Source organism: Variovorax sp. VRV01, from assembly GCF_014852545.1.
Taxonomy (GTDB): Bacteria; Pseudomonadota; Gammaproteobacteria; order Burkholderiales; family Burkholderiaceae_C; genus Variovorax; species Variovorax beijingensis_A.
In genome coordinates, this window is the sequence record NZ_JACVBS010000025.1 from 1 (window position 1) to 56,522 (window position 56,522).

The 56,522-nt window shown below is 68.4% G+C and carries 51 protein-coding genes (1 of these 51 running past the window's edge); 31 read left to right on the forward strand and 20 right to left on the reverse strand.

Annotation, left to right across the window (positions count from 1 at the left end; translation table 11 throughout):
- From IB278_RS29825 to IB278_RS29840, 4 genes are all read left to right on the forward strand, one after another.
- Positions 1–2,869: YhdP family protein (locus tag IB278_RS29825; RefSeq protein ID WP_192327493.1), on the forward strand; the 2,869-nt coding region annotated here is incomplete at its 5' end.
- Between the two features lie 16 nt (positions 2,870–2,885).
- Positions 2,886–3,701 carry a carbon-nitrogen hydrolase family protein gene (locus IB278_RS29830; protein ID WP_192327496.1) on the forward strand — a complete coding sequence of 272 codons (816 nt, stop codon included), beginning with the start codon at positions 2,886–2,888 and terminating at the stop codon, positions 3,699–3,701.
- Positions 3,702–5,750: a two-component system sensor histidine kinase NtrB gene (locus IB278_RS29835; protein ID WP_145739157.1), complete on the forward strand. Its 2,049-nt coding sequence runs from the start codon at positions 3,702–3,704 to the stop codon at positions 5,748–5,750.
- Positions 5,751–5,787: 37 nt separating this feature from the next.
- Positions 5,788–6,414: a response regulator transcription factor gene (locus IB278_RS29840; RefSeq protein ID WP_145739159.1), complete on the forward strand. Its 627-nt coding sequence runs from the start codon at positions 5,788–5,790 to the stop codon at positions 6,412–6,414.
- Between the two features lie 4 nt (positions 6,415–6,418).
- On the opposite strand, the gene IB278_RS29845 is transcribed toward IB278_RS29840, so the two are convergent.
- From IB278_RS29845 to IB278_RS29855, 3 genes are all read right to left on the reverse strand, one after another.
- Positions 6,419–6,982: an OmpA family protein gene (locus IB278_RS29845; protein ID WP_192327500.1), complete on the reverse strand. Its 564-nt coding sequence runs from the start codon at positions 6,980–6,982 to the stop codon at positions 6,419–6,421.
- A 91-nt stretch (positions 6,983–7,073) separates the two neighbouring features.
- Positions 7,074–7,733 carry an OmpA family protein gene (locus IB278_RS29850; RefSeq protein WP_145739163.1) on the reverse strand — a complete coding sequence of 220 codons (660 nt, stop codon included), beginning with the start codon at positions 7,731–7,733 and terminating at the stop codon, positions 7,074–7,076.
- 197 nt (positions 7,734–7,930) lie between these two features.
- On the reverse strand, positions 7,931–8,095 hold the full coding sequence (locus tag IB278_RS29855; RefSeq protein ID WP_186454098.1) for a hypothetical protein: 165 nt from the start codon (positions 8,093–8,095) through the stop codon (positions 7,931–7,933).
- Here IB278_RS29855 and IB278_RS29860 point away from each other — a divergent pair.
- Positions 8,094–9,242, forward strand: coding sequence for a murein transglycosylase A (locus IB278_RS29860; protein WP_192327503.1), 1,149 nt, complete (start codon positions 8,094–8,096; stop codon positions 9,240–9,242). The genes IB278_RS29855 and IB278_RS29860 overlap by 2 nt on opposite strands.
- A gap of 109 nt (positions 9,243–9,351) precedes the next feature.
- Positions 9,352–11,604 carry a PhoX family protein gene (locus IB278_RS29865; RefSeq protein ID WP_192327506.1) on the forward strand — a complete coding sequence of 751 codons (2,253 nt, stop codon included), beginning with the start codon at positions 9,352–9,354 and terminating at the stop codon, positions 11,602–11,604.
- A 22-nt stretch (positions 11,605–11,626) separates the two neighbouring features.
- Here IB278_RS29865 and IB278_RS29870 read toward each other — a convergent pair whose 3' ends face one another.
- On the reverse strand, positions 11,627–12,091 hold the full coding sequence (locus IB278_RS29870; RefSeq protein ID WP_145739169.1) for an Lrp/AsnC family transcriptional regulator: 465 nt from the start codon (positions 12,089–12,091) through the stop codon (positions 11,627–11,629).
- Positions 12,092–12,196: 105 nt separating this feature from the next.
- Here IB278_RS29870 and mdeB point away from each other — a divergent pair, with 105 nt between their 5' ends.
- Positions 12,197–14,863 (forward strand): alpha-ketoglutarate dehydrogenase, encoded by a 2,667-nt coding sequence (gene mdeB / locus IB278_RS29875; protein ID WP_192327509.1) that lies wholly within the window; start codon positions 12,197–12,199, stop codon positions 14,861–14,863.
- 49 nt (positions 14,864–14,912) lie between these two features.
- Here the strand turns inward: mdeB and IB278_RS29880 are convergent, their stop codons facing one another.
- Complete coding sequence (locus IB278_RS29880) at positions 14,913–15,374, reverse strand: hypothetical protein (protein ID WP_192327513.1); 462 nt, start codon at positions 15,372–15,374, stop codon at positions 14,913–14,915.
- Between the two features lie 304 nt (positions 15,375–15,678).
- Between IB278_RS29880 and IB278_RS29885 the strand changes: the two genes are divergently transcribed.
- The 10 genes from IB278_RS29885 to IB278_RS29930 all read left to right on the forward strand — a co-directional run bounded on the left by IB278_RS29885 (position 15,679) and on the right by IB278_RS29930 (position 25,263).
- Positions 15,679–16,455, forward strand: a complete 777-nt coding sequence (locus IB278_RS29885) for a FadR/GntR family transcriptional regulator (RefSeq protein ID WP_192327517.1) — start codon at positions 15,679–15,681, stop codon at positions 16,453–16,455.
- Positions 16,456–16,627: 172 nt separating this feature from the next.
- The gene (locus IB278_RS29890; RefSeq protein ID WP_145739177.1) at positions 16,628–17,950 is read left to right on the forward strand and encodes an MFS transporter; all 1,323 of its coding nucleotides are present in this window, start codon (positions 16,628–16,630) and stop codon (positions 17,948–17,950) included.
- 16 nt (positions 17,951–17,966) lie between these two features.
- Positions 17,967–18,893, forward strand: a complete 927-nt coding sequence (ltnD, locus tag IB278_RS29895; RefSeq protein WP_145739179.1) for an L-threonate dehydrogenase — start codon at positions 17,967–17,969, stop codon at positions 18,891–18,893.
- Entirely contained in the window at positions 18,890–19,783 is an 894-nt protein-coding gene (locus IB278_RS29900; protein ID WP_192327520.1) for an alpha/beta fold hydrolase, read from the forward strand. Before ltnD ends, IB278_RS29900 begins: the two co-directional genes overlap by 4 nt.
- A gap of 23 nt (positions 19,784–19,806) precedes the next feature.
- Entirely contained in the window at positions 19,807–20,820 is a 1,014-nt protein-coding gene (gene denD / locus IB278_RS29905; RefSeq protein WP_192327523.1) for a D-erythronate dehydrogenase, read from the forward strand.
- 2 nt (positions 20,821–20,822) lie between these two features.
- Positions 20,823–22,094, forward strand: coding sequence for a 3-oxo-tetronate kinase (otnK, locus tag IB278_RS29910; RefSeq protein ID WP_192327526.1), 1,272 nt, complete (start codon positions 20,823–20,825; stop codon positions 22,092–22,094).
- A complete protein-coding gene (locus tag IB278_RS29915; protein WP_192327529.1) occupies positions 22,091–22,759 on the forward strand; it encodes an aldolase in 669 nt (222 codons plus the stop codon). The genes otnK and IB278_RS29915 overlap by 4 nt, the downstream gene beginning before the upstream one ends.
- Positions 22,760–22,784: 25 nt before the next feature.
- Positions 22,785–23,603 carry a 2-oxo-tetronate isomerase gene (otnI, locus tag IB278_RS29920; protein ID WP_192327532.1) on the forward strand — a complete coding sequence of 273 codons (819 nt, stop codon included), beginning with the start codon at positions 22,785–22,787 and terminating at the stop codon, positions 23,601–23,603.
- Positions 23,600–24,799: an amidohydrolase family protein gene (locus IB278_RS29925; RefSeq protein ID WP_192327535.1), complete on the forward strand. Its 1,200-nt coding sequence runs from the start codon at positions 23,600–23,602 to the stop codon at positions 24,797–24,799. The genes otnI and IB278_RS29925 overlap by 4 nt, the downstream gene beginning before the upstream one ends.
- Positions 24,796–25,263, forward strand: coding sequence for a RidA family protein (locus IB278_RS29930; protein WP_192327538.1), 468 nt, complete (start codon positions 24,796–24,798; stop codon positions 25,261–25,263). Before IB278_RS29925 ends, IB278_RS29930 begins: the two co-directional genes overlap by 4 nt.
- Here IB278_RS29930 and IB278_RS29935 read toward each other — a convergent pair.
- From IB278_RS29935 to IB278_RS29970, 8 genes are all read right to left on the reverse strand, one after another.
- A complete protein-coding gene (locus tag IB278_RS29935; protein WP_192327540.1) occupies positions 25,256–25,909 on the reverse strand; it encodes a TetR family transcriptional regulator C-terminal domain-containing protein in 654 nt (217 codons plus the stop codon). The genes IB278_RS29930 and IB278_RS29935 overlap by 8 nt on opposite strands.
- Positions 25,906–26,865 carry a PDR/VanB family oxidoreductase gene (locus tag IB278_RS29940; RefSeq protein WP_192327543.1) on the reverse strand — a complete coding sequence of 320 codons (960 nt, stop codon included), beginning with the start codon at positions 26,863–26,865 and terminating at the stop codon, positions 25,906–25,908. The genes IB278_RS29935 and IB278_RS29940 overlap by 4 nt, the downstream gene beginning before the upstream one ends.
- Positions 26,866–26,881: 16 nt before the next feature.
- Entirely contained in the window at positions 26,882–27,472 is a 591-nt protein-coding gene (locus IB278_RS29945; protein WP_192327546.1) for an NAD(P)H-dependent oxidoreductase, read from the reverse strand.
- Positions 27,473–27,611: 139 nt separating this feature from the next.
- Positions 27,612–28,640: an ABC transporter substrate-binding protein gene (locus IB278_RS29950; protein ID WP_192327549.1), complete on the reverse strand. Its 1,029-nt coding sequence runs from the start codon at positions 28,638–28,640 to the stop codon at positions 27,612–27,614.
- 399 nt (positions 28,641–29,039) lie between these two features.
- On the reverse strand, positions 29,040–30,437 hold the full coding sequence (locus IB278_RS29955; protein ID WP_192327552.1) for an FAD-binding oxidoreductase: 1,398 nt from the start codon (positions 30,435–30,437) through the stop codon (positions 29,040–29,042).
- Positions 30,409–31,290 carry an ABC transporter permease gene (locus tag IB278_RS29960; protein WP_192327555.1) on the reverse strand — a complete coding sequence of 294 codons (882 nt, stop codon included), beginning with the start codon at positions 31,288–31,290 and terminating at the stop codon, positions 30,409–30,411. The genes IB278_RS29955 and IB278_RS29960 overlap by 29 nt, the downstream gene beginning before the upstream one ends.
- Positions 31,268–32,077, reverse strand: a complete 810-nt coding sequence (locus IB278_RS29965) for an ABC transporter ATP-binding protein (RefSeq protein WP_192327558.1) — start codon at positions 32,075–32,077, stop codon at positions 31,268–31,270. Before IB278_RS29965 ends, IB278_RS29960 begins: the two co-directional genes overlap by 23 nt.
- Positions 32,078–32,090: 13 nt before the next feature.
- Positions 32,091–32,912 (reverse strand): creatininase family protein, encoded by an 822-nt coding sequence (locus IB278_RS29970; protein ID WP_192327561.1) that lies wholly within the window; start codon positions 32,910–32,912, stop codon positions 32,091–32,093.
- Between the two features lie 196 nt (positions 32,913–33,108).
- Between IB278_RS29970 and IB278_RS29975 the strand changes: the two genes are divergently transcribed.
- From IB278_RS29975 to IB278_RS30000, 6 genes are read left to right on the forward strand one after another with little or no spacing between them, the layout of a single operon-like run.
- Entirely contained in the window at positions 33,109–33,624 is a 516-nt protein-coding gene (locus IB278_RS29975) for a DUF1269 domain-containing protein (RefSeq protein ID WP_145739208.1), read from the forward strand.
- A gap of 44 nt (positions 33,625–33,668) precedes the next feature.
- Positions 33,669–34,826, forward strand: coding sequence for a c-type cytochrome (locus tag IB278_RS29980; protein WP_145739209.1), 1,158 nt, complete (start codon positions 33,669–33,671; stop codon positions 34,824–34,826).
- A 26-nt stretch (positions 34,827–34,852) separates the two neighbouring features.
- Positions 34,853–36,619 (forward strand): cytochrome c oxidase subunit I, encoded by a 1,767-nt coding sequence (ctaD, locus tag IB278_RS29985; protein WP_192327619.1) that lies wholly within the window; start codon positions 34,853–34,855, stop codon positions 36,617–36,619.
- The gene (locus tag IB278_RS29990) at positions 36,616–37,230 is read left to right on the forward strand and encodes a cytochrome c oxidase subunit 3 (RefSeq protein ID WP_192327564.1); all 615 of its coding nucleotides are present in this window, start codon (positions 36,616–36,618) and stop codon (positions 37,228–37,230) included. Before ctaD ends, IB278_RS29990 begins: the two co-directional genes overlap by 4 nt.
- Positions 37,231–37,241: 11 nt before the next feature.
- Entirely contained in the window at positions 37,242–37,943 is a 702-nt protein-coding gene (locus IB278_RS29995) for a heme-copper oxidase subunit III family protein (RefSeq protein ID WP_145739213.1), read from the forward strand.
- Positions 37,944–37,951: 8 nt separating this feature from the next.
- Positions 37,952–38,266, forward strand: coding sequence for a cytochrome C oxidase subunit IV family protein (locus IB278_RS30000; protein ID WP_145739215.1), 315 nt, complete (start codon positions 37,952–37,954; stop codon positions 38,264–38,266).
- 16 nt (positions 38,267–38,282) lie between these two features.
- Here IB278_RS30000 and IB278_RS30005 read toward each other — a convergent pair whose 3' ends face one another.
- From IB278_RS30005 to IB278_RS30020, 4 genes are all read right to left on the reverse strand, one after another.
- Positions 38,283–39,911 carry an MFS transporter gene (locus IB278_RS30005; RefSeq protein WP_192327567.1) on the reverse strand — a complete coding sequence of 543 codons (1,629 nt, stop codon included), beginning with the start codon at positions 39,909–39,911 and terminating at the stop codon, positions 38,283–38,285.
- A 15-nt stretch (positions 39,912–39,926) separates the two neighbouring features.
- Entirely contained in the window at positions 39,927–40,697 is a 771-nt protein-coding gene (locus tag IB278_RS30010; protein ID WP_018905227.1) for an amino acid ABC transporter permease, read from the reverse strand.
- A gap of 32 nt (positions 40,698–40,729) precedes the next feature.
- Positions 40,730–41,488 (reverse strand): basic amino acid ABC transporter substrate-binding protein, encoded by a 759-nt coding sequence (locus tag IB278_RS30015; RefSeq protein WP_145739219.1) that lies wholly within the window; start codon positions 41,486–41,488, stop codon positions 40,730–40,732.
- Positions 41,489–41,562: 74 nt separating this feature from the next.
- Positions 41,563–42,039, reverse strand: coding sequence for an Lrp/AsnC family transcriptional regulator (locus IB278_RS30020; protein ID WP_145739221.1), 477 nt, complete (start codon positions 42,037–42,039; stop codon positions 41,563–41,565).
- Positions 42,040–42,219: 180 nt separating this feature from the next.
- On the opposite strand from IB278_RS30020, the gene IB278_RS30025 reads away from it, so the two are divergent.
- The 5 genes from IB278_RS30025 (at position 42,220) to IB278_RS30045 (ending at position 51,854) form a co-directional block, all read left to right on the forward strand.
- Positions 42,220–45,816, forward strand: a complete 3,597-nt coding sequence (locus IB278_RS30025; protein ID WP_192327570.1) for an indolepyruvate ferredoxin oxidoreductase family protein — start codon at positions 42,220–42,222, stop codon at positions 45,814–45,816.
- Between the two features lie 261 nt (positions 45,817–46,077).
- Entirely contained in the window at positions 46,078–46,413 is a 336-nt protein-coding gene (gene yajC, locus IB278_RS30030; RefSeq protein ID WP_018905224.1) for a preprotein translocase subunit YajC, read from the forward strand.
- Between the two features lie 90 nt (positions 46,414–46,503).
- Positions 46,504–48,387, forward strand: coding sequence for a protein translocase subunit SecD (secD, locus tag IB278_RS30035; protein ID WP_192327573.1), 1,884 nt, complete (start codon positions 46,504–46,506; stop codon positions 48,385–48,387).
- A gap of 18 nt (positions 48,388–48,405) precedes the next feature.
- Positions 48,406–49,365, forward strand: a complete 960-nt coding sequence (gene secF, locus IB278_RS30040; RefSeq protein ID WP_145739225.1) for a protein translocase subunit SecF — start codon at positions 48,406–48,408, stop codon at positions 49,363–49,365.
- Between the two features lie 140 nt (positions 49,366–49,505).
- Complete coding sequence (locus IB278_RS30045) at positions 49,506–51,854, forward strand: DUF1631 family protein (protein ID WP_145739227.1); 2,349 nt, start codon at positions 49,506–49,508, stop codon at positions 51,852–51,854.
- Here IB278_RS30045 and IB278_RS30050 read toward each other — a convergent pair.
- From IB278_RS30050 to IB278_RS30060, 3 genes are all read right to left on the reverse strand, one after another.
- Positions 51,851–52,369 carry a DUF494 family protein gene (locus IB278_RS30050; RefSeq protein WP_192327576.1) on the reverse strand — a complete coding sequence of 173 codons (519 nt, stop codon included), beginning with the start codon at positions 52,367–52,369 and terminating at the stop codon, positions 51,851–51,853. The two genes, IB278_RS30045 and IB278_RS30050, sit on opposite strands and share 4 nt — an antisense overlap.
- A gap of 141 nt (positions 52,370–52,510) precedes the next feature.
- A complete protein-coding gene (dprA, locus tag IB278_RS30055) occupies positions 52,511–53,671 on the reverse strand; it encodes a DNA-processing protein DprA (protein WP_145739231.1) in 1,161 nt (386 codons plus the stop codon).
- A gap of 33 nt (positions 53,672–53,704) precedes the next feature.
- Positions 53,705–54,922: a LysM peptidoglycan-binding domain-containing protein gene (locus IB278_RS30060; RefSeq protein WP_145739233.1), complete on the reverse strand. Its 1,218-nt coding sequence runs from the start codon at positions 54,920–54,922 to the stop codon at positions 53,705–53,707.
- A 160-nt stretch (positions 54,923–55,082) separates the two neighbouring features.
- On the opposite strand from IB278_RS30060, the gene def reads away from it, so the two are divergent.
- The 3 genes in view from def to fmt are tightly spaced (each overlapping or abutting the next) and all read left to right on the forward strand, a layout consistent with a single transcriptional unit that may run on beyond the window.
- Entirely contained in the window at positions 55,083–55,604 is a 522-nt protein-coding gene (gene def, locus IB278_RS30065) for a peptide deformylase (RefSeq protein ID WP_015867852.1), read from the forward strand.
- Positions 55,601–56,101 (forward strand): hypothetical protein, encoded by a 501-nt coding sequence (locus tag IB278_RS30070; RefSeq protein WP_145739234.1) that lies wholly within the window; start codon positions 55,601–55,603, stop codon positions 56,099–56,101. The genes def and IB278_RS30070 overlap by 4 nt, the downstream gene beginning before the upstream one ends.
- A protein-coding gene (fmt, locus tag IB278_RS30075) for a methionyl-tRNA formyltransferase (RefSeq protein WP_192327578.1) crosses the window boundary here: on the forward strand, positions 56,098–56,522 show its 5' portion. The gene runs 532 nt beyond the window's last position; only the first 425 of its 957 coding nucleotides appear in the window; its start codon is at positions 56,098–56,100; its stop codon lies beyond the right edge, outside the window. Before IB278_RS30070 ends, fmt begins: the two co-directional genes overlap by 4 nt.

The window sequence follows — 56,522 nt, forward strand, 5'->3', positions numbered from 1 at the left end:
ACCGGCCACCGCGGCCAGGCCCGCCGGCGCCGCGCCCGCCGCCCAGCGGCCGCATGCCGGCTCGCCGGGCCTGAGCGGGGCCACCGTCGAGTTCGACGCCACCCAGGCCGGCGGCAGCGCCGCGCTGTCGATGGCCCAGGGAACGCTCGAATTTCCGGGGGTGTTCGAGGAACCGCTCATTCCCATCGACCGTCTCGCGGCCCAATTGCAGTGGAAGCTCGACAAGGGCCACGCGCAATTGCAGGTTTCCAAGCTGCGCTTCGCCAATGCCGATGCCGACGGCGAAGCCGAAGCCAGCTGGCGCACCAGCGATCCCGCCGTGTCCCGCGGGCAGTCGCTCTACCCCGGCGTGCTTGACCTGCAGGGCAAGCTGACCCGCGCCGACGGCACGCGCGTGTTCCGCTACCTGCCGCTCGAGATCCCCCAGCACACGCGCGACTACGTGCGCGACGCGGTCACCAAGGGCACGGCCAGCAGCGTCGACTTCCGCGTGCGCGGCGACCTGCACGACATGCCGTTCATGGACCCGAAGCAGGGCGAGTTCCGCATCGTGGCCAAGGTGGCCGACGTCAACTACGCCTATGTGCCGCCGGCCTCGGCCATTGCCGCGTCCACGGCATCCAAGGCGCCGGCCTCCGCGGCCCGCAGCGGTGCGCCGGCGCCGGCCTGGCCCGCGCTCACGGGGCTTTCGGGCGAACTGGTGTTCGAGCGCGCGGGCATGCTGGTGCGCAACGCGCGCGGCCGGCTGGCGGGCGCGACCGGCATCGAGGTGACCAAGGCCGAGGCGCAGATTGCCGACATGTCGCACCATGCCTCGCTGCTGCGCGTCGATGCCCAGGCCAAGGGCCCGCTCGCCGAACTGCTGCGCGTGGGCGCGCCGCTGGCCGGGGAAACCGGCGAGGTGCTGTCCCGCGCGCGCGCCACCGGCACGGCCGACTACCGGCTGCACCTCGAACTGCCGCTGGCCGCGCTGGAGGTGGCCAAGGTCCAGGCCAGCATCGCGCTCGCCGACAACGAGCTGCAGCTGGTGCCCGAAGCGCCGTCCTTCACCCATGCGAAGGGCGTCGTCGGCTTTACCGAAACGGGCTTTTCGCTGGCTGGCGTCAACGCCAGGCTGCTCGGCGGCGACGTTCGCGTCGAAGGCCGCGGCCGCTTTGCCGGGCCCAACCGCGAGCTGGCATTGAAGGCGCAGGGCACCGCAACGGCCGAGGGCCTGCGCGCGGCGCGCGAGGCCGAGTGGCTCACGCGCATCGCGGCCAAGGCGAGCGGCGGCACGCCCTATGCGGCCACCTTCTCGATGCGCGACGGCGCGCCGGAGTTCTCGCTCACCAGCACGCTGCAGGGCCTGGCGCTGCAGCTGCCCGCACCGCTCGTGAAGACGGCGGACGAACAGATGCCGCTGCGCATCGAGAAAAAGGTGCTGCAGCGCGAGACCCGGGCGGGTGCCGCCGTTGCCGTGCAGGACCAGCTCTCGATGGAGCTCGGCCGCATCGGCGCCGCCCAGTATGTGCGCGACATCTCCGGCGCCGAAGCGCGCGTGCTGCGCGGCAGCATCGGCATCGGCCTTGCCGCGGGCGATGCCGCCCCCTTGCCCGACAAGGGCGTGCTGGCCAATGTCAACGTCGCGAAGCTCGACATGCCTGCGTGGCAGGCGCTGGTCGGCGACACCGGAAGCAGCGCGGCCGAAGCGGCGGGCAATGCCGAGCGGCCCGAAGACGCGGCCACGGGCTACCTGCCCACGCGCATCGCGGTGCGTGCGCAGGAACTCGGCATCGCGGGGCGCACGCTGCACAACGTGGTGCTCGGCGGCACGCGCGACGGTGCGCTCTGGCGCGCCAACATCGACGCCACCGAACTCAGCGGCTATGCCGAGTACCGCCACACCCAGGCCGGGCGGCTCTATGCGCGGCTCGCGCGGCTCAAGATTGCGCCCACCGAAGCCAGGCAGGTCGAAACCCTGCTCGACGAGCAGCCGGGCACGCTGCCCGCGCTTGACATCGTCATCGACGACTTCGAACTGCTGGGCAAGCGCCTGGGCCGTGCCGAGATCGATGCCGTCAACCGCGGCGGCGCGGGCCGCGAATGGATGCTCAACAAATTGAGCTTCACCATGCCCGAGGCCAATTTTTCGGCCAAGGGCACCTGGGCCGCCGCGCCGGGCGGCACCTCCGGGCGCGCAGAGCAGCGCCGCACGGCCATGACCTTCAGGCTGGACATCGCGGACGCGGGCGATCTGCTCGCGCGCTTCGGCATGCCCGGCGTCCTGCGGCGCGGCAGCGGGCGGCTCGAAGGCGAGGTCAACTGGCGCGGCTCGCCGTTCTCGCTCGACTATCCGAGCCTGGGCGGGCAGCTCCAGATCAACGTCGAATCGGGCCAGTTCCTCAAGGCCGACCCCGGCCTGGCCAAGCTGCTCGGCGTGCTGAGCCTGCAGGCGCTGCCGCGCCGGCTCACGCTGGATTTCCGCGATGTCTTCAGCCAGGGCTTCGCCTTCGACTTCATCCGCGGCGACGCGAAGATCCACAACGGCATCGCGAGCACCAACAACCTGCAGATGAAGGGCGTCAACGCGGGCGCGCTGATGGACGGCTCGGCCGACATCGTGCGCGAAACGCAGGACCTGCGCGTGGTGGTGGTGCCCGAGATCAATGCCGGTACGGCCGCGCTGGTGGCCACCGCGATCAACCCCGCGATCGGCCTGGGCACCTTCCTCGCGCAGTGGGTGCTGAGCAAGCCGCTTGCGGCCGCCGCCACGCAGGAGTTCCATATCGAAGGCACCTGGGCCGACCCCAAAATAGCCAAGGTGCCACGATCCATCCTGCCGAGCGTACCCGGCGCTGCCGAGGCGCCGGCAGGCGGGCAGGGCAAGTGAAAACGGAGACCACGCAATGAAAGTCGCAGCCATCCAGATGGTGTCGGCCATCGCCCGCGAAGCCAACCTCGCGCGCGCCCACGGCCTGCTCGCGCAAGCCGCCGCGGCCGGTGCCGAACTGGCGGTGCTGCCCGAGTATTTCTGCATGATGGGCGCGCGCGACACCGACAAGCTGGGCCTGCGCGAGACCGCTGGCGCGGGCACCGTGCAGGGCTTTCTGGCCGACGCGGCGCGCGAGTTCGGGCTCTGGATCGTGGGCGGCACGCTGCCCCTCGAAAGCGGCGACGCCGAGCACGTGTTCAACAGCTCGCTGTGCTATTCGCCCGATGGCCGGTGCGTGGCGCGCTACGACAAGATCCATCTCTTCTTCTTCGACAACGGCAGCGAGCGCTACGACGAGCGCCGCGTCATCGCGCCGGGCGCCGAGCCCGTGCTGTTCGAGCTGCCCTCGCGCGACGGCCATCGCTGGCGCGTGGGCATGAGCGTCTGCTACGACCTGCGCTTTCCCGAGCTCTACCGCGCGCTCGCCAAACGCGGCGCCGAGCTGCTGCTGGTGCCCAGTGCCTTCACCCGCACCACGGGCGCCGCGCACTGGGAAGTGCTGCTGCGCGCGCGGGCCATCGAGAACCTGGCCTGGGTGGTGGCGCCCGCGCAGGGCGGCACGCACGAGAACGGCCGCCATACCTGGGGCCAGTCGATGGTGGTCGACCCCTGGGGCACGGTGGTGGCGCAGCAGGCGAGCGAAGAGGGCGTGGTGCTGTTCGACATCGATGCCGGGCAGATCGAGCGCGTGCGCGCGCAGCTGCCCGTCCTGTCCCACTGCGTGCTCTAGATGGAGGAGGCTTTGGCTGTCGCACCGCCCCGGTGGGCGCTGTCGGCGTTCGCGCGGCTGCGCTCGCTCTGGCAGCGCTGGTTTCTCTGGCTGATCCTGGCCGTGCTGGTGTCGGCGCTGCTGGTCACCGTGGTGTGGCTCGCGGGCCGGCACGAGGTCGAGCAGGTCCAGGCGAACCTCGACCGCGACACCGCCGACGCGGTTTCGGACCTTCGCATCGGCCTGCAGCGCAACGCCCAGAGCCTGCGCGCCACCCAGGCCTCGGGCCTGGACCGCACGCATTGGCCCGACGCCGCGGCCTCCCTGCTGCGTGAGCACCGCGAGTGGCTGCGGCTCGAATGGCGCGACGCCGCGCTGCGTCCGCTCGAAGCGGTGAACACGCCCTACCGCATGCGGCTGATCGCCGACGAGAGCCGCGGCGCCGACCAGTCCGACGTGGGGCTCGCCTGCGCGGCCGCGCGCAAGCTCGGTGCGCCGGCCTATTCGCCGAGCCACTACGTGCCGATCCTCGGCGGAGGCGGCGTCGAGGTGATGGAACTGTGCGTGCCGATCGATGCGGGCGGCTTCCTGGTGGCGAGCTACTCGCTGCGCGACACGCTGATCGAGCTGGTCGGCCCCACGCTCACGCGCGGCCAGGAAGTGGCCTTCACCGAGGCCGACGGCACGCGCCTGGTGGCGCTCGGCACCTCGCGCCGCACCGGAACGCGCGTCTTCACCTCGCAGCAGCTGATCGACCTGCCCGGCGCCGCGCTGATGCTGCGCGTGGACGGCTGGCGCGCCGCACCCGATCTCTTTCCGAACGTGCTGACGGCGCTGGTCACGGCCATTTCGATCGCGCTGGTGTCGGTGCTGGTGCTGCTTGCGCGCGACACGCGCCGCCGGCTGCGCGCCGAACGCGACCTGGCCGATGCGCTGGCCTTCCGCAAGGCGATGGAAGACTCGGTCATCACCGGCCTGCGCGCGCGCGACCTGCAGGGGCGTATCACCTACGTGAACCCCGCGTTCTGCGAAATGGTCGGCTTCAGCCCCGAAGAGCTGATGGCCGGCAGCGGCGAAGACATCGAGGCCCCTTATTGGCCGACCGAGCTGGCGCACGAATACCAGCAGCGGCAGGCCCGGCGGCTGGCCGGCGGCATGCCGCCGCGCGAGGGCTTCGAATCGGTCTTCATGCGCAAGGACGGCACGCGCTTTCCGGTGCTCATCTTCGAGGCCCCGCTGATCAACGCGCATCGCGTGCAGACCGGCTGGATGAGCGCCTTCATCGACATCAGCGAGCAGCGCCGCATCGAGGAGCTCTCGCGCGCCAGCCAGGAACGGCTGCAGGCCAGCGCGCGGCTTGCCACGGTGGGCGAGATGGCCTCGCTGCTGAGCCACGAGCTCACGCAGCCGCTGGCCGCCATCGCCAGCTATGCGACGGGGTCGCTCAACATGCTCGGGCCGCACGCCAAGGGCGAGCAGGCCGAGGTGGCCATGGCGGTGCGGCGCATTGCCGAGCAGGCCGACCGCGCCGGCCAGGTGATCCGCAGCGTGCACGACTTCGTGCGCCGCCGCGACCGCACGCGCGAGGCGGTGGCGCCGCAGGCGCTGATCGATGCGGTGCTGCCGCTGGTGCGGCTGCAGGCGCGCAAGCTCGGCGTGAGCATCGAGGTGGTGCTCGAAGACCGCCTGCCTCCGGCCGTGTGCGACCGCACGCTGGTCGAGCAGGTGCTGCTGAACCTCGCGCGCAATGCGATGCAGGCCATGGATACGGCGGAGCACGTGGGCGAGCGCGTGCTGCGGCTGCGCGTGTCGCGCGTTGTCGCGGTCGGCGGCCCGGGCGCGGAGGACGCCCGGCGCTGGCTGGAGTTCTCGGTCGCCGATCTCGGCTGCGGCATCAGCGAAGAGGTGGCGGGCCGCCTCTTCACGCCTTTCTTCACCACGCGTGCCGACGGCATGGGGCTGGGCCTCAGCCTGTGCCGCACCGTGGTGGAGCAGCATGGCGGGGTGCTCGTGTTCGAGCCCAACCGCCCCCGGGGCACCGTGTTCCGGTTTACCCTGCCGAGTACATGATCCACCCCCAGGTTTCGCGCCCGTTTTTGGAATTGAAATGCAACCGCTGATCGATGGTCTGATATTCATCGTGGACGACGACGCCAGTGTGCGCGAGGCACTGGCCTGGCTGCTGCGCTCGCGCCGCCTCGAGAGCGAACACTTCGCGAGCGCCGAGGCCTTCGAGCTGCGCCTGGCCGAAGGCCCGCTGCCGGATCAGCCGCTGTGCCTGCTGCTGGACGTGCGCATGCCCGGCACCAGCGGGCTGGTGCTGTTCGACCGGCTCGCCGAGCGCGGCCTGCTGGACGCCATGCCGGTGATCTTCCTGACCGGCCACGCCGACGTGCCCACGGCCGTGGACGCGGTGAAGCGGGGCGCCTTCGACTTCTGCGAGAAGCCGTTCTCCGACAACGCCCTGGTCGACCGCATCGAGCAGGCGCTGGGCGCTTCGCTGCGGGCGCTGGAGGTGCGGCGCGTGCGGCGCAGCCTGGCTGGTCGCGTCGCCGAACTGACCGACCGCGAGCGCGACGTGATGCGGCTCGTGGTCGAGGGCCTGCCGAACAAGCTGATCGCCGATCAGCTGGCGATCAGCGTGCGCACGGTAGAGGTCCACCGCGCACGCGTGTTCGACAAGATGGAAGTGAAATCAGCGGTCGAACTGGCCAACCGCCTCAGAGATCTCTAGGAGATCAGACCTTTTCCGCGACGAAGATCTCGACGCGGCGGTTTTGAGCCCGGCCGGCCGGCGTGCCGTTGTCGGCGATCGGTTCGCGCGAGCCGCGGCCGTCGGTGGTGATGGCCGTGGTCGAGACGCCGCGGCTGACCAGGTGGTTGCGCGCACTGTCGGCGCGGCTCACCGAGAGGCGCTCGTTGCCTTCCTCGCTGCCGGTGTTGTCGGTGTGGCCCACCACGCGCACGCTGGCTGCGGCGGCGCTGCGCAGGCCTTCGGCCACCTTGTCGAGCACCTGCGCCAGGTTGCGCTTGACGTTGGCGCGGCCCACGTCGAACGACAGTTCGTTGGGAACCACGAGATGCAGCTGGTTGTCCGCGGTCTGCTCGATCACCACGCCCGTGCCCTTGGTGGAATTCTCCAGCTCGGTCTTGAGCGCCGCCAGGCGCGCAGTCCAGCTGTTGGCCGGCGCAGCCGCCTGGGCGGCTGGTGCGGCGGCCGATCCCGGCGCGGGCGACTGCGAGGCGCACCCCGCAACGAACAATGCGGCCGCAGCCGCACCCGAAACAACAAGCTTCCTCATGAGTTTTTCCCTCTTTGTGAACATGAAACGATGGCGATGGGCGCCGGCCGCTCCTGCACGGCCGGCTTTGTTTTTATATCAGCCGATCCGGTCAGCCCCGCGGCGCGCGCTCGCCCACGTAGATCTCGACGCGGCGGTTCTGCGCCCGGCCGGCGTCGCTGTTGTTGTTGGCGATCGGCTCGTGCGAACCGCGTCCTTCGATGCGGAAGGCCGCGGCGCTCACGCCGCGCGCCACCAGGTAGTCGCGCGTGCTGGCGGCGCGGTCGACCGACAGCGGATTGTTGATGGCGTCCGAGCCGGTGTTGTCGGTGTGGCCGATGATGCGCACCTCGGCGTTCGGGTTGTTGCGCAGGCCGCTCGCGAACTGGTCGAGCACCGGTGCGAAGTTGGGCTTGATGTTGGAGCGGCCCACGTCGAAGGAGACGTCGCTCGGGATCTGGAGCTTGAGCTCGTTGTTCGGGGTTTGCGTCACGGCCACGCCGGTGCCCTGGGTGGCGGCTTCCATCTGGCGCTTCTGGTTTTCCATGCGCTGCGACCACAGGTAGCCGCCGAGCGCGCCGGCCGCGGCGCCGACCACGGCACCGGTGCCGATGGCGCCGCGGTTGCCGCCGGTGGCGGAACCGATGGCCGCACCGCCCAGCGCGCCGATGCCGGCGCCGATGCCGGTGTTGCGCTGGGTATCGGTCATGCCGCCGGCACAGCCGGACAGGACGAGGGCGGCAGCGGTGGTGGCGAGTACAAACTTTTTCATGGCAATCCCTTTCAAGGTTGAATCAGGCGGGCCACAGCTTAGCCTCGGCGAACCTGCGATGGTACGGCCTTCCCAACTTGCAGGAAAGAAGAAAACTTTCTGCAAAGCCCCGTGAATGCTGCGATGATTGCTACTAAAGTAATAGCTGATAGCCTGTTCTCCGACATTCCGCTGCGGCTTTCGGCTACGCAAGTAATTCACGCTTCGGGCGGCGGATTCTTTTTCTCGCCGGCACCGTTGCCATCGGCGGCCTCGCCGTCGTCATGCAGTTCGCCCTTTTTTCGACCGGAAAACATGGTCCACCAGACGATCAATATGAACACGAGCCCGGCCCCGAGGGCTTCAAGCAAAATCAAACCCATGAGAAATGGACTCCAGTGGCTGGTTGGGCTCGCGATCGTAGCAACGCTGGCCGGCTGCTCGATCACCCCGCGCGCGCCCGACACCCCGGCCCGGCCGGCCGCCACGCCGCCGCGCGACCTCGGACCGCTGACCGGTTCGCTCGCGCATCCCAAGAGCCGGTGGGTGCCGGTCGGCTGGTCGGAGCTGCCGGGTTTCGGCGACGACCCGCTGCACGAAGCCTGGATCGCGCTCCTGGCCAATTGCGCACGGCCCAACGCCGCCTTTGCGCCACTGTGCCGCGAGGTGCGCCAGCTGGTCATTGCCACGCCCGAGGAACAGCGCCAGTGGATGACCGACAGGCTGCAGCCCTACCGCGTCGAATCGCTCGCGGGCTCGAGCGAAGGCAAGCTCACGAGCTACTACGAGCCGGTGTACGAGGCCTCGCGCGTGCCCACCGCCACCTTCAACATTCCGATCTACCAGGCGCCCGAGGGGCTGGTGCCGCGCCGGCCCTGGTACACCCGCCAGGAAATCGAAACCCTGCCCGAAGCCCAGGCCGCACTGCGCGGCCGCGAGATCGCCTGGATGGCCGACCCCATCGACGCGCTGATGCTCCACATCCAGGGCTCGGGGCGCCTTCGCATCACCGAGGCCAACGGCATCCAGCGCACCGTGCGCGTGGCGTTCTCGGCCACCAACGAGCAGCCGTACAAGAGCGTGCAGCAATGGCTGATCGGCCAGGGCGTGACCAAGGTCGGCAAATGGCCCGACGACACCAAGGCATGGGCCGCGCAGAACCCGCAGCGCGTGTCGCAGCTCCTGTGGAGCAATCCGCGCTACGTGTTCTTCCGCGAGGAAACCATGAGCGAACTCGATGCGGCCTTCGGCCCGCGCGGCGCGCAGGGCGTGCCGCTGACGGCCGGGCGCTCCATTGCGGTCGACCGCGACAGCATCCCGTACGGCACGCCGGTCTGGCTCGCATCGAGCGGGCCGGCGGCGCAGCTGCAGAAACTGGTGGTCGCGCAGGACACCGGCAGCGCCATCCTGGGCGCAGTGCGCGCCGACTACTTTGCCGGCACCGGCGCCGATGCCGGCCGCCTGGCCGCCAGCATGAACCAGCCGCTGCGCCTGTGGGCGCTGTGGCCCAGGCAAATGCCGGCGCCCTGAACGCCGAGCAGATGCGCCTGACCGCAAGCTGAGCGTTTCACGCGGATGTCATGCGAATTGCCTAACTTCGCGGGTTGGATTCCTTTTCAACCCACGAAAGCGATTGCGCATGACCGCAAACAACCGTACCGACGCCAACGGCATCGATCTTGACGACATCGGCACCAACCCCAGCCCGAATCCGTCCTTCACCGACCTGATCGCCTCGCGCCTGAGCCGCCGCCATCTGTTCGGCCTGGGCGTCGGCACGGCCAGCACCGCGCTGCTGCAGGCCTGCGGTGGCGGCGGCAATGGCGGCGTGGCTTTCCCGATCATTCCGCCTGCACCGGCCCCCGCTCCTGCGCCGGCCCCGGCGCCAGCCCCCGCGCCGGCTCCCGCACCGGCCAAGCTCGGCTTCAATGCCGTGGCCAAGAGCCTTGCCGACGTGGTCACCGTGCCCGCCGGCTACACCGCCAGCGTGCTCTATCGCCTGGGCGACCCGATCGCCGCGGGCGTGGCCGCGTACAAGAACGACGGCACCGACGATCCGGCCACCTACGACCGGCGCGCCGGCGACCACCACGACGGCATGACCTTCTTCGGCATGAACGCGTCGAACAAGTGGGACGCAGCCAGCGCCGCGCGCGGCCTGCTCGTGATGAACCACGAAGCCATCACCCCGCTGTTCCTGCATCCCGCCGGCCAGACCATCAGCGGCACCGGCAACGCCGCGGTGCGCACCTCCGCCGACGAAGTGCTGCGCGAGTTCTACCTGCACGGCGTGAGCGTGATCGAGATCAACAAGAGCGGCAACGCCTGGAGCTACAAGCAGGACTCGAGCTTCAACCGCCGCGTCCACACGCTCACCGAAATGGCGTTCTCGGGCCCGGCCGCCAAGACCGACTACCTGAAGACCAAGTATTCGACCGACGGCAGCAAGACCCGCGGCACGCTCAACAACTGCGCCAACGGCACCACGCCCTGGGGCACCTACCTGACCTGCGAAGAAAACTGGGCCGGCTACTTCCGCCGCATCAAGGCCACCGACGACCCCAGCCGCAGCGCCAAGGAAATCGCCTCGTTCACCCGCTATGGCGTGGCCAGCACCGGCCGCGAACTCTGGGCCACCGTCACGCCCGACACGGCCGACAACCTCTATGGCCGCTGGAATGCCCAGGTGACCGGAGCCACCGCCACCGACGACTTCCGCAATGGCGCCAACACCTACGGCTGGGTGGTCGAGATCGATCCCTTCAACCCCTCCAGCACCCCCAAGAAGCGCACCGCGCTCGGCCGTTTCGGTCATGAAGGCGCCTGCCTCGGCCCGGTCGTGGTCGGCAAGCCGCTGGTCTGGTACATGGGCGACGACTCGCGCAACGAGTACATCTACAAGTTCGTCTCGGCGAAGAACTGGGATGCGGCCGACGTGGGCGGCGGCACCGCGGCCGGCGACAAGTACATGGACGACGGTCGCCTCTACGTGGCCAAGTTCAACGCCGACGGCACCGGCGCGTGGCTCGAACTGAAGCTCGGCGTCAACGGCATCACCGCGAGCAATCCGGCCTATGCCTTTGCCGATGCGGCCGACGTGGTGGTCAACGCGCGCCTCGCGGCCGACGCCGCCGGCGCCACCAAGATGGACCGCCCGGAGTGGACCGCCGTCAATCCGAAGACCGGCGAGGTGTACGTCACCCTCACCAACACCAACGCCGCCTCGCGCCCCATCACCGCCACCGACGGCGCCAACCCGCGCTTCTACAACGACAAGACGACCACTGGCTCGGATCAGAAGGGCAATCCGAACGGCCACGTCGTGCGCTTCGCCGACGACAACGCCGACCCGGCCTCGCTGAGCTTCAAGTGGGACGTGTACCTGTTCGGCGCGCGCTCCACCGCCTCGGCCGACGTCAACCTGTCGCAGCTGAGCGCCGACAACGACTTCTCCAGCCCCGACGGCATGTGGTTCAGCCACGCCACCGCCGGCCTGCTCTGGCTGGAGACCGACGACGGCGCCTACACCGACGTCACCAACTGCATGCTGCTGGCCGCGCTGCCGGGCAAGGTCGGCGACGGCGGCGCCAGGACCATCACCAACGTCGATGGCGCCACCACGCGCACCCAGGACACCTTCGTGGGCAAGGCGCCCGGCACGGACGGCCTGCGCCGCTTCCTGGTCGGCCCGAAGGACTGCGAGATCACCGGCATTGCCGAGTCGGGCGACGGCCGTGCGCTGTTCGTGAACATCCAGCACCCGGGCGAGGGTTCGAAGGACATCGCCAATCCTGACGGCTACATCAGCCACTGGCCGGACGGCGCCAAGAGCCGCCCGCGCTCGGCCACGGTGGTCATCACCAGGGATGACGGCGGCCTGATCGGCCTCTGAGCGGTTGCGCTGCCGCTGCCTCCTACCGGGGCAGCGGCAGCGCCGTCTTGTAGCGCACCTGCTTGAGCGCGAAGCTCGAGCGGATCTTCTCGATGCCCGGAATCGGCGTGAGCTGTTCCAGGATGAATTTCTCCAGCGCCGCCATGTCGGCCACGGCGATGCGGATCAGGTAGTCGCTGTCGCCCGTCATCAGGTAGCACTCCATCACCTCGTCGTGCTCGGCAATGCGCTCCTCGAAATCGGCGAGCGACTGCTTGCTCTGCGTCGTCAGGCTGATCGAGATGAACACGTTGAGCCCCAGGCCCAGCGCCTTGGCGCTCGCGAGCGCCACATAGCGGTCGATCACGCCGCTGGTTTCGAGTGCCTTCACCCGCGCAAGGCACGGAGACGGCGACAGCTGAACCCGGCGCGCAAGCTCCACGTTCGACAACCCGCCGTCGCGTTGCAGCTCGTCGAGGATGCGCAGGTCAATGGTGTCGAGTTGCACGAAATGCGGCGTCCAGATGATTTCGAGGAATTTTATGCTGCGCTGGTGCCATGGACATGTCCAAGCCGGTAGCTAATTCTTGCTGTTGCGGCCTAAAGTGCCGGCATGAACGCCCCGATTTCCGCCGACCAGATGCGCGCGCTGCTGCTCGACACGCCGCTCACGCACGACCCCGACCCTGCCGAGACCGCTGAATGGCGCGACGCCTTCCTGGCGCTGGCCCAGGCGCACGGGCCCCAGCGCGCCCGGCAGATGCTGGCGGAGCTTGCCCGCCTCGCGCGGCAGCAGCGCATCGGCTGGCAGCCCGAGCTTGCGACGCCCTACGTCAACACCATTGCGGTGGAAGACCAGCCGCCGTTCCCCGGCGACCTCGCGGTCGAGGAAAAGCTCGCCTCCCTGATGCGGTGGAATGCGCTCGCGATGGTGGCCAGGGCCAACCAGGCGTATGGCGAACTCGGCGGCCACATCGCGAGCTATGCGAGCGCGGCCGACTTGTTCGAGACGGGCTTCAATCACTTCTTCCACGCGCGCAGTGACACACACCGCGGCGACCTCGTGTTCTTCCAGCCGCACAGTGCGCCTGGCGTCTATGCGCGCGCCTACCTCGAAGGCCGCCTCGGCGAAGAAGACCTCCAGCACTACCGCCAGGAACTCACCGCGCCCGCCTTCACCCAAGGCAGTGGCGCGCGCGGCCTCAGCAGCTATCCGCATCCTTACCTGATGCCGGACTTCTGGCAGTTCCCGACCGGCTCCATGGGCATCGGACCGATCAGCTCGATCTACCACGCGCGCTTCATGCGCTACCTCACGCACCGCCACCTGCTCGACTGCGAGGGCCGCAAGGTGTGGGGCGTGTTCGGCGACGGCGAGATGGACGAGCCCGAATCGATGAGCGCGCTCACGCTCGCCGCGCGCGAGAAGCTCGACAACCTCGTGTGGGTGGTCAATTGCAACCTGCAGCGCCTGGATGGCCCGGTGCGCGGCAACGGCCGCATCATCGACGAGCTCGAAAAGCTCTTTGCCGGCGCGGGCTGGAACGTCATCAAGCTCATCTGGGGCAGCGACTGGGACGGCCTGTTCGCGCAGGACGCGAGCGGTGCGCTGGCGCGCGTGTTCGCCGAAACCGTCGACGGCCAGATGCAGACCTTCGCGGCCAAGGACGGGCGCTTCAACCGCGACAACTTCTTCGGCCAGAACCCCGAGCTCGCGCGCCTGGCCGAAGGCATGACCGACGAGCAGATCGACCGCCTGAAGCGCGGCGGCCACGACCTCGTGAAGATCCATGCGGCCTACGCCGCCGCGGCCGCGCACAAGGGCCGGCCCACCGTGATCCTCGCCCACACCAAGAAGGGCTACGGCATGGGCAGCGCCGCGCAAGGCAAGATGACCACGCACTCGCACAAGAAGATGGGCGACGTCGACCTGCTCGAATTCCGCGACCGCTTCAGCCTGCCGCTCACCGATGCGCAGGCCATTGCGATGGACTTCTACCGCCCGCCCGAAGACAGCGCCGAGATGCAGTACCTGCGCAGCCACCGCGCCGCGCTCGGCGGCGCCATGCCGCGCCGCGAGACAGCGTGCGACATCGTGCCCAAGCCCGACATCGCGAGCTACGCGCAGTTCGCGACAGCGGCCGCCGGCAAGGAAATGAGCACCACCATGGCCTTCGTGCGCATGCTCGGCAACCTCATGAAGGACAAGGCCCTGGGCCCGCGCATCGTGCCCATCGTGGCCGACGAGGCGCGCACCTTCGGCATGGCCAACCTGTTCAAGCAGGTCGGCATCTATTCGAGCGTGGGCCAGCGCTACGCGCCCGAAGACATCGGCTCCGTGCTGAGCTACCGCGAAGCCACCGACGGCCAGATCCTCGAGGAAGGCATCAGCGAAGCCGGCGCCATCGCGAGCTGGACGGCCGCGGCCACCAGCTACAGCGTGCACGGCCTGGCGATGCTGCCCTTCTACATCTACTACTCGATGTTCGGCTTCCAGCGCGTGGGCGATGCCATCTGGGCCGCGGCCGACCAGCGGGCGCGCGGCTTTTTGCTCGGCGCCACCTCGGGCCGCACCACGCTCGGCGGCGAAGGCCTGCAGCACCAGGACGGCAGCAGCCACCTCGTGGCCGCGACCATTCCCAACTGCAAGGCCTACGACCCGGCCTTCGCGGGCGAGATGGCGGTGATCGTCGATGCGGGCATCCGCGAAATGATGGTCGAGCAAAAGGACGTGTTCTATTACGTCACGCTCATGAACGAGAACTACGCGCAGCCCGACGTGCCGCAAGGCGCGGAGGCCGGCATCCTGCGCGGCTGCTACCGCTTCGGCGTGTATGCGCCGGTTTCAGGCAAGGCGAAGAAGAAGGTCACGCTGATGGGCTCGGGCGCGATCCTTACCGAGGTCGTCAAGGCCGCGCAGCTGCTGGCCAACGAAGGCATCGAGGCCGAGGTGTTCAGCGTCACGAGCTGGAGCGAGCTTGCGCGCGACGGACAGGCTTGCGAGCAGCGTGCGATCGCGGGCGAGAAGAAGGAAGCCGGCGTGCCGTTCATCGCGCAGCAGCTCGGCACCGGCAAGGGCCCGATCGTTGCCGCCACCGACTACGTGCGCGCCGTGCCCGAGAGCCTGCGCGCCTTCCTGCCCGAGGGGCGCCGCTACCTCACGCTGGGCACCGACGGGTTCGGGCGCAGCGACACGCGCGCGGCGCTGCGGCAGTTCTTCGGGGTGGATGCGGGGAGCATTGCGCGGGCTGCGCGCTACGCGCTCGGCACCGCCTGTTGAGTTCCGGCGAGCCCCAGGGCTAGCGGCTGCGGCCCGCACGGTTCCTGGATCAACCGCCGGCCAGGAGTGCGAAGCTCGGCTTCATCGTCATCAAGGCTGCGACAACGCCGAACAGGGCGATCACGCTCACACGCCCCACGAAGGCGGACCCCTCGCTTGCAAACGCCCCGACCTGCTCATCCGAAGCCTTGCCACCGAGCGCCGATTCGACCCGCGACTCCCAAGGGGCGACGAATTCGCTTCGCACCACCATGGCAGCGGCAATGACGGCGAATGCCGCCAGCAGCCATGGTGTCCACAGTGGCCAGCCGCCGAGGAACACCAGAGCGATTCCGGCGAGCACGCCCAGGTTGAGCAGCAAGTGTGCGAGCCGGCCGGCGCGCAGCGCCATCCTGGCGGGCCGCGATCGGCCTTTCCGGGCAATGGCAAGAAGCAGTTCGCCGGCCATGAACGACAGAAGTGCCGCGAGTGTCGCGCCGGCGTGGATCATCAGGGCAGTCGTGTACAGCATCGGCGTGCTCAGGCAACGCCTGCCTCGCCGAATTGAGGACGGCACTTCAGGTGGCCTTTGAGTTGGGTTTTCATGCGTTCGATCTCCGTTCAGGTCGTTGAGCGATTTCGTGTGCCCAAAGAATACGAGTGAAGGCTCGTATTGGCCTACTCGCATTCCCGGGACGCGCGGTACACCATGCGGACCGGCCTTTCACGGGCAGAAGATGCGTCATCTACTCGCATTCCTGGCGGCACAGGATGTGCGGGCGTGCCGCTTGCGCAGGCCTGCGTTAGAGTCGCAGGCCCCATCCCTTTCGCGACTCATGACCGCCCGCTTCCAATCCATCGCTCCCGGTGCCCGCCTCGCCGACCAGGTGGCCGACGCATTGGCCGCCGAAGTGCGCAGCGGGCGCCTGTCGGAAGGCGACCGCCTGCCGACCGAGGCGGCGCTGGCCGAGCAGTTCAGCGTGAGCCGCACGGTGGTGCGCGAGGCGGTGTCGCGGCTCAAGTCGCTGGGGCTGCTCGATTCGCGCCAGGGCAGCGGCGTGTACGTGCGCGCCGCGGGCGTGGAGCCGCTGCGCTTCGAGATGCCACACGTGGCTTCGCGCGAAGCGGTGATCCAGATGGTCGAGCTGCGCCGCGCGCTCGAAGCCGAGGTGGCCGCGCTCGCGGCCGAACGGCGCACGCCCGACGACGTGCAGCGCATCCACGAGGCCATCGGCGCGCTGCATGCGGCCGTGGCCGCAGGCGGCAACGGCGCCGAGGAAGACGTGCGCTTTCACCGCGCCATCGCCGAGGCCGCGCGCAACCCGTTCCTGATCGGCACGCTGCAATACCTGCGGCAGTTCCTGCATGGCGCCACGCGCGTCACGCGCGCCAACGAGGCGCGCCGGGCCGATTTCGCGCGCGAGGTGGCGCAGGAGCACGCCCGCATCGTCGAGGCCATCGAGGCCGGCGATCCGCTGCGGGCCCGCGAGGCGGCCAAGTCCCACATGGACAACGCGATCCGCCGCATCGAGCAGGCCGATCCCGCGTTCTGGCAGCAGGAGGGCGCGCAGCTCGCGCGGCCGCTGGTCGAAGGCTGGCCGGTCGGCAGCTGAGCCGCGACACACCAGGTCACCAAAAAGGCGCTGCGGACGGGGGAATGTTCGGGTTTACCCGAGGCAAAGCTCCGAAATCAAATTTGTATGATGACCTGACAAATAAGGCGATGGCCAAGCAAGCCGGCGGCGGCAAGGCCTCTTTCTCATCCAAAGCGGGACAAACCTTTTCATGACTTCCTCCACCCTTCCGGTTGGCGCTCTGCCCGTGTCCGCCGAAGCCGCGCTCGAGAAGCGCGCCTATGCCAAGGTGTTCTGGCGCCTGGTTCCCTTTTTGATGTTGTGCTACGTGGTCGCGTACCTCGACCGTGTGAACGTGGGCTTTGCCAAGCTGCAGATGGGGCAGGATCTGGGCTTCAGCGAAACGGTGTTCGGCCTGGGCGCGGGCATCTTCTTCCTCGGCTACTTCTTGTTCGAGGTGCCGAGCAACCTGCTGCTCAACCGCGTGGGTGCGCGCATCTGGATTGCGCGGATCATGATCACCTGGGGCGTGCTGTCGGCCTGCTTCGTGTTCGTGGAAACGCCGACCAGCTTCTACATCCTGCGCTTCCTGCTCGGCGTGGCGGAGGCGGGTTTCTATCCCGGCGTGATCCTCTACCTGACCCACTGGTATCCGGCGCACCGGCGCGCGCGCATCATCGCGGTCTTCATGTCGGCCATTCCGGTGGCGGGCATTTTCGGCAATCCGCTGTCGGGCTGGATCATGGACGCCTTCCACGGCGTGTCGTCGATGCACGGCTGGCAGTGGATGTTCATCATCGAGGCCATTCCGGCCGTGCTCGTGGGGGTGATGGTGCTGCTCTACCTGGACAACGGCATCCGGCATGCGCGCTGGCTCTCGCCCGAGGAGAAGAGCCTGCTGCAGCGCGAGGTCGAGCGCGACCAGGCGCATGGCGCCAAGGGGCCGCACTCGGTGGGCGCCATGTTCCGCGACATGCGCGTGTGGTGGATGGCGCTCATCTACTTCGCCTTCGTGATGGGCCAGTACGCGCTGACCTTCTGGCTGCCCACGCTGGTCAAGGCCACGGGCGTGAAGGGCAACCTGCACATCGGCCTTTTGAGCGCCATTCCGTTCATCTGCGCGATCGTCGCGATGAACCTCTTCGGCCGCAGCGCCGATCGCCGGCAGGAGCGCCGCTGGCACCTGATCGTGCCGGCGCTGATGGGCGCGGTGGGCTTCACGGTGGCCGCGTCGTACACGCAGAACACGATCGTCTCGCTGGCGTTCCTCTCGCTCGCGGCGGCCGGCGTGCTGACCTGCGCGCCGCTGTTCTGGTCGCTGCCCACCGCCTTTCTCTCGGGCACGGCGGCGGCGGCCGGCATTGCGGCCATCAATTCGGTGGGTAATCTTGCGGGGTTCGCGAGCCCCTACCTCATCGGCTACCTGAAGGACCTCACGGGCAGCACGCAGATCGGCATGTACGTGCTGGCCGGTGCGCTGGTGCTCGGGGCCATCGGCGTGTGGCTCACGCCCAAGCAACTCGTGAACAGATGATCGAAGGAACCCTCACATGACTTCCAACACCAGCACACCCGTCGTCGGCGTCGTGGGCCTCGGCGCCATGGGCAGCGGCATGGCGCAGTCGCTGCGCCGCGCGGGCTACGAGCCGCATGTGTTCGACGTGCGCCTCGATGTCGCTCACGCCTTTGCGCGCGACGGCGGCGTGGCCTGCGACACGCTGGCCGCGCTCGGCGGGCAGTGCGACATCGTGGTTTCCGTGGTGGTCAACGCGGCGCAGACCGAGTCGGTGCTGTTCGGCGATGGCGCCACGCCTGGCTGCGCGGCGTCGATGAAGCCCGGCAGCCTGTTCGTGATGTGCTCCACGGTCGATCCGAACTGGTCGGTCGCGCTCGAAGCACGCCTGGCCGCGCAGGGCATCCTGTACCTCGACGCCCCGATCTCGGGCGGCGCCGCCAAGGCCGCGAGCGGCCAGATGACGATGATGACCGCCGGCACGCCCGCGGCGTACGAAAAGGCCGGCGCCGTGCTCGACGCCATGGCCGCCAAGGTCTACCGCCTGGGCGAGCGCGCGGGTGCGGGCAGCAAGGTCAAGATCATCAACCAGCTGCTGGCCGGCGTGCACATTGCCGCGGCGGCCGAGGCCATGGCGCTGGGCCTGCGCGAAGGCGTGAACCCCGACGCGCTCTACGAAGTCATCACGCACAGCGCGGGCAACAGCTGGATGTTCGAGAACCGCATGGCGCACGTGCTGGCGGGCGACTACACGCCGCTGTCGGCCGTCGACATCTTCGTGAAGGACCTGGGCCTGGTGCTCGACGTGGCGCGCGCCAGCAAGTTTCCGCTGCCGCTGTCGTCCACCGCGCACCAGATGTTCATGCAGGCATCGACCGCGGGCTTCGCGCGCGAGGACGACAGCGCGGTCATCAAGATTTTTCCCGGCATCGAACTGCCGGCCGCAAACGGAAGGGCGATGTGAGCGATCTCAAGACCATCGACACGCCGCTGCTTCGCATCGGCTACGAAGAGTGGAACCCCGGCGGCACCGCCACCGTGGTGCTGATGCATGGCTGGCCCGACAGCACGCGCAGCTGGCATGGCGTGGCGCCGAGCCTGGCCGAGGCCGGCTGGCGCGTGCTCGCACCCGCCCTGCGCGGCTTTGCACCCACGCGCTTCCTGCATGACGACACGCCGCGCAGCGGCCAGCTCTCCGCGCTCGGGCGCGACCTGCTCGATTTCATCGACGCGCTCGGCCTCGACAAGCCCGCGCTGGTCGGCCACGACTGGGGCGCCCGCGCGGCGGCCAACGCCTGCGGGCTGAGGCCCGAGGTGGCGCGCGCGCTGGTGCTGATGTCGGTCGGCTACGGCACCAATGCGCCAGACCAGCCGATGGCGCTCGAGCAGGCGCGCAACTACTGGTATCACTGGTACATGGCCACGCCGCGCGGCGAACGCACGGTGCACGACGACCGCATCGCCTTCACCCGGATGATGTGGGACACCTGGGCGCCCGCGGGCTGGTACGAGAAAGCCGAATTCGAGGCCACAGCCGCCGCCTTCGCAGGCGACGACTGGGCGCGGGTGGTGCTGCATTCCTACCGCCACCGCTGGGGCTACGCGTCCGGCGATCCGCGCTATGCGGCGGACGACGCCGCGCTCGATCCGGCGCCGGTGCTGCCGGTGCCCACGCTCGTGCTGCATGGCGCGGCCGACAGCTGCAATGATCCCGATACTTCGGCAGGCAAGGAGCGATTCTTCAGCGGCCCCTACCGCCGCGAACTGCTCGACGGCGTCGGCCACTTCCCGCAGCGCGAAGCGCCCGCGGCGGTGGCGGCCGCGCTGCTGCGCTTCCTGCCCGCCATTGCCTGAATCCAGAAAGAGAAGACGACACCATGAACATCCTCATCACCGGCGGCTGCGGTTTTCTCGGCGCGCGGCTCGCCCGCACGCTGCTCGCAGGCGGCCCGCTGGCGCTGGCCGGCGGCGCGGCACAGCCGATCTCCCGCATCACCCTGGCGGACCGCGTGGCGCCGCCCGCCGACCTGCAGGCGGACGCCCGCGTGCAGTTCGTGCAGGGCGACCTGTACGAGCAGGCCGTCAACGGCACGCTGCCGCTGGCCGACACCCACGCCGTGTTCCACCTGGCCGCGGCCGTGAGCGGCGAATGCGAGGCCGACTTCGACCTGGGCATGCGCAGCAACCTGGACACCACGCGCGCGCTGCTCGACGCCTGCCGCCGCGCGGGCCATGCGCCGGTGTTCGTGTTCTCCAGCTCGGTCGCGGTGTTCGGCGATTCGCCCGAGCAGCGGCTGCCTGCGGTGATCGAGGACACCACCCTGCCGACGCCGCAGAACAGCTACGGCATCCAGAAGTTCATCGGCGAACAGCTGGTGGCGGACTTCACGCGCAAGGGTTTCGTGCAGGGCCGCAACGTGCGGCTCATGACGGTCTCGGTGCGGCCGGGCCGGCCCAACGGCGCGGCCTCCAGCTTTTTGAGCGGCATGCTGCGCGAACCGCTGGCCGGTGAGCGCGCGCGCTGCCCCGTGGCGCCAGAGACGGCGGTTGCGCTCGCATCGCCCGGCAACACCGTTGCGGGCATCGTGCGCGCGGCCACGGCCAGCGCTGCCGAATGGGGTGCGCGCACTGCCGTCAACCTGCCCGCGCTGACCACCACCGTGCGCGAGATGGCCGATGCGCTCGAGCGCATCGCCGGCAAGGACGCCACCGGACTGATCGACTGGGAGTCCGATGCAGCCATCGCGAAGATCGTGACCAGTTGGCCCAGCCGCATCCATGCGGCGCGCGCCGAGGCGCTGGGCCTCCAGGCCGATGCGAGCTTCGACGCCATCCTGCGCGACTACGTGCGCGAGAACCCGCAGGCGGTGAAGCTGCCGGTGAAAGGCTGATCATGGCGAAGCTCCTGCTCGGCTGCATTGCCGACGATTTCACCGGCGCGACTGACCTGGCCAACAACCTCGTGCGTGCCGGCATGCGCGTGGTCCAGGCGATCGGCGTGCCGGCCACGCCGCTGGCCGCTGACGTCGATGCGGTGGTGGTTGCGCTCAAGTCGCGCACCATCGCGCCGGTCGAGGCCATCGCGCAGTCGCTCGAGGCACTGCGCTGGCTGCAGGCGCAGGGCGCGCAACAGATCTACTTCAAGTACTGCTCCACCTTCGACAGCACGCCGCAGGGCAACATCGGCCCCGTGACCGAGGCGTTGATGGAAGCGATGCAATGCGACTTCACCATCGCCACGCCCGCCTTCCCCGACAACAAGCGCACCGTGTTCAAGGGCTACCTGTTCGCGGGAGATGTGCTGCTCAACGAGAGCGGCATGCAGAACCATCCGCTCACGCCGATGACCGACCCGAACCTCGTGCGCGTGCTGCAGGCGCAGTGCACGCGCAAGGTGGGGCTGATCGACTACGCCGTGGTGGCGCGCGGTGCAGAGGCCATCGGCGAGCGCATCGGCCAGCTGAAGGCCGAGGGTGTGTCCGTCGCCATCGTCGATGCCGTGTCGAACGACGACCTGCTTCGCCTTGGCCCGGCGCTCGCGAAGATGCCGCTGGTCACCGCGGGCTCGGGCGTGGCCATCGGGCTGCCGGCCAATTTCGGCCTGGCGCCGTCGTCGCAGGCCAGTGCGCTGCCGGCGGCCGGCGGGTTGCGGGCCGTGGTCTCGGGCAGCTGCTCGCTGGCCACCAACCGGCAGGTGCTCGACTTCATCCAGCGCGGCGGCGCGGCGCTGGCGGTCGATCCGCTTCGCATTGCCGCAGGCGTGGACGTCGCGGCCGAAGCGCTGGCCTGGGCCGCGCCGCTGATCGGCAAGCAGCCGGTGCTGGTGTATTCCACCGCCGAGGCCGGCGCCGTGAAATCGGTGCAGGGCAGGCTCGGGGTCGAGGAAGCCGGCGCGATGGTCGAGCGCACCATTGCCGCCGTTGCGCGCGGCCTGGTCGAGCGAGGTGTGCGCCAGCTGGTGGTGGCGGGCGGCGAAACCTCGGGTGCCTGCGTGCAGGCGCTGGGCATCGCGCAGATGCAGATCGGTCCGCAGATCGATCCCGGGGTGCCGTGGTGCCATGCGCGCACCGACGTTGCGGAAGGCCTGCCGGTGCACATCGCGCTGAAGTCGGGCAACTTCGGGGGGGACGATTTCTTCACCAAGGCCTTTACAGTGCTGGCATGACCGAGAACCAAGCCCGCGAAGAAATCTGCCGCGTCGGCCGCAGCCTGTTCGAGCGCGGCTACGTGCATGCCACCGCGGGCAACATCAGCGTGCGGCTGGACGATGGCTTCCTCATCACGCCGACCGATGCCTGCCTGGGCTTTCTCGATCCGGCACGCCTGGCAAGACTCGATGCGCAGGGCCAGCAGACCGGCGGCGACCGCGCCAGCAAGACCATTGCGCTGCACACCCGCATCTACGCCGCGGCGCGCAGGTTCGATGCCAACACGGCCTGCGTGATCCACACGCACAGCACGCACTGCGTCGCGCTCACGCTGGCGAACACGCCGGCCGGCAAACTGCTGCCCGCGCTCACGCCGTATTTCGTGATGAAGGTCGGCCACGTGCCGCTCATTCCGTACCACCGCCCCGGCGCGCCCGAAGCGGCCGAGCTCGTGGCGCAGGCCATCGAGCGCCATGGCGCGGCCGGCACGCCGGTTCGTGCCGTGATGCTCGAACGGCTCGGTCCCAATGTCTGGCACGAGAGTCCGGCCGCCGCGATGGCGGTGCTCGAGGAGCTCGAGGAAACCGCCAAGCTCCGGCTGCTCGCGGGCCCCGCCAGACCCGAGCCGCTCGGCAACGAACAGATCGATGAACTGCGCCGCACCTTCGGCGCGCGCTGGTAGCCAGCAGTAGTAGTAAAAACACGCCATGCCCCAATTCGCCGCCAACCTCTCGATGCTCTATCCGGAGCTCGACTTCCTCGACCGCTTCGAAGCCGCCGCGAAGGACGGCTTCAAGGCCGTCGAGTATCTTTTTCCCTATCCCTACGAGCGCCGCCAGATCGCGGCCCGCCTGAAGGACAACGGCCTGCAGCAGGTGCTCTTCAACGCCCCGCCGGGCGATTGGGACCGCGGCGAGCGCGGCCTCGCCTGCCTGCCGGGCCGCGACGCCGAATTCCGCGAGGGCATGGCCACGGCCATCGACTATGCGGTGGCGCTCGATTGCCCGCGCATCCACGTCATGGCCGGCCTGGTGCCCGAAGGCCTGGAGCGCGAGGCCGTGCAGCCCGTGTACGTCGACAACCTGCGCTGGGCCGCGGCCGAGGCGGCCAAGGCCGGGCGCGACGTGCTGATCGAGCCGATCAACACGCGCGACATTCCGCGCTTCTTCCTGAACCGGCAAGACCATGCGCACGAGATCGTCGACATGGTGGACGCGCCCAACCTCAAGGTGCAGATGGACCTGTACCACTGCCAGATCGTCGAGGGCGACGTGGCCATGAAGATCCGCAAGTACCTGCCCACGGGCCGCGTGGGCCACATCCAGATTGCCGGCGTGCCCGAGCGCCACGAGCCCGACATCGGCGAGCAGAACTATCCCTACCTGTTCGACCTGATCGACGAGGTGTCGGCGCAGTGCGGCTGGCAGGGCTGGGTCGGCTGCGAGTACCGGCCCCGGCGCGGTTCGGAACCCGGCGGCACCTCGGCCGGCCTGGGCTGGCTGCGGGCGCTGCAACAGCGCGCATGAAGCTCGAGTCGCTGCGCATTCCGCCGCGGCTGCGCGGCTTTGCCGCGGGCGATGCGCAGGTCTTCGACCTCACGCTGGCGGGCGACAGGGTCGAATCGATCGTGCCGAGCCCATCGCAGTCGCAGGCGCGCGGCACCTTGCTGAGCGCGCTGGTCGAGGCGCATGCGCACATCGACAAGAACTACACCGTGCAGGAAGTCGGCGCGGCCGAGGGCAACCTGTTCGCGGCCATCGACCGCATGGCCAAGCACCGCGCGGGCTGGAGCGGCCAGGCGCTGCGCCCGCGCATGGAGCGCGCGCTGCACGAGGCCTGGCAGTCGGGCACGCGGGCGCTGCGCACGCACATCGACTGGGTGGAAGGCGAGCCGCCCGCCGCGCTGGCGGTCTTCGAGGCGCTGCGCGAAGAGTGGCGCGGCCGCATCGAGCTGCAGTTCGTCTCGCTCACGCCGCTGGACCTGTTCGCCGATCTCGCGGCCGGCGAGCGCATCGCGCGCGAAGTCAAGCGCGCAGGCGGCGTGCTGGGCGCCTTCGTCTATCGCAACGAAGGGTTGGTGCACAAGCTGGGCCGCGTGTTCGACCTCGCGCGGGACCAGGGCCTCGGCCTCGACTTCCATGTCGACGAGGGCCTCGACGCCGATGCGAGCGGCCTGCGCAGCATTGCGCAGCTGGTGCGTGCGCGCGACTTCCGGCGCGGCGTGGTCTGCGGCCACTGCTGCTCGCTGGCGATGCAGGACGACGCCGTCGCCAACGAAACGCTGGCGCTGTGCGCGGGCGCCGGCCTCCACATCGTCGCGCTGCCGACCACCAACCTCTACCTGCAGGGCACCTGGGACCGCACGCCCGTGCCGCGCGGCATCACGCGCATCCGCGAGGCGGCGGCACGGGGCTTGCGTGCGAGCCTGGCAACGGACAACGTGCAGGACGCCTTCTATCCCTATGGCAGCTACGACCTTCTCGAAACCTTCGGCCTCGGCGTGCAGATGGCGCACCTCGCGCCCGCGGACGAATGGCTCGACGCGATCACCCTCAGCCCCGCGAAGGCGCTCGGCCTTGCGTGGGACGGCCGCATCGCACCGGGCTGCCCCGCGGACCTGGTGCTGCTCGCAGCCACCGGCGAGCATGAACTCGTCGGTCCGCGCGGACGCCGGCGCATCGTGATTCGAGGCGGTCAAAAAATTCTGGAGCCAACACGATGAGCATGGGCAAACCAATGGCCAACTACGCCGCCGCCAAGCGCGTGGGCGATTTCGTCTTCATGAGCGGCGTGGTTGCGGTCGATCCGGCCACGCGCCGTGCCGTGGCCGGCTACGACGCCATTCCCGAGGAAGCCCGCACGGCCCTGCAGGGCCTGGGCTATGCCACGGGGCAGATGTCGGTCGACATCTTCGAGGCCCCCATCGTGGCGCAGAGCTGGTTCGTGCTCGAGCGCATCCGCCAGATCGCGGCCGAGCATGGCGGCACGATGGAAGACGTGGTGAAGCTGGTGCAGTACTTCCGGCAACTGCCGCACTACGCCTTCTACAACCGCGTGCGCGGCCTGTTCTATCCGGGCGAGCCGCCGGTCAGCACGGTGGTCGAGGTGTCGCGCTTCCTGCCGGGCGACGAGGTGCTGGTGGAAGTGGAAGCCACCATGTACCTGCCCCAGCACCGGCCTATTTGACCCCCGCGCCCTTGAGCAGGAACTCCGTCACCTGCTCGATCAGGTAGCGCCGGTCCTTGTCGTCGCCCTGCTGCGCCACGTTGCGGAAGTACGCGGCCTGCGTGGCGTGGTCGGCATAGAACTGCGTCACCGCCCAGATGTGGAACAGCACCAGCATCGGGTCGGCCTTGTCCATCAGGCCCTGGTTCATCCAGTTCTGTATGACGGCGGCGGCCTGGTCGGTACGCTGCTTGCTCGTGTCCATCATGGTGTTGAGCACCGGCGCGCCGCGCATCATCTCGGCCGTGAAGATGCGCGAGCGCAGCGGGTGCTCGAACGAGAACACCATCTTGCGGCGGATCAGGTCGCCCAGCACCTTGCGCGGACCGAAGGCCTCGTCGGCAAAGCCGAACACCACGATCCAGTCGTTGAGGATGTCCTGCAGGATCTGCCGGTAGAGCGCTTCCTTGCTCTCGATGTAGTAGTGCAGCTGCGCCTTCGAGAGCCCGGCCTTGTCGGCAATCGCCTGGGTCGATGCACCGGCCAGCCCTTCGCTTGCAAACACCTCGATGGCGGCCTGGTTGATGAGGCCGAGCACCTGCGTGTACTTGCGCGAGCGGCCGCGCGTGGCGGGCGCCTCGCCGTCGCTTTCTTCCTCGATGCTCACAGCTGAAGCACCAGTTCCAGGCCCTTGGCGCGCGAGCAGCACAAGGCCACCTTGTGGCGCCGTTCGCTGCCGGTGAGGCAGAAGTCGCGGTGCTCGGCGCCTTCACCATCGCCCTCGACCACGCAGGTGCCGCACAGGCCCTGCTGGCACGACACCGGGATGTCGATGCCCACTTCGTGCAGCGCATCGACGGCGGTCTGGTCGGCCGCCACCGGCACGCTGATGCCGCGCTGCGCGAGCTTCAGCGTGAAGGGCAGGCCGGTGCTCGTGTTCGCATCGGTGGGGGCGGCGAAGTATTCGGCGTGCAGCGTGTCCCCGGGCCAATGCGCCGCGGCCTCGCGCACTGCCTTCATGAAGCCGCCGGGGCCGCAGACGTACAGGTGCGTATCAGGCGCGCGCTCGGCCAGCAGCGCGCGCAGGTCGATGCGCTGCGAGGCGTCGCCCTGGTCGAGGTGCAGGCGCAGGTGCGGCGCCAGCGCAGGCGAATGCAGCGCATCGGCAAAGGCCAGGTGCTCCTCGCTGCGTGCGAACACGCAGAGCGTGAACGAGGCACCGCGCGCCGCGAGTGCCTGCGCCATCGCCAGCAGCGGCGTCATGCCGATGCCGCCGGCCAGCAGCAGGTGGTGCTTCGCTTCCTCGCGCAGCGCAAAGGTGTTGCGCGGCGCGCTGATCGCGAGCAGGTCGCCCTTGCGCACGCGCTCGTGCATCGAGGCCGAGCCGCCGCGGCTTTCGGCTTCGCGCTTCACGCCGATCACGTAAGAGCCGGTATTCGACGGCGCGCGCGCCAGCGAATACTGGCGCGAGAAGCCGCCCGGCATGTGCACGTCGATGTGCGCGCCGGCCTCGTACTCCGGCAGCGCGCGACCCCAGGGGTGGATCAGTTCGAAGGCCAGGATTTCCGGCGTCTCGCGCGAGATGCGTTCGACGCGGACGGTGAGCGTGCGTTCGAGGCTCATGGTGTTGTCTCCCTGGCTAGATGCTCTGCAGCTTGCGCGCAACGCGTTCGATGAAATGGGTGCGGTCGAGCGCGGTGACGGCGTTCATGTCGTGCAGCTGCAGCCACGTGACCTTGCAGCGCCACGCGAACAGTGCCCGCAGCGCGCGCGTGAAGAGCCGCCGGCCCGGGTCGCCGATGAGCATCACGAACCAGCGCGGCGAGCCGCCCGTGGTCACCACCGTCAGCCGCCGGATGTGCCGCATGCCCGACCTCGCGAGCTGCCCCTTGCGCTCTGCGGGCAGAAAGGCCACGCCCGGCAGCCACACCCGCTCCAGCCAGCCTTTGAGCATGGAGGGCGGCCCATGGAACCAGGTGGGATAGACGAACACCAGGTGCTCGGCCCACAGCAGCGCTTCGACATGCGGCTTGACGCGTTCGCGGATCAGTTCGGGGTTGTCGAGATAGGCGATGCGCTCTTCGCGCGTCAGCGTGGGGTCGAAGCCTTCGGCGTAGAGGTCGATGGCCTTGACGGGGTGCCGCGGCTGGAGGGCCTCGAGCGCGGTGCGGTAGAGCGCGTGGTTGAAGCTGTCAGGGTTCGGATGGCAGTGGACGACGAGCGTTTTCATGGGGAGGGCCGGTTCGCCGGTTCGGCGAGACGGGGTCAGAGCCCAGGGAATGAAGAGCCGCGCAGCGCCTTATGGCAACCCAGGCGCCGGCATCTGACCCCGGCGCAAGCCCCGCGCGGCCCGCGGGAAAAATCGGCGCCTACTTTCCAGCGAGCTTCTTGCGGACGTCGACACCGACGCCCTTGTTGACGAACTGCGTGGTCACGACCTTCGAGAGATCGACCTCGCCGGGCTTGTAGAGGCCGGCCTTCACCATCTTGTCGTAGAAGTCCTTCACGCGGGCCTCGTCCATCGCGCCGATGCCCTTGGTGAGCGACTCGCCGCTGTCGACGATGCCCATCTTCTTCATGAGCTCGATCGAGCCCTGCGACGCGGCGACGGGCGAGTCGGGGTTGATCTTGGCGATCATCTCGTTGGCGGCCTTGTTGTCGCCGTAGAGGTAGTTGTTCCAGCCGATGATCGAGGCCTCTACGAACTTGCGCACCGTCTCGGGCTTGGTCTTGACGAGGTCGGCGCGCGTCTCGATGGTGGTCGAGTAGGTCGAGAAGCCGTTGTCGGCCAAGAGCTGCACCACGGGATCGAAGCCGGCCTGGGCCTTGATCGAAAGCGGCTCCGAAATGGCGTAGCCCTGCTGGATCGACTTCTTGTCCGCGAGGAACGGGCCGACATTGAAGGTGTAGGGCTTGAGCTGCGAATCCTTGAAGCCGTGCTCCGACTTCATCCACTGCCAGAAGCTAAACTGGCCGTCCTTGCCGATGAAGGCCACGGGCGCCTTGGCCATGTCCTTGAAGGTGTCGAAGCCCTGGCCCGGATGCGCGAACATGGCCTGCGGATCCTTCTGGAAGAAGGCCGCGACCACCACCGTGGGCACGCCGTTCTTGACGTTGTCGAAGGACTGCAGCAGGTTGCCTGTCATCAGGAAGTCGACCTTGCCGGCCGGCAGCATCGGCCGGTTGTTGACCATCGGTCCGCCCTGCTGGATGTCGACGTCGAGGCCGTACTTCTTGTAGGTGCCGTCCACCAGCGCCTGGTAGAAGCCGCCGTGGCCGGCCTGCGCCTTCCAGTTGGTGGCGAACACCACTTTTTCCTGCGCCTGTGCGGCGAAGGCGGCGGCCGAGAGGGCGAGGGCTAGAGCAAGCGGGCGGATTGTCAGAGCGGGAACGCGCATGGCAGTGGACTCCTGGTGTGAATTCGACGGGATATTCTCATGTCAGCTTGGCCATCGTTCGATGGACGAGGCTGCAAGTTCGGTGCAGTTCGGGGCGCGTGCACAGGCCGCCGGGTACTTCCCTCCGCGAATGTCCCCCGGGGGCTGCGCCCCTCCTCCTTTATTTCGCTGCGGGAAGCACCCGACGCCCTGTGCACCTGGGCACGCTGTCGGTGAACCGCGATCAACGACCGTTGCTGATAACGCTCCCGTCGATGGGGTGCCTTGCGCAGCGAAATAAAGGAGGAGGCCGAAGGCAGGGGGACATTCGCGGAGCAAGGTACCCCGTCGGCGGGAGCGCGCCCCGAACAGCAGCGCTCGAAACCACCAACGCGACAGACGACCAAGCGACGCTTCATTTCAACGCTCGACAGCCATATCGGAAGTCCAGCCGCGCGTCTTGCCAGGGTTCATCAAGCCCATCGGATCGCTGCGCTTCTTGAACTCGATCTGCTGCGTGTCGATGGTCTTCATGCCGCCGTCCTCGATGGTGACCACGTGCGGGTTGAAGATCTTGCAGCCGCCCTGCGACTCGATCTCGCGGATCACTTCGTACTGGTGGGCCTCGCCCTTCCAGCGCACGAGCAGGATGCCGAAGGTGCCGCATTCGCCGCCGGCGCGCGCGAAGTCCTGGTGCTGCAGCACGTCGTCGCCGAAGATTTGCAGATGCCGTTCGACCACGGCCGGGTCGAAGGGTTGGGCGTAGGCCACCTGCAGGTAGGTCCAGCTGCGATCCGCTTTCAGCGCCTGCAGCGTCGTGTGGTTGAACGCGCATTCATAGGCGGGCGGCAGGCCCTCGGCGAGCAGATCGGGCTCGGTACCGGCGACGGAGATGGTGCCGCCATGCGCAGCGGCCAGCGCGCGGAAATCGGCCATCGACTCGGGCGAGACCATCGCGAACACCGCATGCCGGTCGGCAGGAAAACGATCGCGCATGGCCGTGTAGTAGGGCGAGAAGCGCGCCTCGACCGTCGAGAGCAGGAAGATGTCGAGCGTCGGCGCCTGCGCGGCGATGCCGAAGTCCAGTGCGCCTCGGTAGTTGTCGAACAGCACCGTGCAGTGCACCCACTCGACGGCCGGGCTCAGCGCCACTTCCACGTCGAGGATCACGCCGTTGGTGCCGTAGGCATGGTGCACCTGCTGGATCTCGTCGCCATGCAGTTCGATGATGCGCGGCTCGCGCTCCACCGTCATCACGCGCGCGCGCAGCAGGTTGCCGGGGTCGCGCAGGATGCCGTGGCGGAACGAGCCGATGCCGCCGAAGCCGCCCGCGATGAAGCCGCCGATCGTGGCCACGTGCCAGGTCGAGGGCCACATGCGCAGCGCCTGGCCGGTCTCGCGCGCCGCAAGGTCGATGTCGTGCATGCGCGCCCCTGCCTCCACGCGCATGCGGCCCTCCTGGATGTCGAGCACGCGGCACATCTGCGTCACGTCGAGCACGACGCCGCCCTCGAGCGGCACGCACTGGCCGTAGTTGCCGGTGCCGCCGGCGCGCACGGTGAGCGGCAGATTCCACTTCGCAGCCACGGCCGCGGCCTGGCGCACGTCGTCCTCGGTGCTGACCTTGACCACGAGGTCGGCCACGCAGCCCGCGAGCTGCGCGCTGAGGATGGGGCTGTACCAGTAGAAGTCCTTCGACAGCTGCTTGCGCTGGGCCGGCGCGGTGATCAGGTTGAGGCCGCGCAGGTCGGCGCGCACGGCCTCCCAATCGGCGGCAGGCACGATGGTCCTAGCGTTCACGGCGCATTTCGCTTTCATGCCAGTGGCCCAGCACCAGGCGCGATAGCGCGGCGAACACGATGAAGATGACGATGCCCAGCAACGACACCAAGAGCAGCGCCGCGAACATCATCGGGATCTCGGTGCGGAAGCTCGATTCGAGGATGCGCGAGGCCAGCCCCGTCTCCTTGCCCGCCGTGCCGGCCGTGAACTCGGCCACCACCGCGCCGATCAGGCTCAGGCCGCCCGCGATCTTCAGGCCCGCCATGAAGTACGGCAGCGCGCTGGGTGCGAGCAGATGGCGGAAGGTCTGCCACGGCGAGGCCTTGTAGAGCTGGAACAGGTCGCGCAGGTTGCTGTCGGCGCTTTTCAGGCCGATGACGGTGTTCGACAGGATCGGGAAGAAGGCCACGATCCAGGCGCACAGCAGGAGCGCCGCGGTGGTGCTCGACACGTAGATCAATATCAGCGGCGCGATCGCGATGATCGGCGTCACCTGCAGGATCACCGCGATCGGGAACAGGCCGATCTCCACCCACTTGAAGAGCGCGAAGGCAATCGCCAGCAGCACGCCGCCCACGATGGCTGCGCCGAGCGCGAGCAGCGTGAGCTTCACGGTGAACCACAGCGCGCTCGAGAGCGAGGCCCAGTTGTCGAACAGTGTCTTCAGGATGAGCGAGGGCGCGGGCAGGATGTAGTGCGGGATGTTGTTGGCGCGCACCATCCATTCCCAGGCCAGCAGCAGTGCGATGACGATGCCCGCGGGCACCGCGATGCGCAGCATCGATTCGCGCCGGCGCAGCCTGTCTTCGTGCGCGCGCAGCGCGGCCTCGGAAGGCGCCGTGTCCGTATCGGCGAGCGCGACGGGCTCAGTGATCGATGTCGACGCCATGCAGGGCTCCATGCAGGGATTGCGACACCGCGGTGCAGTGCGCGTTGTAGCGGCTCGAGGTGCGGAAGTCTTCGCCGCGCGGATAGGGCTCGTCGATGCGGATCTCGTCGATCACGCGGCCCGGGCGCGCGGCCATCACCACGATGCGGTTCGAGAGGTACACCGACTCGTAGACGCTGTGCGTGACGAACACCACCGAGAAGCGGTGCTCGCGCCAGATCGCGAGCAGGTCGTTGTTGAGCTTGATGCGCGTCATCTCGTCGAGTGCGGCAAAGGGCTCGTCCATCAGCAGCAGGCGCGGATGCGTGACCAGCGCGCGCGCGATCGACACGCGCATCTTCATGCCGCCCGACAGCTCGCGCGGGTACACGCCCGCGAAACGCGAGAGACCGACCATCTCGAGCGCCTGCTGCACCACCGGCGCGGCCGCATCGCGGCTCTGGCCGGCGAGCTTGAGCGGCAGCCAGACGTTGTCGAATACCTTGGCCCAGGGCATGAGCGTGGGCTCCTGGAACACGAAGCCCAGGTCGCGGTCGCTCTGAGTCTTGCCGGTGTTGGCGCCGGACCAGTGCATTTCGCCCGAACTGAGCCGGGTCAAGCCGGCGATCAGCCGGAGCGCGGTGCTCTTGCCGCAGCCCGAGGGGCCGAGAAAGCTGATGAAGTCGTGCTCGCCGATGTCGAGGGTCATGCCCTGCAGCGCGAGCGTTCCGTTGGCAAAGCGCTTGCTGACGCGGCGCAGGCTGACCAGCGGCGGGGAAGGCGGGCAAGAGGGCGCGAGGCTTTCCATGGTGGGTGCGAGCCTAGCGCCAGGCGGGAACATTGGCGAGGCGCGACAGCGGGAAGCGGTCCACCTCCTGCAGCAGTTCAACGAAGCGCCGCCCCACGTGGTCGAGCACCGCGGCGCCCTTTTCGGCGGTGGCGCGCGTGGCATCGCCGGCCGCGCCCGCGGGATTGATGTCGTGCATCTGCCAGCCGAGCTTGCCGCTGGGCGTGATCGAGAGGAATTTGTTCTCGGCGGCGAGGTCTTCGGTCATCGAGCGGAAGTTGCGGAACTGGTCGGGACGCACGTCGTCCGGCGCAAGGTGCAGCATCACCGAGCTTTCGAGGTCGCCGGCATGGATGCCGTGCCGGCCTTCGTGCGCGGTGAAAAGCCCTTCGGGCAGGCCCAGCGTGTACCAGTTGGCGGCCACGACCATCATGCCGTGTTCCTCGCGCAGGTCGCGCGCCACGATGTCCATCACGCTCATCTGGCCGCCGTGGCTGTTGTAGAGCACCAGCTTGCGCACGCCGGCCTTGGCCACGCAGGCGCCGATGTCCTTCCACAGCGAGATCAGCGTGGTGGCCGAGACGGTCAGCGTGCCCGGGTAGCGCGAATGCTCGTTGCTCTTGCCGTAGGCCACCGTGGGCAGGAAGAGCACCGGCAGCTCGTCCGGCAGGTGCGGCAGCGTGGCCTGCACCATGCCGTCGATGGTGGCGGTGTCGGTCGACATCGGCAAATGGGGGCCGTGCTGCTCGGTCGCGCCCACCGGCAGCACGGCGATCAGCCGTTCGCGGTCGAGGCGGGAGAACTCTTCGCTGGTCAGGTCGGACCAGAAGCGGCTGCGCAGGGGGTGCGGGTTCATCGTGGCGTACCTTGTGATGGCGGGCAACAGGGCCGGAATGATGAGCTAAATTATCCAATCGGTCAAAAAAAGATGGGTTGGCAATAACCCCCATGCCGCTGCCGCGTGAAATGCGGCGGCCACTTGATGGCGGCCTTCCTTGGGCATATAAGTCATTCATGGTTCCTTGACTCGTCGCAAGACGAAAGGGGGCGCTATGAAGAGGCGCATCTACTGGCTGATGCCGGACCTGGCGAGCGCCAGGCAGGCGATGGACGATCTGGTGTGGGCACGCGTCGACGTTGCGCACATTCATTTCGCCGGACCGGAAGGCATGGACATGGCCGGGCTCCATGCGGCCAACGTGTGGCAAACCTCGGACCTCGTCCACGCAGCCAAGACCGGGTGGGTGGTCGGCAGTGCCTGCGGCATCTTGGTCGGCCTCGCGGCCGCGCTGCTGTTCCCGATCACCGGCGACGGCCCCGAATGGGAGGTGGCTGTGCTGGTGGCCATCGTGGGGGGCGTGGTCGGCGCCTGGTCGGCCAGCATGATCGGCATTTCCATCCCGAGCCCCAGGCTGCAGCGTTTCGAGGGCGCCATCGCGCGGGGACAGATCCTGCTGATGGTGGACTTGCCGCGCTCGCGCGTGCGGGACATCGAGGCGCTGCTGCGCTCCGCGCATCCCGAAGCCCGGTTCGAGGGCGAAGAGCCGCAAGTCCCGGCGTTTCTCTGAAGCGCGCATGAGCCCCGAACCCATGCCGAGCCGAGGGAGCGCACATGATCATGGCCGTCGCCCTGCTGCTCGTCGTGCTCGCCTCGGTGCTGTTCCACGTCTTCAATCCGTGGTGGACGACGCCCCTTGCTTCGAACTGGCAGCTGATGGACGACACCCTGACCATCACGCTGGTGATCACGGGGATCTTCTTCATCGCCATCAACGTGTTCATCGCCTACATGCTGGTGCGCTTTCGCCACCGCGAGGGACACCGTGCGGCGCATGAGCCCGAGAACAGGAAGCTCGAGCGCTGGTTGATCGGCGGCACCACCGTCGGCATCATGGCGCTGCTGGCGCCCGGCCTCGTGGTGTACGCGAACTATGTCAGGGAGCCCCACGACTCCCTCGTGCTGGAGGTGCTGGGCCAGCAATGGCAGTGGCGCTTCCGCTTCCCGGGGGAGGACGGCAAGCTCGGCGCGACCGATGCGCGCTTTGTCAGCGCCACCAATCCGTTCGGGATCGACCCCGCCGACCGGGCCGGGCAGGACGATCTCCTGATCGCCGGCAACGAGGTGCACCTGCCGCTCGGCAAGCCGGTGCTGGTGCTGATGCGTTCGAACGATGTGCTGCACGACTTCTTCGTGCCGAACTTCCGCGCCCGGATGAACATGGTGCCGGGACAGGTCAGCCGCTTCTGGTTCACGCCGACCGTCGCGGGCCGCTACGAAGCGCTGTGCGCGCAGCTGTGCGGCGTGGGCCATCCCAACATGCGCGGCTACGTAGTGGTGGAAGATCCGGCGAATTACAAGGCCTGGCACGCGGCGCTGCCGACCTTCGCCAGGTCGCAGGCCAAGGCGCCCGAGCCCCCGGCCGGTGCCGCGGCGGCCGGCGGCACGCGCGCCGAACAGGGCCGCGCGCTGGCGGACGCCAAGGGCTGCGTGGCCTGCCACACGGTCGACGGCAGCCCGCGCGTGGGGCCGACCTGGAAGGGCCTGCACGGCAAGACCGAAACCATGGCGGACGGCTCCACCGCGCTGGTCGACGAAGCCTATCTGCGCAGCTTCATCCGCGACCCGCAGGCCCGCCACGTGAAGGGCTTCCCGCCGGTCATGCCCAGGATCGAAATGACCGATGAAGAACTGGCCGCGCTGGTGGCCTACATCCAGAGTCTGGGCAGTCCGCCGGCGCAGGCTGCCGCCGAACAGAAGGCCCCGCGATGAACTCTTCTTCGCCCACGGGGCATGCCATGTCCCACGCCGACGACGCCGGGCACCCCGCGCCGCAGAGTTTCCTGACCCGCTACGTCTGGAGCCAGGACCACAAGGTGATCGCCGTCCAGTACGCCTGCACCGCCATCGCGGTGGGCGTGGTGGGCGTGGTGCTGTCCAACCTGATGCGGCTGCAGCTGGGCTTTCCGGGCGAGTTCGAGTTCATCAACGCCGAGCGCTACTACCAGTTCGTGACCATGCACGGAATGATCATGGTGATCTACCTGCTCACGGCGCTGTTCCTCGGCGGCTTCGGCAACTACCTGATTCCGCTGATGGTGGGGGCGCGGGACATGGTGTTCCCCTACCTCAACATGCTGAGCTTCTGGGTCTACCTGCTGTCGGTGGTGGTCCTGATGGCGAGCTTCTTCGTCGCGGGCGGACCGACCGGCGCGGGCTGGACGCTGTACCCGCCGCAGTCGATCCTGCCCGGCACGCCGGGCCATGCGGGCGGCATCGTGCTGATGCTGGTGTCGCTGCTCATCTTCATCGTGGCGACCACGATGGGCGGCCTCAACTACGTGACCACCGTGCTGCAGGCACGCTGCGAAGGCATGACGCTGCTGCGCATGCCGCTCACGGTGTGGGGCATCTTCGTGGCCACCATCCTCGCGCTGCTCGGCTTCCCGGCGCTGTTCGTCAGCGGCGTGATGCTGCTGCTCGACCGCACGCTGGGCACCAGCTTCTTCATGCCGGCGCTGGTGTCGATGGGCCAGGTGACGGGCTACAAGGGCGGCAGCCCGCTGCTGTTCCAGCACCTGTTCTGGTTCTTCGGCCATCCGGAGGTCTACATCGTGGCGCTGCCGGCCTTCGGCATCGTGTCCGACCTGATCAGCGTGCACGCGCGCAAGTGCATCTTCGGCTACCGCATGATGGTGTGGGCCATCGTCGCCATCGGCGCGCTCAGCGTGGTGGTGTGGGCGCACCACATGTTCGTGAGCGGCATGAACCCGTACTTCGGCTTCTTCTTCGCGACCACCACGCTGATCATCGCGGTGCCCACCGCGATCAAGGTCTACAACTGGATCCTGACGCTGTGGCGCGGCGACATCCACCTGACGGTGCCGATGCTGTTCGCGCTGGCCTTCCTGTGCACCTTCCTGATCGGCGGGCTCACGGGCCTGTTCCTCGGCAACGTGAGCGTGGACATTCCGCTGTCGGGCACCTATTTCGTGGTGGCGCACTTCCACATGGTGATGGGCGTGGCGCCGCTGCTGGTGGTGTTCGGCGGCATCTACCACTGGTTCCCCAAGGTCACGGGCCGCATGCTCGACGACCGGCTCGGCCGGCTGCATTTCTGGATCACCTTCCTCGGCACCTACCTGATCTATTTTCCGATGCACTACCTGGGCGTGCTGGGCATGCCGCGGCGCTACTACAACTTCGACGGCTACGCGTTCATCCCGCCCTCGGCATTCAGCCTGAACACGTTCATCACCGTGGTCGCGCTGATCGTCGGCGTGGCGCAGCTGCTGTTCATCGCCAATCTCGCCTGGAGCGCCCGGCGCGGGCAGCGGGCCGACGCCAATCCATGGCGCGCCGCCTCGCTCGAATGGCAGACGCCCGCCACGCCGCCGGGCCACGGCAACTGGGGGCCGCGGCTGCCGGTGGTCTACCGGTGGGCCTATGCCTATGGAGAGCCGGGTGCGGCGGAGGATTTCATACCGCAGAACGCCCCGCCGGAAGCCGGGCCCGGGGAGCCCGAGCCGCAGGGCCAGAGCGAGGTCCGGGGAGCGCCGGCATGAGCGCGGGCACCGCTTGGAGCCTCCGCGGCGGCCTGCCTCGCGACGCGCACGCGAGCGCGGCCAGCATCGGCCTGTGGGTCTTCATGGGCGTGGCCACCGCGTTGTTCTCGCTCTTCATCGTGGCCTACGTGATGCGCATGGGCGGCGACGATTCGATGACGATCGCGCTGCCGTGGCAGCTCTGGCTCAGTTCGGCGCTGCTGGTGGCGGGCGGCACGGCGCTGCAATGGGCCGGCGGCGCAGCGCGCCGTCGCGCCCCGATGCGGGCCCGCCGCCTGCTGCTCGCCGGCGGCCTCTTCGCAGTGGCCTTCCTGGGCGCGCAGCTGTGGGCCTGGCAGGCGCTGCTGAGCGCGCAGGTGATGCCGGCCGGCAATCCGGCGGGCAGCTTCTTCTACCTGTTGACCGCCATGCACGGGCTCCACCTGGCGGGCGGGCTGGTCGGGTGGGCCTGGACGGCGAACGCCGCATGGCCCGATCCGGCCCGGGCCGCATGGCGCATTGCGCTGTGCGCGCGCTACTGGCACTTCATGCTGGCGGTGTGGCTGGTGCTGTTCGCGCTGCTGGGCTGGGTGACGCCGGAGGTGGCGCGCTTCATCTGCGGCACATCCTGAGGAGGCGTCCCATGAACAACACCGCAACGATCGCCGCAAGGCCCTTGAGTCCGAGCCTCGCCGCCAGCGGCTGGCGCGGGCTGATAGCCGACTGGTCCTCCGACCGCCAGGCCTTCCACGTGTCGTGGGGCAAGGCGATGATGTGGATCTTCCTGCTCAGCGACACCTTCGTCTTCAGTTGCTTCCTGACCGGCTACATGACGGTGCGCGCCTCGACCACCGTGCCGTGGCCCAGCCCGAGCGAGGTGTTCGCGCTCCATGTGGGGGGCGCCGACATCCCGCTGCTGCTGATCGCGATCATGACCTTCGTGCTCATCAGCAGCAGCGGCACGATGGCGATGGCGGTCAATTTCGCCTACCGCCGCGACCGCGTGAACGCCGCCACGCTGATGCTCGTGACCGCGACCTGCGGCGAAATCTTCGTCGGCATGCAGGCCTTCGAGTGGTCCAAGCTGATCCTCGAGGAGGGCGTGCGGCCCTGGGGCAATCCGATGGGGGCCGCGCAATTCGGCTCGGCCTTCTTCATGATCACGGGCTTCCACGGGCTGCACGTGTCGGCCGGCGTGGTCTTCCTGTTCACCGTGGCCTTCAAGCTCTTGCGCGGCGACTACGACAAGGCCGGCAACTACCAGATCGTCGAGATCGCCGGGCTGTACTGGCACTTCGTGGACCTGGTGTGGGTGTTCATCTTTGCGCTGTTCTATCTCTGGTGAGGACCATCATGGACCCCGTCGCAGGCCAGCAACATCCGATCAGCCTCTATCTCAAGATCTGGGGGCTGCTGTTCGTGCTCAGCACGATGTCCTACCTGGTCGACTACTTCCATTTCCAGGGGTACCTGCGCTGGGCCCTGATCATCACTTTCATGCTGCTGAAGGCGGGGCTGATCGTCGCGGTCTTCATGCACATGGCCTGGGAGCGGCTGTCGCTGGTCTATGCCATCCTGGTGCCGCCCCTGTGCCTGCTGGTGCTGGTCGGGCTGATGGCGGCAGAGGGCGGCCATACCTTCCTCACGCGGCTGCAGTTCTTCCACTGAAGCCGCTGCCGGTCGCTCAGCGCTTCACCACGTAGCGCGTCACCACCGGCGGCGACTCGCCGATGTGGAAGGCCAGCCGCCGCTCGCGCAGCGCCATGTCGGCGGCCGTGGCGCGGTTGAAGCGGCGCAGGTGGTCGGTCCAGCTTTCGTCCACGATCTCTTCCAGGTAGCGGCCCGGCTCCGCGATGTCGTGCAGCAGTTCCCAGCCGATGGCGCCCTGGCCCAGGCGCGCGCGCCGGGTCTGGTGCATCACCAGGTGGAAGGCGGCCGCGCGCGCGGGGTCGATCATGTATTCGATGGTGATGACCACGCGGCCGTTTTCCTCCGGCGTTTCCGCCGGCGGGCCCGCGGCCCAGCCGGCACGCGCCGGGCTCATGTCGGCTTCCTCGCCCGAGACGTCGGTGACCCAGCGCAGCGCCGCCAGCATCAGCAGGGTGCCGCTCGCGGCGGCGATCTCGAGGCTGGAGCGCAGGTCGGTGACGGTGGCCACCTGGCCCCAGAGCGCCGCGCCGATCGCGCTCGCGCCCATGATCGCCATCTGGTAGGTCGACATGCCGCGCGCGCGCACCCAGTCGGGCAGCGCGAGCTGGGCCGACACCGAGAGCGAGTTGGCCACCGTGATCCAGGCCATGCCGCCGAAGAACATCGCGGGCACCGCCACCCAGGCGTTGGGCGCGAAGGCCATCACCGCGGTGGCGAGCGACTGCAGCACCGTGCCGCGCAGCACCAGCTGGTCGCGCCCGAGCGCCTGGCGCAGCCGCGGCAGGAACAGCACCGCGATGATCGCGCCCGCGCCCATGGCGGCCAGCAGCAGCGTGAAGGTGGCGGCGCCGCCGCCCTTGAGGTTGCGCGCCAGCAGCGGCAGCAGCGCGAGCAGGGCGGTGGAATGGAAGAAGAAGATCGTGATGCGCGAGAGCACGGCCCGCATGCGCTGCGACTGCCAGACGAACTGCACGCCCACGCGCATCGCGCTGATGAGTTTTTCGCGGCCCAGCGGATTGGGCGTGTGCTCGCGCCGCCAGCGCAGCACCACGAAGCCCGAGGCCACCGACAGCACCGCGTTGAGCGCGAACACCCAGACGCTGCCCGCGCTGGCAATCAGCATGCCGGCCGTGAGCGGGCCGATGATGCGCGAGGCGTTCATCGCGATGCCGTTCAGGCCCAGCGCCGCCGGCAATTGCGGCCGCGGCACCAGCTCGGGCACGATGGCCGAGAACACCGGCCAGCGCAGCGCCAGGCCGATGCCGTTGGCAAAGGTGAGCGCCAGCAGCAGCGGCGCGGTCATCAGGTCCATGGCAATGGCCGCGCACAGCACGATGGCCGTGCCCGCCAGCCAGAACTGCGTGGCCATCAGCCAGCGCCGGCGGTCGAGGATGTCGGCCAGCGCCCCGCTGGGCAGGCCCAGCAGGAACACCGGCAGGGTCGAGGCCGACTGCACCAGCGCCACCCAGATCGGCGAGGTGGTCAGCGAGGTCATCATCCACGCCGCCGCCACGTCGTTCATCCACATGCAGATGTTGGCGATGAGCCAGGTGCTCCACAGCATGCGGAACACGGGCAGCTTGAGCGGCTCGAGCGCTGCGAGCTTCGGCGGCTGCGGCCGGGAGGGGGGAATGGGTGTTTCTTCGGGCGAAATCGGCGGCATGTCGCCCGATTGTGCCTATCCCCTGTCGCTGCGCGCCAGCCGGTGCTCGAGCCGGCGCAGCATCGTCGTGAGCACGAGCGTCATCACCCAGTACACCACCGAGATCGCGAGGTACGGCTCCCAGTAGCGCGCATAGGCGCCGGCCACCGTGCGCGCGGCGTAGGCCAGCTCGGCCAGCCCGATGGCCGAGACCAGCGAGGTGTCTTTCAGCAGCGCGATCGCGTTGTTGCCCAGCGGCGGCAGCATGCGCCTGAAGGCCTGCGGCAGCACCACGTAGCGCATCACCTGCAGGGGCGTGAAGCCGATCGAGCGGCCGGCGTCGAACTGCCCGCGCGAGATCGACTGGATGCCGGCGCGGAACACCTCCGAGATGTAGGCCGCCGAATTGAGCGTGAGCGCCACCACGCCCGAGATCAGCGCGCCATGCTCCTGCTTGAGCTCGCGCGCCAGGTCGCCGCTGATCAGCAGGCCGGTCGCCGGATGGATGAACACCGGCATCACCGCGAAGTGGATCAAGAGGATCTGCACGAACAAGGGGGTGCCGCGGAAGAAGCTCACGTACACCGTGGCCGGCCAGCGCAGGAAGAAGCGCGCCACCCAGCTCCAGGGCGCATGGCGCGGCCGGGCGAGCCGCGCGAGCGCCAGGCACAGGCCCCAGCTCGAACCCAGCAGCACGCACACCACCGTCATGCGCAGCGTCATCCAGGCGCCCTGCCAGAACAGGTCCTTGTATTCGACCAGGATGTCCCAGCGGAACCATCCGAACAGAAGGATCGGCTGTTCCATCTATTGCGCCCTCGCGCTCGGACCGGCCGCGCTCATCGCGCGTTCGGGTCCTTGTTGAACCACTTCTTGTAGATGGTGGCGTAGCTGCCGTCGGCGCGGATCGCGGCCAGGCCGGCCGTGAGCTTGTCGAGCAGCGCCTTGTCGCCCTTCTTCACGACGATGCCGAAGCCTTCCTCGGGGAAGGACTTGTCGTCGATGGTCTTCAGCTCGGGGTTTTGCGCAACGCGGTAGGCGATCACGCCGTTGTCGCCCATGGCGGCATCGACGCCGCCGCCGGCCAGCTCGGAAATGATGAGCGGCGTGCTCTCGAATCGGCGGATGTTGGGGCTGGTCTTGCCGAACTCGCGCGAGGCGATGTCGTCGGCCGTGGAGGCGCTCACCACGGCAATCTTCTTGCCCGCGAGGTCCTTCAGCGAGGCGACCGTGCTGTTCTTGGGCAGCGCGATCAGCTGGCGCGCCGCGAAGTAGGGCGGCGTGAAGTCGTAGCTCTGCTTGCGCTTCTCGTTGATGGTGACGCCCGAGATCACGAGATCGACGTCGCCATTGTTGAGCGCGCCGAAGATGCCGGTGAACGGCGTGTTCACGACCTTGATCTTCAGGCCCTGCTGCCTGGCGATGGCGTTGATGATGTCGATGTCGAAGCCGACGATCTGCTTGTCCTTGTTCTCGAACGCGAAGGGCGCGTAGGTGGCGCTGGAGGCCACGATGAGTTCGCGGTTCTGGGCCTGGGCGCCGAGGGCGAGCGTGGCGGCGGCAAGGCCGAGCGCCAGGGCGCGGCGGATGGGGTTCATTGCGGGGTCCTCTTCGACTTGATCCGCCGGCTGGCGGTGTGTGTATATGGGTGGGCGGGAATTCTAGGTTGCCGCTAGCGCGCCAGGTGCCCGAGCGGCCAGGCGCTGCTGGCCTTCACCTCGCCCAGCGAGAAGCTGGTGTGCAGGTCTTTCACGTTCGGCAGGTTCATGAGGTGCTGGCGCGCGAAGGCCGAGAAGCTGTCCAGGTCCTGCGCCACCACCTGCAGCTCGAAGGTGCCGGTGCCGCTGATGTAGTGGCAGGCCACCACCTCGGGCAGCTTGCGGATCGCGTCCTCCAGTTTCAGCGTTGCATCGTTGGTGACGCGCTCGGTGTCCACGCGCACGAAAGCGAGCACGCCCAGCCCGATCTTGTGGCGGTCGATCTCGGCGTGGTAGCCCTTGATGAAGCCGGCTTCCTCCAGCGCGCGCACGCGGCGCCAGCAGGGCGCGGCCGAGAGCCCCACGCGCTGCGCAAGCTCGGCGTTGGTGAGGCGGCCATCGGCCTGCAGTTCTTGCAGGATTGCGAGGTCGAACTTGTCAATGCTTTCCATGGATGGCGATATTAAGCAAGATTCTTCCTGGAAGCCGCTTTTTTGGGGCACAGAACGCAAACACCTGTCGCGCACCCCGGCATACACTTTGCGTGATCATGGGCTCGCGCCCGACCCGGGCACAGACCCACACCCCATCAGCCAGGCCCAAAAGGCCCTGCCACACGGAGACAGACAACAATGAACGCACCGCTGCCGGAGCACATTCGCAAGGCCCTCGAAACGGTCACGCTCGACGACAAATACAGCCTCGACTACGGCCGGGCCTTCATGAGCGGCGTCCAGGCGCTGGTCAAGCTGCCGATGCTGCAGCGCCTGCGCGACAAGCAGGCCGGCAAGAACACCGCGGGCTTCATCAGCGGCTACCGCGGTTCCCCGCTCGGCGGCTACGACCAGGCGCTGTGGAAGGCCAGCAAGTTCCTGAAGGAACAGAACATCGTCTTCCAGCCCGGCGTGAACGAAGAACTCGCCGCCACTGCGCTCTGGGGCACCCAGCAGCTGGGCTTCTCGCCCGCGGGCACCAACAGGTTCGACGGCGTCTTCGGCATCTGGTATGGCAAGGGCCCGGGCGTGGACCGCTGCTCCGACGTCTTCAAGCACGCCAACATGGCGGGCACCACCGCGTGGGGCGGCGTGATTGCGGTGGCGGGCGACGACCACATTTCCAAGAGCAGCACGGCCGCGCACCAGAGCGACCACATCTTCAAGGCCTGCGGCACGCCGGTGTTCTTTCCGGCCAACGTGCAGGAAATCCTGGACCTGGGCATTCACGCCTTTGCGATGAGCCGCTTCTCGGGCATCTGGTCGGGCATGAAGACGATCCAGGAAATCGTCGAGTCGAGCGCCACGGCCATGATCGACCCGGACCGCGTCGAGATCGTCATTCCCACCGATTTCCAGATGCCGCCCGGCGGCCTGCACATCCGCTGGCCCGACCACGCGCTCGAGCAGGAAGCGCGCCTCATGCACTACAAGTGGTATGCCGCGCTCGCCTACGTCCGCGCCAACCGGCTGAACCACAACGTGATCGAAGGCCCGAACGACCGCTTCGGCATCATGGCCAGCGGCAAGGCCTACAACGACACCCGCCAGGCCCTGATCGACCTGGGCCTGGACGACGCCACCTGCCGCCAGCTGGGCATCCGGCTCCACAAAGTGGGCGTGGTGTGGCCGCTGGAGGCGCAGCTCACGCGCGACTTCGCCACCGGCCTGCAGGAGATCCTGGTGGTCGAAGAAAAGCGCCAGGTCATCGAATACCAGCTGAAGGAAGAGCTCTACAACTGGCGCGCCGACGTGCGCCCCACCGTGCTCGGCAAGTTCAACGAGCTCGACGGCGATTTCTCCGGCGGCGAATGGGCCATGCCCAACCCCACCGCCAACACGCTGCTGCGCGCCAACGCCGACCTGAACCCGGCGCTGATCGCCAAGGCGATTGCGCAGCGCCTGCGCAAGCTCGGCATCCTGGAGCAGGCCGGCGCAGACATGCGCGCGCGCATCGACGCCCAGATGGCCATCCTCGAAGCCAAGGAGCGCTCGATGGAAGTGCTCAAGGTGGGCGGCGTGCAGGGCGCCGACCGCCAGCCCTGGTTCTGCTCGGGCTGCCCGCACAACACCAGCACCGTGGTGCCCGAGGGCTCGCGCGCGATGGGCGGCATCGGCTGCCACTTCATGGCCACCTGGATGGACCGCTCCACCATCGGCTTCACGCAGATGGGCGGCGAGGGCGTGCCGTGGGTGGGCCAGCAGCCTTTCACCACCGACCAGCACATCTTTGCGAACCTGGGCGACGGCACCTACTTCCACAGCGGCCTGCTCGCGATCCGCCAGAGCATCGCGGCCGGCGTGAACATCACCTACAAGATCCTCTACAACGATGCCGTGGCCATGACCGGCGGCCAGCAGGTCGGCGAGCGGCCCGAGGGCCACTCGGTGCTGCAGATCGCCGAGAGCCTGCATGCCGAGGGCGCCAAGAAGGTCGTCATCGTGACCGACGAGCCCGAGAAGTACGAGGGCGTGAACATCCCGGGCGACCATGTGGCGGTCAAGCATCGCGACCTGCTCGACGAGGTCCAGCGCGAATTCCGCCAGATCGCCGGCACCACCGCCATCATCTACGACCAGACGTGCGCCACCGAGAAGCGCCGCCGCCGCAAGCGGGGCACGGCCGTCGATCCGGCCAAGCGCGTGGTCATCAACGAGCTGGTCTGCGAAGGCTGCGGCGACTGCAGCGTGCAGAGCAACTGCCTGTCGGTCGAGCCGCTGGAAACCGAGTTCGGCCGCAAGCGCACCATCAACCAGAGCAGCTGCAACAAGGACATGAGCTGCCTCAAGGGCTTCTGCCCCAGCTTCGTCACGGTCGAGGGCGGGCAGCTCAAGAAGAAGGCCCGGGACAAGGCCGATTCGCCGCTCGCACTCGGCCCGCTGCCCGAGCCGGCCGTGCCGGTGCTGGCGCAGGACCAGGTGTGGGGCATCGTGGTGGCCGGCGTCGGCGGCACGGGCGTCATCACCATCGGCCAGCTGCTGGGCATGGCGGCGCACATCGAGGGCAAGGGCATCGTCACGCAGGACGCGGCCGGCCTCGCGCAAAAGGGCGGCGCCACCTGGAGCCATGCGCTGATCGGCCAGTCGCAGGAGGCGATCCGCACCACGCGCGTGGGCACCGCCGCAGCCGACCTGATTCTGGCGGCCGATCCGCTGGTGGCCGTCAACGCCGAAACCCTGGCGCGCATGCGCGAAGGGCGCACGCACGTGGCGCTCAATACGCACAGCACGCCCACCGCCGCCTTCGTGCGCAACGCCAACTGGGTGAACCCGCAGGACGACTGCGCCAGCCAGATCGCGCGCGCCGTGGGCGCCGACGCGCTCGGCACCTTCGATGCCGATGCCGCGGCCACCACGCTGATGGGTGACAGCCTCTATGCCAACCCGATGCTGCTGGGCTTTGCCTGGCAAAAGGGCTGGATTCCGCTGGCGCTCGAGTCGCTGCTGCGCGCCATCGAGCTCAACGCGGTGGCGGTCGAGAACAACAAGACCGCCTTCGCATGGGGCCGCCAGGCGGCCGTCCATCCGGACGAGCTGCAAAAGCGCCTGCGCCCGGGCCAGGTGATCGAGTTCAAGAAGCGCGAGACCGTCGAAAGCCTGGTGGCGCGCCGGGTCGAATTCCTCACGGGCTACCAGAACGCGGCCTATGCCGAGGAATACCGGCAGTTCGTGGACAAGGTCCGGCAGGCCGAGTCGGCACTGGGCAAGACCGCGCTGGCCGAAACGGTGGCGCGCTACCTGTTCAAGCTCATGGCGTACAAGGACGAGTACGAAGTGGCGCGGCTGCATGCCGACCGTTCGTTCCTCGACCGCGTCGAGGGCATGTTCGAGGGCGACTTCAAGCTCAACTACCACCTCGCGCCGCCCATCATCGCCAGGAAGAACGCCAAGGGCCAGCTGCAGAAGCAGAAGTTCGGCCCCTGGATGCTCGCCGGCTTCAGGCTGCTGGCCCGGCTCAAGGGCCTGCGCGGCACGGCCCTGGACATCTTCGGGCGCACCGAAGAGCGCAGGACCGAGCGCGCGCTCATCGGCGAGTACCGCGCGAGCATCGAGGAAGTGATGGCTGGCCTTCGCGCCGAGAACCATGCGCTGGCGCTGGAGATCGCGAGCCTGCCCGAGCAGATCCGCGGCTACGGCCACGTGAAGGAGCGCAACCTTGCCGCGGCCCGCACCCGCTGGAGCGAGCTGCTCGCCAAGTGGCGCCATCCGCAGCAGGCGCAGCGCGCCGCCGCGTGATTCCGGCGCGGGGCGCGGCCCGGCGGCCCCCCGCCTCGGGCGTTTGCTTCTGAAAAGATAGCGACCGGAGCCCGTGGAAAGCCCCGCTCCGCGCGCCGGATAAGCGCGCGGAGTGGGGCATTGCCACGAATACAATGCCCGCTGCTGCGCGCGGCCGAGGCCGCCTCAAGCTCTGACTCGCGGCCTTTTCCCCGGGGCCGCGGAACCGCGGGCCCGGTCCGCGCTTCTGACATTCCTCTCTTCTCTCTGCTGGAGACTCTCTTGTTCATTTCCTCTGCTTTCGCCCAGACCGCACCCGCAGCTTCCGGCGGTGGCGACATGCTGTCCTCGCTGGGCAGCATGCTGCCCCTGGTGCTGATGTTCGTGGTGCTGTATTTCGTGATGATCCGCCCGCAAATGAAGCGCCAGAAGGAAGCCCGCGCCATGATCGAGGCGCTGGCCAAGGGCGACGAAGTGGCCACCGCCGGCGGCGTGCTCGGCAAGATCACTTCGCTCGGCGACCAGTACCTCGGCCTCGAAATCGCCAATGGCGTGGAGATCAAGATCCAGCGCAGCGCTGTGGTCCAGGTCCTGCCCAAGGGCGCCGTCAAGCAGTAAGCCCAGCAATCAACGCGCGGCTCGGCCTTGCGCTTCGTGGCGCATGGCCTCAAGTCACGCCGGTGTCCTGTTTCTGAAAAGCGCTTTCTCATGAACCGTTATCCGGTCTGGAAGTACGCGATCATCGTGATCGTGCTGCTTGTGGGGTTGATCTATTCCCTGCCGAACTTCTTCGGCGAGGCGCCTGCCGTGCAGGTGTCCGCGGCCAAGTCCACCGTCAAGGTCGACGCGGCCACCCAGAGCCGGGTCGAGGAGGCGCTCAAGGCCGCCGGGCTCGCGCCCGACCTGCTCACGCTCGAGGCCGGCTCGCTGCGCGCGCGCTTCGCCACGCCCGACGAGCAGCTCAAGGCGCGCGACACCCTGCAGCGCACGCTGGTGCCCGATCCGGCCGATCCACCCTACGTGGTGGCGCTGAACCTGGTCTCGCGTTCGCCGGCCTGGCTCACGTCGCTGCATGCGTTCCCGATGTACCTGGGCCTGGACCTGCGCGGCGGCGTCGACTTCCTGCTGCAGGTCGACATGAAGGGCGCCATCGACAAGAAGGCCGAATCCTTCGCGAGCGACCTGCGCACCACCTTCCGCGACAAGGGCATCCGCGGCACCTCGGTGAGCCGCAACGGCCAAACCATCGAGGTCCTGTTCCGCGACGCGGCCGCGCTCGAAGCGGCCAAGCGCCTGATCCAGGACCAGTTCCAGGACCTCGCCACCACCGACAGCCAGGACGGCAGCAACTGGCGCCTCGTGGCCACCATCAAGCCCGAAGCCGCGCGCCGGCTCCAGGACGCGGCGCTCAAGCAGAACATCACCACGCTGCACAACCGGATCAACGAACTCGGCGTGGCCGAGCCGGTGATCCAGCAGTCGGGCCTGGACCGCATCGTGGTGCAGCTGCCCGGCGTGCAGGACACGGCCAAGGCCAAGGACATCCTGGGGCGCACCGCCACGCTCGAGATGCGCCTGGTAGACGAAAGCGCCGAAGGCCGCGCGGCCGAGCTCAGCGGCGGACCGGTGCCCTTCGGCTCCGAGAAGTTCCTCGAGCGCAACGGCCGTCCCGTGATCGTGAAGAAGCAGGTGCTCGTCACCGGCGAGAACCTCACCGACGCGCAGCCCGGCTTCGACCAGCAGAGCAACCAGCCCAAGGTCGACCTGACCATGGACGCCAAGGGCGGCCGCATCATGCGCGACGTGAGCCGCGAGAACTACAAGAAGCGCATGGCCATGCTGATCTTCGAGAAGGGCAAGGGCGAAGTGCTCACGGCCCCGTCGATCAATGGCGAGCTCGGCAACCGCTTCCAGATTTCCGGCTCGATGACCGTGGTCGAGGCCAACGACCTCGCGCTGCTGCTGCGCGCCGGCTCGCTGGCCGCGCCGATGGAAATCATCCAGGAACGCACCATCGGCCCGAGCCTGGGCGCCGACAACATCGAGAAGGGCTTCAAGAGCGTGATGTATGGCTTCCTGGCCATCATGGTGTTCATGTGCGCCTACTACGCGCTGTTCGGCCTGTTCTCGTCGATCGCGCTGGCCGTCAACCTGATGCTGCTGGTCGCCATTCTCTCGATGCTGCAGGCCACGCTCACGCTGCCCGGCATCGCGGCCATGGCGCTGGCCATCGGCGTGGCCATCGACTCCAACGTGCTGATCAACGAGCGCGTGCGCGAGGAGCTGCGCAACGGCGCCTCGCCGCAGGCGGCCATCCACGCCGGCTACGACCGCGCCTGGGGCACGATCCTCGACTCCAACGTGACCACGCTGATCGCGGGCATCGCGCTGCTGGCCTTCGGCTCGGGGCCGGTGCGCGGCTTCGCGGTGGTGCACTGCATCGGCATCGTCACCTCGATGTTCTCGGCCGTGTTCTTCTCGCGCGGCCTCGTGAACTTCTGGTACGGCCAGAAGAAGAAGCTCAAGACGGTGTCGATCGGCACGGTCTGGCGCCCCAAGACCGACGGCACGGCCGTGGCTGAAGGCAAGTAAAGGTCAAGGACAAGCGCCATGGAATTCTTCCGCATCCACAAGACCATCCCGTTCATGCGCCACGCGCTGGTGCTGAACATCATCTCCTTCGTCACCTTCGCGCTGGCGGTGTTCTTCCTGCTGCACCGCGGGCTGCACCTGTCGGTGGAGTTCACGGGCGGCACCGTGATGGAGGTGGCCTACCAGCAGTCGGCCGACATCGGCAAGGTGCGCGAGGCCATCGGCAAGCTCGGCTACCCCGACGTGCAGGTGCAAAGCTACGGCACCTCGCGCGACGTGCAGATCCGCCTGCCGGCGCAAAAGGGCATGAACTCCGACCAGCAGAGCGCACAGGTGATGCAGGCGCTCAAGACGGTCGATCCCTCGGCCACGCAGCGCGGCATCGAGGTGGTCGGCCCGCAGGTCGGCGAGGAGCTCACCACCAACGGGCTCAAGGCGCTCGGCATGGTGGTGGTGGGCATCATGATCTACCTGGCGATCCGCTTCGAATGGAAGTTTGCGCTTGCCACCGTGCTCGCCAACCTGCACGACGTGGTCATCATCCTGGGCTTCTTCGCCTTCTTCCAGTGGGAGTTCTCGCTCGCGGTGCTGGCGGCGGTGCTGGCGGTGCTGGGCTATTCGGTCAACGAGTCGGTCGTGATCTTCGACCGGGTGCGCGAGAACTTCCGGCGCTACCGCAAGATGAACACCGTCGAGATCATCGACAACGCAATCACCTCGACCATCAGCCGCACCATCATCACGCACGGCTCGACGCAGCTGGTGGTGCTCTCGATGTTCTTCTTCGGCGGCCCGACGCTGCACTACTTTGCGCTGGCGCTGACCATCGGCATCTGCTTTGGCATCTACTCGTCCTGCTTCGTGGCGGCGGCCATTGCCATGTGGCTGGGCATCAAGCGCGAAGACCTGATCAAGGGCGGCCCGACCAAGCGCGACGGCGGCTCCGAGGACGACCCGAACGCCGGCGCCGTGGTCTGATTGCGCCGGATCAAGGGGACCGCACCGCGCAAGCCCGCAACCATGCCGCAGGTGATGCACACTTATGCGGTGGCGCTTGCCGATGCAAGCTTTCGGCTTTCGCCGAAAAATAGAGTCCCATTGGCCTTCCTGATCCTTCAATGAGCACTGCGCGGTCCGCCTCTTCCCTGCAGCTCGCACGCGAGACGCGCGAGCGCTTCGTGCGTGCCACCGAGGGCGTCATCGTCCCGCTGGCGCAGGCGATACGGGACCGCCTGACGCAGCAGGCCTCGGAAATCGGCAGTGCGCGCACCATGCAGGAGAGCCGCGACGACTTCGTGGCGTTCCAGGGCCAGGCCTCGCAATGGGTGTCGCTCGCGCAGGCGGGCTGGCGCAAGTCGGTGGACGCTACAGCGGGTGCGGCGCCCGCTGCGCCGGCCGCGAAGCTGCGGCTCGAACTCATCGGCGACGATGCCATGGAGAGCAGCATCCTGTCGTCGCGCCTCGCGCAGCTGATCCACGACAAGGCCAGCTTCGAACTCAGCGACCTGCGGCTGCGCATCCAGTTCCTGGAAGGCACCGCGGAACTCGACGCCCACGACGTGCTCAGGCCCGAAACGCTGGCCCGGCTGCTGGTGGACCAGTGGCTGGCGGCCGGCCTGAGTCGCGCGCTCTGGGCCCGCGTGCAGGACACCGTGCAGCAGCAGCTCGTCGGCGTGGTCGTCAAGGCCTACGAAGACGCCAACGCCTTCCTGGTCTCCCGGGGCGTGATGCCCGAAATCGATCTCAAGAGCTTTGTCCGCCGCACCGGCAGCAGCACCGGCAGCGTCAGTCCCACCGGGCCGGCGACGATGCCGGCATCGCCCTACGCCGGCGGCGCCGTGCAGCGCCCGGGCGCCGCGCCGGCCTTCACCACGGGCGGCTCGCCGCTGATGGTCGCCCGCCAGCGCGCGCAGACGGCGCTCCTGAGCCTCAAGCGCTTCGTCGCCGCCCGCATCGGCGCGGAGCCGCCGGCCTCGCCTTCGCCCTCGATGACGACGACGGGAATGGACGGCCATGCGGCCGTCGCCGGCGCGACCGGCGCCGGGGGCGCCCGCGCCGTCTCCCGGACCTTTGTCGGCGCGATCGCCGAAGCCGAGGCCGCCTACCGGGTGGCTGCCTCGCAGTACATGCAGGGTTCGGTGCCGGGCTCCGCGGAGCAGGCCACCCTGATCCAGCAGACCGCGGTCGACCTCCGGCGGCGCAGCACCGAGCTCAAGAAAAGGGCGCCCACCACCGCCGACAAGGCCACGGTCGAGATCGTGGCGCTCATGTTCCAGGCCATCCTCGCCGAGGAGCGCATTCCTTTCTCGGCGCGCGTGTGGTTTGCCCGCCTGCAGATGCCGGTGCTGCGCGTGGCCATTGCCGAGCCCGAGTTCTTCGGCACGCTGCAGCACCCCGCGCGCATGCTGATCGACCGCATGGGCTCCTGCGTGATGGGCTTCGATGCCGCCGCCATCTCGGGCAGCGCGCTCGAGGGCGAGATCCGCCGCGTGGTGCAGGTGATCGAGCAGTATCCCGAAACCGGCCAGCGCGTCTTCAAGCTGGTGTTCGACGAGTTCGTCGCCTTCCTCAACCGCTATCTCACGCAAAGCGACGCCACCCAGCGCGTCATGAGCGTGGCGCAGCAGGTCGAGCAGAAGGAAACGATGGCGATCCAGTACACCATCGAGCTGCGCAAGATGCTCAACGACATGCCGGTGCGCGAGGAGATCCGCGAGTTTCTCTTCAAGGTCTGGGCCGAGGTGCTGGCGATTGCCGCGCTGCGCTACGGCGCGCAGGGCGAGCAGACGGTGATGCTCAAGCGCGTGGCCTCCGAGCTCGTGTGGGCGGCCAGCGCCAAGCCCAACCGCGCCGACCGCGCCCGCGTGATCCAGGACCTGCCGCAGCTGCTGCAGCGCCTGCGCCTGGGCATGAACCTGCTGGGCATCATCGACGAGCCGCAGGAGGCCCACATCAAGGCCATCGGCGCCACCCTGTCCGACGCCTTCCTGTCGAAGACCGAAGCCATTCCCGCGGCCAAGATCGAGGCCATGGCCGAGCGCCTCGCGCACCTGGAAGATTTCGTCAGCGACGACGGCGGCGCCTCCAGCCTGCCGCTCGATGCGAACAGCATCGAACTGCTGCTGGGCGTGGATGCGGCCTCGATCGAGGTCGTGGCCGACACCATGGGCGGCGTTCCGGCCGAAGACATGCTCGCGTGGGCCCACGAACTGGAGGTCGGCAACTGGTTCATGCTCGACCACAACGACCGCGTGAGCCAGGTGCAGTTCGTCTGGCGCAGCGACCGCAAGCAGCTGCACCTGTTCGCCTCGGCCGACGGCCGCAGCTTCCTGATCCAGGTCGGCCGGCTGGCCAGCTACCTGCAGGCCGGCCTTCTGGTGCCGGCCGAGGAAGAAACGCTCACGGTGCGCGCCACGCGCGAGGCGCTGGCCAAGCTCGACGCCAATCCCGAGCGGCTGCTGAACTAGTGTGCGACGCGGCCTTCGCGGCTTTCGCAGAGTTCGTCGAGCACCAGCGCATCGGGCTCGATGCCGGTGCTCCAGTGCACCATCAGCACGATGATCTTGAGCTCGTCGAGCGCGACCGGATCGCCCGGCGCCGCCATGGCGCGCTCGATGACGATCTCGCGCAGGCCGCAGGACAGCACGTTCGATGATTCGAGAAAGCGGATGAAGCCCAGGCAGTCGGCGCCCAGGTGCTCCTGCTCGGCCTGCGAGTAGACCCGCATGGCGTTGTCCGACTGGGGCAGGGCCGCTTCGGGCGCGCCGCGCAGCGTGACCGTGGCCACGGCGTCGTCGCCGGGACTTCGTTCGAGCTGCATGCCCTGCGTGGCAAGGCTCAGGCCGTCGAGCCAGTGAAGCGCATCGCGGATTTCTTCGGGCTCGAAGCCGTGGGCGCTGAGCTTGCGGCCCAGTTGATGGGGTTCGGGGCAGGCATCGCCGCGCCAATAGTTTTCGTAGACAAACACGAGCACTTCGAACATGGGCCCAATATAGCCGAGGAAATGTGGCTCGCCCCCAGGCTTCGTGCACTTCGTGCCGCTTCGCCCACCCCTACCGGGGGCAACACCAGCGGCCCGGCAAAGCCGGTTCCGCGGTGTTTCACGAAAAAGCGGGCCCGGGCGTCAGCCGATGGCTGCTCGCTGGAACAGGCCGCCGGGCAGCCGCGCGACGTGGCCGTCGAGCTCGAGTTCGAGCAGCCGGGCCTGCAGCGCGGCGGCGCTCCAGCCGGTGCGCGCGCTCAGCGCGTCCAGGCTCACGGGGTCGAAGCCGAGCGCGTCCAGCAAGGGCTCTTCGCGCGCGCCGGGCACAGCGCCGGCATCGCCGTTCGCGGCTGCCGGCGCCGGCGCCGCCGCCGCGCTGCCCGCGTGCAGCGACGGCAGCTCCTCGAGGATGTCGTTGACCGATTCGACCAGCTTCGCGCCCTGGCGGATCAGCGCATGGCAGCCGCGCGACTGCGGCGAATGGATCGAGCCCGGAATGGCGAACACTTCCTTGCCTTGTTCCGAGGTGAGCCGCGCGGTGATCAGCGAGCCCGATGCCAGCGCGGCCTCGACCACCAGCGTGCCGCGCGCCAGGCCGGCGATGAGGCGGTTGCGCTTGGGGAAGTTCTGCGTGAGCGGCGGCGTGCCGAGCGGCAGCTCGCTCACGATCAGCCCTTGCAGCGTGATGCGGTGCGCCAGGTCGCGGTGCCGCGCGGGATAGACGCGGTCCAGGCCGGTGCCCACCACGGCCACCGTGGCGAGCCGCGGCATGTCGCCGGCCGCATCGAGCGCGCCCTGGTGCGCGGCGCCGTCGACGCCGAGCGCAAGGCCCGACACCACCGGCAGGCCCGCTTCGCCCAGCGCGCGCGCAAAGGCGCGGGCATTCGCGGCGCCCTGGGGCGTGGGGTTGCGGCTGCCGACCACCGCAATGCTGTGGCCGAGCTGGGTCAGGTCGAAGTCCGTGGCACCGAGCACGTAGAGCATTAGCGGGGGGTCGGCCATCTCGAGCAGCGAGGCGGGGTAGGCGGCATCGCCCAGCGTGACCAGGCGGCGCGCGCCGCCGTCATCGTGGCCGGGCTGCAGCCACTGCCAGGTCTGGTCGAGCTGGGCCTGCAGGCCCGGCAGCGGCTGGTGCAGGGCGTCGGCCTGCGCTGGCGAAACGACCTGGCGCAGCGCCTCGCCCGTCTGCGCAAAGATATTCTCGGGCAGCCCGAAGGCCGCCAGCAGCCGGCGCGCGGCGCCATCGCCGATGCCCGGCGTCAGTGAAAGCCGCAGCCAGCCTGCGAGTTCTGCTCGGTCCAAATGAAGCGGAGAAAGAAGAAAGCGGAAAAAGCGTCAGGGATTGACGAGGAAGTCGCCCGCCTTCGGAGTGTCGGTGATCTCGAGCACCAGTGCGTACGAAACCTTTTCGAAGGGCCGGAACACCATCAGCAGGCCGATGCGTTCGTTCGGCAGCTTGATGGTTTCCTTGCGCGCGCCGGTGCGGTCGAGAATGGTCTCGCCGTTCTTCAGGATGGCCAGCACGTGGCCGCTGTCGATGCCGTCGCGCGTGCCCTTGTTGATGGCCACCACCTGGTTCTGCGCCGCGAACTGCACCGCATTGCCGTAGACCGAGATGATGCGGCCCTCGACCTGCGAGGAGGGCGCGCGCGGCACATAGCTCAGCAGCTGGCGCGGCGGTTCGGGCAGCAGGCGGTCGCCGGCGCGGATTTCCTCGCGCGCCGCGATGATGTCGATGCTGGCCGGCACCACGGTGATGACGTCCTTGTCGTCGGTGGTCTCGACCGTGGTCGATTCGCCGCGCTGCAGCTGCGCCTTGCCCAGGTACTGCGCCTCGTAGCCGAGGATTTCGCCGGTTCCCGGGTCCTTCAGCGGCGTGGCGCTGCGGAACACGCGGAAATTCTTCAGCGGGCCGGGCGTCTCGAGCAGCGGCGTCTCGGCGTTGCCGCGCGCATAGGCGCGGTCGCCGCGCGACAGCAGGACGCGGCTGTCGTTGCCGGCAACGATGCGCGGCGCGGCCTGCAGCGTGTCGGCGTCCACCACGATCGGCTCGCTCAGGAAGGGCTCGATGATGCTCGGGTTGAGCGTGGGCAGGGCCATGCCGGCCAGCGAGTCGAAGCGCGTGCGCGGCGACAGCTTGATGGTGCCGCCATCGGCGCTGCCGCCAGCGCCGCGGCGCATGGTCAGGCGTGCGCGGCCGCCAGTCTTGTCCAGGTAGAGAACCTGCCCGGGGTAGATGCGGTGCGGATTCGCGATTTCGCTGATGTTCATGCCCCACAGTTCCGGCCAGCGCCAGGGGCGCAGCAGGTAGAGGCGCGAGATGGCCCACAGCGTGTCGCCGGGCTTGACCGTGTATTCGTCGGGCGCGTTGGGCGCCAGTTCGCTCAGCGGAACGCCGTTCTGGGCGGTTTGCTGGGCGGTGGCGCGCTGCTGCGGCGTGACGGGGTAGTTCTGCGCCCACGCCGCCGTCGTGCCGCCAGTGATCACCGCAAGGGCAGCCAACGTGGCGAGAAGATGCGGGCGCTGGCGGACAGTGATTCGGAGCTTTTTCATGTCTGGATGGGTGAGCGCGCCGCGTATCGGCGTGCATACGAATCTCACAATTTGCTACGAATTCTGCGCCCGAAGCCCTTGGGAGGGCAACGTTTTCAGGCGATCCGGAGTCGCCGCGTCGCGGAATTGGCGAAAATAGCCACAACTTTCTCCCTGTTTCATGGCCAAACGAATCATTCTGAGTTACCCGGACAAGCGCCTGCACACGGTGGCCAAGCCCGTGCAGGGCGTCGACGCGCGCATCAAGGCCCTGGTGGCCGACATGCTCGAGACCATGTACGACGCCAGCGGCATCGGCCTGGCCGCGACCCAGGTCGACGTGCACGAGCGGCTGGTCGTCATCGACGTGTCCGAGGAACGCAACGAGCCGCTGGTGCTCATCAATCCCGAAATTATCTGGGCAAGCGACGAAAAGGTGTTGAACGAAGAGGGCTGCCTCTCGGTGCCGGGCATCTACGACGGCGTCATGCGCTCCACCTCGGTCAAGGTCCAGGCGCTGGACGAGAACGGCGAGCTGCGCACCATCGAGGCCGAAGGCCTCCTGGCCGTGTGCATCCAGCACGAGCTCGACCACCTGCTGGGCAAGGTGTTCGTCGAATACCTGTCGCCGCTCAAGCGCAACCGCATCAAGAGCAAGCTGCTCAAGCAGCAGCGCGAAGAGGCCAAAGAGGGCCGGGCGTGACCGTCTCCCTGCGGCCCTGGGCCCTCGGCCTTGCCGCAGCAGGGCTCGTGCTGGCGGGCTGCGCGAGCGAACCCACGCGCATCGTGCCTGGCACCACCGCCGCCGAAACCCTGCAGCGCCTGGGCGCACCCACGGGCCGCTATCCGCTCAACGGCGGCGGCGAGCGCCTGCAATATTCGCGCATGCCGGCGGGTTTCGAGGTCATCGACATCGACGTCGATGCCGCCGGCAAAGTCGTTTCCGTGACCCAGGTGCTCAACGAGGCGCGCTTCGGCCACGACATCAAGGTCGACCGGTGGCGCCAGAACGACGTGCTCGCCTTCTATGGCCGGCCTTTTGAAACCAGCCGCGTCAGCTCGTTCGACGGCGTGGTCTGGACCTGGCGCTACAAGGCCGTGAACGAGCGCCGCATGCTCTATATCTACATCGATCCCACCGGCGTGGTTCGCCGCTATCACACGGGGGACGACCTCGAACTCGATCGGATCCGCGATTGACCCCGCTGAAAGTCGTTTTCGCGGGCACGCCCGAGTTCGCGCGCGCCGCGCTCGAAGCCATTGCCGCCGCCGGCCATGAGATCGCGCTGGTGCTGAGCCAGCCCGACCGGCCCGCGGGCCGCGGCATGAAGCTGCAGGCCTCGCCCGTCAAGCAATGCGCCCTCGCCCACGGTTGGCCGGTGGCACAGCCGCGCAGCCTGCGGCTGGACGGCAAGTACCCGCAAGACGCCGCAGCCGCGCACGACGCGCTGCTGGCGGCCCGGCCCGACGTGATGGTGGTCGCGGCCTACGGCCTCATCCTGCCGCAATGGGTGCTCGACCTGCCGGCGCACGGCTGCCTCAACATCCACGCCAGCCTGCTGCCGCGCTGGCGCGGCGCGGCCCCCATCCACCGCGCCATCGAGGCCGGCGACGCGCAGAC

Excerpts from the sequence above, each read along its gene's own strand:
- IB278_RS29830 (WP_192327496.1), top strand. The coding sequence starts at position 2,886 with ATGAAAGTCGCAGCCATCCAGATGGTGTCGGCCATCGCCCGCGAAGCC.
- IB278_RS29835 (WP_145739157.1), top strand. The coding sequence starts at position 3,702 with ATGGAGGAGGCTTTGGCTGTCGCACCGCCCCGGTGGGCGCTGTCGGCG.
- IB278_RS29840 (WP_145739159.1), top strand. The coding sequence starts at position 5,788 with ATGCAACCGCTGATCGATGGTCTGATATTCATCGTGGACGACGACGCC.
- IB278_RS29845 (WP_192327500.1), bottom strand. The coding sequence starts at position 6,982 with ATGAGGAAGCTTGTTGTTTCGGGTGCGGCTGCGGCCGCATTGTTCGTT.
- IB278_RS29850 (WP_145739163.1), bottom strand. The coding sequence starts at position 7,733 with ATGAAAAAGTTTGTACTCGCCACCACCGCTGCCGCCCTCGTCCTGTCC.
- IB278_RS29860 (WP_192327503.1), top strand. The coding sequence starts at position 8,094 with ATGAGAAATGGACTCCAGTGGCTGGTTGGGCTCGCGATCGTAGCAACG.
- IB278_RS29855 (WP_186454098.1), bottom strand. The coding sequence starts at position 8,095 with ATGGGTTTGATTTTGCTTGAAGCCCTCGGGGCCGGGCTCGTGTTCATA.
- IB278_RS29865 (WP_192327506.1), top strand. The coding sequence starts at position 9,352 with ATGACCGCAAACAACCGTACCGACGCCAACGGCATCGATCTTGACGAC.
- mdeB (WP_192327509.1), top strand. The coding sequence starts at position 12,197 with ATGAACGCCCCGATTTCCGCCGACCAGATGCGCGCGCTGCTGCTCGAC.
- IB278_RS29880 (WP_192327513.1), bottom strand. The coding sequence starts at position 15,374 with ATGCTGTACACGACTGCCCTGATGATCCACGCCGGCGCGACACTCGCG.
- IB278_RS29885 (WP_192327517.1), top strand. The coding sequence starts at position 15,679 with ATGACCGCCCGCTTCCAATCCATCGCTCCCGGTGCCCGCCTCGCCGAC.
- IB278_RS29890 (WP_145739177.1), top strand. The coding sequence starts at position 16,628 with ATGACTTCCTCCACCCTTCCGGTTGGCGCTCTGCCCGTGTCCGCCGAA.
- ltnD (WP_145739179.1), top strand. The coding sequence starts at position 17,967 with ATGACTTCCAACACCAGCACACCCGTCGTCGGCGTCGTGGGCCTCGGC.
- denD (WP_192327523.1), top strand. The coding sequence starts at position 19,807 with ATGAACATCCTCATCACCGGCGGCTGCGGTTTTCTCGGCGCGCGGCTC.
- otnK (WP_192327526.1), top strand. The coding sequence starts at position 20,823 with ATGGCGAAGCTCCTGCTCGGCTGCATTGCCGACGATTTCACCGGCGCG.
- IB278_RS29915 (WP_192327529.1), top strand. The coding sequence starts at position 22,091 with ATGACCGAGAACCAAGCCCGCGAAGAAATCTGCCGCGTCGGCCGCAGC.
- otnI (WP_192327532.1), top strand. The coding sequence starts at position 22,785 with ATGCCCCAATTCGCCGCCAACCTCTCGATGCTCTATCCGGAGCTCGAC.
- IB278_RS29925 (WP_192327535.1), top strand. The coding sequence starts at position 23,600 with ATGAAGCTCGAGTCGCTGCGCATTCCGCCGCGGCTGCGCGGCTTTGCC.
- IB278_RS29930 (WP_192327538.1), top strand. The coding sequence starts at position 24,796 with ATGAGCATGGGCAAACCAATGGCCAACTACGCCGCCGCCAAGCGCGTG.
- IB278_RS29940 (WP_192327543.1), bottom strand. The coding sequence starts at position 26,865 with ATGAGCCTCGAACGCACGCTCACCGTCCGCGTCGAACGCATCTCGCGC.
- IB278_RS29945 (WP_192327546.1), bottom strand. The coding sequence starts at position 27,472 with ATGAAAACGCTCGTCGTCCACTGCCATCCGAACCCTGACAGCTTCAAC.
- IB278_RS29950 (WP_192327549.1), bottom strand. The coding sequence starts at position 28,640 with ATGCGCGTTCCCGCTCTGACAATCCGCCCGCTTGCTCTAGCCCTCGCC.
- IB278_RS29955 (WP_192327552.1), bottom strand. The coding sequence starts at position 30,437 with ATGAAAGCGAAATGCGCCGTGAACGCTAGGACCATCGTGCCTGCCGCC.
- IB278_RS29960 (WP_192327555.1), bottom strand. The coding sequence starts at position 31,290 with ATGGCGTCGACATCGATCACTGAGCCCGTCGCGCTCGCCGATACGGAC.
- IB278_RS29965 (WP_192327558.1), bottom strand. The coding sequence starts at position 32,077 with ATGGAAAGCCTCGCGCCCTCTTGCCCGCCTTCCCCGCCGCTGGTCAGC.
- IB278_RS29970 (WP_192327561.1), bottom strand. The coding sequence starts at position 32,912 with ATGAACCCGCACCCCCTGCGCAGCCGCTTCTGGTCCGACCTGACCAGC.
- IB278_RS29975 (WP_145739208.1), top strand. The coding sequence starts at position 33,109 with ATGAAGAGGCGCATCTACTGGCTGATGCCGGACCTGGCGAGCGCCAGG.
- IB278_RS29980 (WP_145739209.1), top strand. The coding sequence starts at position 33,669 with ATGATCATGGCCGTCGCCCTGCTGCTCGTCGTGCTCGCCTCGGTGCTG.
- ctaD (WP_192327619.1), top strand. The coding sequence starts at position 34,853 with ATGTCCCACGCCGACGACGCCGGGCACCCCGCGCCGCAGAGTTTCCTG.
- IB278_RS29990 (WP_192327564.1), top strand. The coding sequence starts at position 36,616 with ATGAGCGCGGGCACCGCTTGGAGCCTCCGCGGCGGCCTGCCTCGCGAC.
- IB278_RS29995 (WP_145739213.1), top strand. The coding sequence starts at position 37,242 with ATGAACAACACCGCAACGATCGCCGCAAGGCCCTTGAGTCCGAGCCTC.
- IB278_RS30000 (WP_145739215.1), top strand. The coding sequence starts at position 37,952 with ATGGACCCCGTCGCAGGCCAGCAACATCCGATCAGCCTCTATCTCAAG.
- IB278_RS30005 (WP_192327567.1), bottom strand. The coding sequence starts at position 39,911 with ATGCCGCCGATTTCGCCCGAAGAAACACCCATTCCCCCCTCCCGGCCG.
- IB278_RS30010 (WP_018905227.1), bottom strand. The coding sequence starts at position 40,697 with ATGGAACAGCCGATCCTTCTGTTCGGATGGTTCCGCTGGGACATCCTG.
- IB278_RS30015 (WP_145739219.1), bottom strand. The coding sequence starts at position 41,488 with ATGAACCCCATCCGCCGCGCCCTGGCGCTCGGCCTTGCCGCCGCCACG.
- IB278_RS30020 (WP_145739221.1), bottom strand. The coding sequence starts at position 42,039 with ATGGAAAGCATTGACAAGTTCGACCTCGCAATCCTGCAAGAACTGCAG.
- IB278_RS30025 (WP_192327570.1), top strand. The coding sequence starts at position 42,220 with ATGAACGCACCGCTGCCGGAGCACATTCGCAAGGCCCTCGAAACGGTC.
- secD (WP_192327573.1), top strand. The coding sequence starts at position 46,504 with ATGAACCGTTATCCGGTCTGGAAGTACGCGATCATCGTGATCGTGCTG.
- secF (WP_145739225.1), top strand. The coding sequence starts at position 48,406 with ATGGAATTCTTCCGCATCCACAAGACCATCCCGTTCATGCGCCACGCG.
- IB278_RS30045 (WP_145739227.1), top strand. The coding sequence starts at position 49,506 with ATGAGCACTGCGCGGTCCGCCTCTTCCCTGCAGCTCGCACGCGAGACG.
- IB278_RS30050 (WP_192327576.1), bottom strand. The coding sequence starts at position 52,369 with ATGTTCGAAGTGCTCGTGTTTGTCTACGAAAACTATTGGCGCGGCGAT.
- IB278_RS30060 (WP_145739233.1), bottom strand. The coding sequence starts at position 54,922 with ATGAAAAAGCTCCGAATCACTGTCCGCCAGCGCCCGCATCTTCTCGCC.
- def (WP_015867852.1), top strand. The coding sequence starts at position 55,083 with ATGGCCAAACGAATCATTCTGAGTTACCCGGACAAGCGCCTGCACACG.